At 39.7% G+C, this 57,671-nt stretch carries 45 protein-coding genes (1 of these 45 running past the window's edge); 32 read left to right on the top strand and 13 right to left on the bottom strand.

Annotation, left to right across the window (positions count from 1 at the left end):
• The 8 genes from mltG to ECA01S_RS12530 form a co-directional block, all read left to right on the top strand.
• Positions 1 to 25: the end of an endolytic transglycosylase MltG gene (gene mltG / locus ECA01S_RS12565; RefSeq protein ID WP_067396159.1), read on the top strand. 1,391 nt of this gene lie to the left of the window's left edge; the window shows 25 of its 1,416 coding nt (coding positions 1,392-1,416); the start codon falls outside the window, past its left edge; it ends in the stop codon at positions 23 to 25.
• Positions 26 to 157: 132 nt separating this feature from the next.
• Positions 158 to 631, top strand: a complete 474-nt coding sequence (gene greA / locus ECA01S_RS12560) for a transcription elongation factor GreA (RefSeq protein ID WP_067396156.1) — start codon at positions 158 to 160, stop codon at positions 629 to 631.
• Positions 632 to 814: 183 nt separating this feature from the next.
• On the top strand, positions 815 to 1,546 hold the full coding sequence (gene liaF / locus ECA01S_RS12555) for a cell wall-active antibiotics response protein LiaF (RefSeq protein ID WP_067396154.1): 732 nt from the start codon (positions 815 to 817) through the stop codon (positions 1,544 to 1,546).
• Positions 1,543 to 2,625: a sensor histidine kinase gene (locus tag ECA01S_RS12550; RefSeq protein WP_067396148.1), complete on the top strand. Its 1,083-nt coding sequence runs from the start codon at positions 1,543 to 1,545 to the stop codon at positions 2,623 to 2,625. Before liaF ends, ECA01S_RS12550 begins: the two co-directional genes overlap by 4 nt.
• Positions 2,618 to 3,250, top strand: a complete 633-nt coding sequence (locus ECA01S_RS12545) for a response regulator transcription factor (RefSeq protein ID WP_067396145.1) — start codon at positions 2,618 to 2,620, stop codon at positions 3,248 to 3,250. Before ECA01S_RS12550 ends, ECA01S_RS12545 begins: the two co-directional genes overlap by 8 nt.
• A gap of 109 nt (positions 3,251 to 3,359) precedes the next feature.
• Positions 3,360 to 4,025, top strand: a complete 666-nt coding sequence (locus ECA01S_RS12540) for a potassium channel family protein (RefSeq protein ID WP_067396141.1) — start codon at positions 3,360 to 3,362, stop codon at positions 4,023 to 4,025.
• Between the two features lie 98 nt (positions 4,026 to 4,123).
• Positions 4,124 to 4,435: a HesB/YadR/YfhF family protein gene (locus ECA01S_RS12535; RefSeq protein WP_067396138.1), complete on the top strand. Its 312-nt coding sequence runs from the start codon at positions 4,124 to 4,126 to the stop codon at positions 4,433 to 4,435.
• Positions 4,436 to 4,451: 16 nt separating this feature from the next.
• Complete coding sequence (locus ECA01S_RS12530) at positions 4,452 to 6,818, top strand: phosphoketolase family protein (RefSeq protein ID WP_067396135.1); 2,367 nt, start codon at positions 4,452 to 4,454, stop codon at positions 6,816 to 6,818.
• A gap of 72 nt (positions 6,819 to 6,890) precedes the next feature.
• Here ECA01S_RS12530 and ECA01S_RS12525 read toward each other — a convergent pair whose 3' ends face one another.
• The gene (locus tag ECA01S_RS12525; RefSeq protein WP_067396131.1) at positions 6,891 to 7,610 is read right to left on the bottom strand and encodes a DUF2087 domain-containing protein; all 720 of its coding nucleotides are present in this window, start codon (positions 7,608 to 7,610) and stop codon (positions 6,891 to 6,893) included.
• A gap of 155 nt (positions 7,611 to 7,765) precedes the next feature.
• Here ECA01S_RS12525 and ECA01S_RS12520 point away from each other — a divergent pair, with 155 nt between their 5' ends.
• Positions 7,766 to 8,725 carry a glycosyltransferase family 2 protein gene (locus ECA01S_RS12520; protein ID WP_067396127.1) on the top strand — a complete coding sequence of 320 codons (960 nt, stop codon included), beginning with the start codon at positions 7,766 to 7,768 and terminating at the stop codon, positions 8,723 to 8,725.
• A 148-nt stretch (positions 8,726 to 8,873) separates the two neighbouring features.
• Here ECA01S_RS12520 and ECA01S_RS12515 read toward each other — a convergent pair whose 3' ends face one another.
• The 3 genes from ECA01S_RS12515 to ECA01S_RS12505 all read right to left on the bottom strand — a co-directional run bounded on the left by ECA01S_RS12515 (position 8,874) and on the right by ECA01S_RS12505 (position 11,913).
• Complete coding sequence (locus ECA01S_RS12515) at positions 8,874 to 9,824, bottom strand: phosphoglycerate dehydrogenase (RefSeq protein WP_067396124.1); 951 nt, start codon at positions 9,822 to 9,824, stop codon at positions 8,874 to 8,876.
• A 79-nt stretch (positions 9,825 to 9,903) separates the two neighbouring features.
• Complete coding sequence (ispG, locus tag ECA01S_RS12510) at positions 9,904 to 10,995, bottom strand: flavodoxin-dependent (E)-4-hydroxy-3-methylbut-2-enyl-diphosphate synthase (RefSeq protein WP_067396120.1); 1,092 nt, start codon at positions 10,993 to 10,995, stop codon at positions 9,904 to 9,906.
• Between the two features lie 105 nt (positions 10,996 to 11,100).
• Positions 11,101 to 11,913, bottom strand: coding sequence for a DUF1189 domain-containing protein (locus ECA01S_RS12505; RefSeq protein WP_067396117.1), 813 nt, complete (start codon positions 11,911 to 11,913; stop codon positions 11,101 to 11,103).
• A 120-nt stretch (positions 11,914 to 12,033) separates the two neighbouring features.
• Here ECA01S_RS12505 and ECA01S_RS12500 point away from each other — a divergent pair, with 120 nt between their 5' ends.
• The 12 genes from ECA01S_RS12500 to ECA01S_RS12440 all read left to right on the top strand — a co-directional run bounded on the left by ECA01S_RS12500 (position 12,034) and on the right by ECA01S_RS12440 (position 27,931).
• Positions 12,034 to 12,927 carry a cation diffusion facilitator family transporter gene (locus ECA01S_RS12500; RefSeq protein ID WP_067396115.1) on the top strand — a complete coding sequence of 298 codons (894 nt, stop codon included), beginning with the start codon at positions 12,034 to 12,036 and terminating at the stop codon, positions 12,925 to 12,927.
• A gap of 89 nt (positions 12,928 to 13,016) precedes the next feature.
• Positions 13,017 to 13,631 carry a superoxide dismutase gene (locus tag ECA01S_RS12495; RefSeq protein ID WP_067396113.1) on the top strand — a complete coding sequence of 205 codons (615 nt, stop codon included), beginning with the start codon at positions 13,017 to 13,019 and terminating at the stop codon, positions 13,629 to 13,631.
• Between the two features lie 201 nt (positions 13,632 to 13,832).
• Entirely contained in the window at positions 13,833 to 14,249 is a 417-nt protein-coding gene (tagD, locus tag ECA01S_RS12490) for a glycerol-3-phosphate cytidylyltransferase (protein WP_067396111.1), read from the top strand.
• Positions 14,250 to 14,351: 102 nt separating this feature from the next.
• Positions 14,352 to 14,552, top strand: a complete 201-nt coding sequence (locus tag ECA01S_RS12485) for a cold-shock protein (RefSeq protein ID WP_067396107.1) — start codon at positions 14,352 to 14,354, stop codon at positions 14,550 to 14,552.
• Positions 14,553 to 14,671: 119 nt separating this feature from the next.
• Positions 14,672 to 16,342, top strand: coding sequence for a 6-pyruvoyl-tetrahydropterin synthase-related protein (locus tag ECA01S_RS12480; protein ID WP_067396105.1), 1,671 nt, complete (start codon positions 14,672 to 14,674; stop codon positions 16,340 to 16,342).
• Between the two features lie 3 nt (positions 16,343 to 16,345).
• Positions 16,346 to 18,004 (top strand): 6-pyruvoyl-tetrahydropterin synthase-related protein, encoded by a 1,659-nt coding sequence (locus ECA01S_RS12475; protein ID WP_067396102.1) that lies wholly within the window; start codon positions 16,346 to 16,348, stop codon positions 18,002 to 18,004.
• A 191-nt stretch (positions 18,005 to 18,195) separates the two neighbouring features.
• Complete coding sequence (locus ECA01S_RS12470; protein ID WP_067396099.1) at positions 18,196 to 19,269, top strand: ABC transporter ATP-binding protein; 1,074 nt, start codon at positions 18,196 to 18,198, stop codon at positions 19,267 to 19,269.
• 28 nt (positions 19,270 to 19,297) lie between these two features.
• Positions 19,298 to 20,107 carry an ABC transporter permease gene (locus tag ECA01S_RS12465; protein WP_067396097.1) on the top strand — a complete coding sequence of 270 codons (810 nt, stop codon included), beginning with the start codon at positions 19,298 to 19,300 and terminating at the stop codon, positions 20,105 to 20,107.
• A gap of 23 nt (positions 20,108 to 20,130) precedes the next feature.
• Positions 20,131 to 22,602, top strand: coding sequence for a CDP-glycerol glycerophosphotransferase family protein (locus ECA01S_RS12460; protein WP_067396095.1), 2,472 nt, complete (start codon positions 20,131 to 20,133; stop codon positions 22,600 to 22,602).
• A 1-nt stretch (position 22,603) separates the two neighbouring features.
• The gene (locus ECA01S_RS12455; RefSeq protein ID WP_067396092.1) at positions 22,604 to 25,270 is read left to right on the top strand and encodes a CDP-glycerol glycerophosphotransferase family protein; all 2,667 of its coding nucleotides are present in this window, start codon (positions 22,604 to 22,606) and stop codon (positions 25,268 to 25,270) included.
• A 118-nt stretch (positions 25,271 to 25,388) separates the two neighbouring features.
• Complete coding sequence (locus tag ECA01S_RS12450; protein WP_067396090.1) at positions 25,389 to 26,483, top strand: LCP family glycopolymer transferase; 1,095 nt, start codon at positions 25,389 to 25,391, stop codon at positions 26,481 to 26,483.
• Positions 26,484 to 26,923: 440 nt separating this feature from the next.
• Positions 26,924 to 27,931, top strand: coding sequence for an acyltransferase family protein (locus tag ECA01S_RS12440; RefSeq protein ID WP_143139621.1), 1,008 nt, complete (start codon positions 26,924 to 26,926; stop codon positions 27,929 to 27,931).
• A 188-nt stretch (positions 27,932 to 28,119) separates the two neighbouring features.
• Here ECA01S_RS12440 and ECA01S_RS13960 read toward each other — a convergent pair whose 3' ends face one another.
• From ECA01S_RS13960 to ECA01S_RS12425, 4 genes are all read right to left on the bottom strand, one after another.
• The gene (locus ECA01S_RS13960; RefSeq protein WP_082703307.1) at positions 28,120 to 28,479 is read right to left on the bottom strand and encodes an IS66 family transposase; all 360 of its coding nucleotides are present in this window, start codon (positions 28,477 to 28,479) and stop codon (positions 28,120 to 28,122) included.
• A gap of 44 nt (positions 28,480 to 28,523) precedes the next feature.
• Complete coding sequence (locus tag ECA01S_RS12435; protein ID WP_157490299.1) at positions 28,524 to 29,903, bottom strand: hypothetical protein; 1,380 nt, start codon at positions 29,901 to 29,903, stop codon at positions 28,524 to 28,526.
• Positions 29,904 to 30,266: 363 nt separating this feature from the next.
• Positions 30,267 to 33,110, bottom strand: coding sequence for an LTA synthase family protein (locus tag ECA01S_RS12430; protein WP_067396080.1), 2,844 nt, complete (start codon positions 33,108 to 33,110; stop codon positions 30,267 to 30,269).
• Between the two features lie 183 nt (positions 33,111 to 33,293).
• Positions 33,294 to 35,066 (bottom strand): putative glycosyltransferase family protein, encoded by a 1,773-nt coding sequence (locus tag ECA01S_RS12425; RefSeq protein WP_067396077.1) that lies wholly within the window; start codon positions 35,064 to 35,066, stop codon positions 33,294 to 33,296.
• 225 nt (positions 35,067 to 35,291) lie between these two features.
• On the opposite strand from ECA01S_RS12425, the gene ECA01S_RS12420 reads away from it, so the two are divergent.
• The gene (locus ECA01S_RS12420) at positions 35,292 to 38,990 is read left to right on the top strand and encodes an LPXTG cell wall anchor domain-containing protein (RefSeq protein WP_067396075.1); all 3,699 of its coding nucleotides are present in this window, start codon (positions 35,292 to 35,294) and stop codon (positions 38,988 to 38,990) included.
• 217 nt (positions 38,991 to 39,207) lie between these two features.
• On the opposite strand, the gene ECA01S_RS12415 is transcribed toward ECA01S_RS12420, so the two are convergent.
• Positions 39,208 to 41,454 carry a GW domain-containing glycosaminoglycan-binding protein gene (locus tag ECA01S_RS12415; RefSeq protein WP_067396073.1) on the bottom strand — a complete coding sequence of 749 codons (2,247 nt, stop codon included), beginning with the start codon at positions 41,452 to 41,454 and terminating at the stop codon, positions 39,208 to 39,210.
• 288 nt (positions 41,455 to 41,742) lie between these two features.
• Here ECA01S_RS12415 and ECA01S_RS12410 point away from each other — a divergent pair, with 288 nt between their 5' ends.
• The gene (locus tag ECA01S_RS12410) at positions 41,743 to 43,650 is read left to right on the top strand and encodes a glucosaminidase domain-containing protein (protein WP_067396071.1); all 1,908 of its coding nucleotides are present in this window, start codon (positions 41,743 to 41,745) and stop codon (positions 43,648 to 43,650) included.
• A 94-nt stretch (positions 43,651 to 43,744) separates the two neighbouring features.
• Here ECA01S_RS12410 and ECA01S_RS12405 read toward each other — a convergent pair whose 3' ends face one another.
• From ECA01S_RS12405 to ECA01S_RS12395, 3 genes are all read right to left on the bottom strand, one after another.
• A complete protein-coding gene (locus tag ECA01S_RS12405) occupies positions 43,745 to 43,957 on the bottom strand; it encodes a DUF2922 domain-containing protein (protein ID WP_067396070.1) in 213 nt (70 codons plus the stop codon).
• An 11-nt stretch (positions 43,958 to 43,968) separates the two neighbouring features.
• A complete protein-coding gene (locus ECA01S_RS12400; RefSeq protein WP_067396068.1) occupies positions 43,969 to 44,175 on the bottom strand; it encodes a hypothetical protein in 207 nt (68 codons plus the stop codon).
• Between the two features lie 70 nt (positions 44,176 to 44,245).
• Positions 44,246 to 44,752 (bottom strand): sigma-70 family RNA polymerase sigma factor, encoded by a 507-nt coding sequence (locus ECA01S_RS12395; protein ID WP_067396065.1) that lies wholly within the window; start codon positions 44,750 to 44,752, stop codon positions 44,246 to 44,248.
• Positions 44,753 to 44,933: 181 nt separating this feature from the next.
• On the opposite strand from ECA01S_RS12395, the gene ECA01S_RS12390 reads away from it, so the two are divergent.
• Positions 44,934 to 45,713 carry a hypothetical protein gene (locus ECA01S_RS12390; protein WP_067396062.1) on the top strand — a complete coding sequence of 260 codons (780 nt, stop codon included), beginning with the start codon at positions 44,934 to 44,936 and terminating at the stop codon, positions 45,711 to 45,713.
• A gap of 169 nt (positions 45,714 to 45,882) precedes the next feature.
• On the opposite strand, the gene rlmD is transcribed toward ECA01S_RS12390, so the two are convergent.
• Positions 45,883 to 47,247, bottom strand: a complete 1,365-nt coding sequence (rlmD, locus tag ECA01S_RS12385) for a 23S rRNA (uracil(1939)-C(5))-methyltransferase RlmD (protein ID WP_067396061.1) — start codon at positions 47,245 to 47,247, stop codon at positions 45,883 to 45,885.
• 112 nt (positions 47,248 to 47,359) lie between these two features.
• Between rlmD and recX the strand changes: the two genes are divergently transcribed.
• From recX to ECA01S_RS12345, 8 genes are all read left to right on the top strand, one after another.
• On the top strand, positions 47,360 to 48,154 hold the full coding sequence (gene recX, locus ECA01S_RS12380; protein WP_067396058.1) for a recombination regulator RecX: 795 nt from the start codon (positions 47,360 to 47,362) through the stop codon (positions 48,152 to 48,154).
• The gene (gene mutY / locus ECA01S_RS12375) at positions 48,144 to 49,277 is read left to right on the top strand and encodes an A/G-specific adenine glycosylase (protein ID WP_067396055.1); all 1,134 of its coding nucleotides are present in this window, start codon (positions 48,144 to 48,146) and stop codon (positions 49,275 to 49,277) included. Before recX ends, mutY begins: the two co-directional genes overlap by 11 nt.
• 214 nt (positions 49,278 to 49,491) lie before the next feature.
• Positions 49,492 to 50,025 (top strand): nucleoside tri-diphosphate phosphatase, encoded by a 534-nt coding sequence (ntdP, locus tag ECA01S_RS12370; protein ID WP_067396180.1) that lies wholly within the window; start codon positions 49,492 to 49,494, stop codon positions 50,023 to 50,025.
• Between the two features lie 245 nt (positions 50,026 to 50,270).
• On the top strand, positions 50,271 to 50,795 hold the full coding sequence (locus ECA01S_RS12365; RefSeq protein WP_067396051.1) for a hypothetical protein: 525 nt from the start codon (positions 50,271 to 50,273) through the stop codon (positions 50,793 to 50,795).
• Positions 50,796 to 50,950: 155 nt separating this feature from the next.
• Complete coding sequence (locus ECA01S_RS12360) at positions 50,951 to 51,358, top strand: DUF4430 domain-containing protein (protein ID WP_067396048.1); 408 nt, start codon at positions 50,951 to 50,953, stop codon at positions 51,356 to 51,358.
• 436 nt (positions 51,359 to 51,794) lie between these two features.
• Entirely contained in the window at positions 51,795 to 53,054 is a 1,260-nt protein-coding gene (locus tag ECA01S_RS12355) for a helix-turn-helix domain-containing protein (protein ID WP_067396045.1), read from the top strand.
• A 201-nt stretch (positions 53,055 to 53,255) separates the two neighbouring features.
• Positions 53,256 to 53,660, top strand: a complete 405-nt coding sequence (locus ECA01S_RS12350; RefSeq protein WP_067396042.1) for a hypothetical protein — start codon at positions 53,256 to 53,258, stop codon at positions 53,658 to 53,660.
• Between the two features lie 12 nt (positions 53,661 to 53,672).
• On the top strand, positions 53,673 to 57,671 hold a 3,999-nt coding region (locus ECA01S_RS12345; protein ID WP_169792780.1), incomplete at its 3' end, for a MucBP domain-containing protein.

The raw sequence follows: 57,671 nt of genomic DNA, 5'->3' as shown, positions 1-57,671 counted from the left end.
ATATGTCAATAGCCGCAACCAGTGAGAAATCCCTTAGGGGGTTTCTTCTTTTTCGAGTACTGGCTTACTTAGCAAAACTTTCAAATAATCGTTTACTTTTTTTTGAAAGCGTGCTAATCTTTGTATCATTGATTTAGTTAATGAAGGAGTTTTAATTATGGTAGAAAAAGTATATCCAATGACCCTAGAAGGAAAAGCGAAATTAGAACAAGAATTAGAAGAACTAAAAACCGTTAAACGCGGCGAAATCATTGAACGTATCAAGATTGCTCGCAGCTTTGGTGACCTTTCTGAAAACTCAGAATATGAGTCAGCGAAAGATGAACAAGCCTTTGTCGAAGGCCGTATCACAACTTTAGAAAACATGATTCGTTTTGCACAAATCATTGATAACAATGGCATTGATGCAGATGAAGTTTCTTTAGGTAAGACAGTAGTCTTCAAAGAACTACCAGACGAAGAGGAAGAACAATATACCATCGTGGGAAGTGCAGAAGCTGACCCATTTTCAGGTAAAATCTCCAATGATTCTCCAATTGCAAAAGCCTTAATCGGTAAACGCGTTGGCGATGAAGTGGTTATCGCAACACCTGGCGGCGATATGAACGTAAAAATCACCGAAGTAAAATAAAAGGATCCCAATAGGCCGACAGCTGCCGGTGACGGAGCTGTTATGAAAGGATGACGCGACAAGTTCAATAGGTCGCGCCATCCTTTTCCATATTTCGGTCTCAAGTCCCATAGCCGGATAAGACTTTTGCGGCTACTATGAAAGATAGAGATACGTTATACTGAAACGAGAGGAGGAATAAAGATGAACAATCCCTGGCGTTTTTTTATTATCATTGAGAGTCTGCTGGCCATTTTTGGCTTATGGCAGTTGATCCATAATCCACCTTTATTGATCATTTTGGTCTTTGGTGTGATGAATTTGCTTTACGTCGCTAAGAAGGTCCACCGTACCTCCTTTAATCAATTTCAATTTATCCTAGGCTTAATTGCCATTTTAGTGGGGTTGCTAAGTAGTCCAGCAGTTTGGGCCATGATTGTCTTTGCGGTTTTATTTGTCGGCTTAAAAGGGGTGGAAGTTTCAGGTGTACCATTATTTGAGCATGCTCCTTGGAATCGCAAAAAAATGGTGATGGTAGAAACGACTAATCATAGTCCTAAGGGGGGCAAACGGTACAAACGCCCTTGGTTTGCCAATGAACGGATTGGCACCAATATTTACGAATGGGACGACATCAATATCAATTTGCTAAGCGGGGACACAATCATTGATTTAGGTAATACTTTGCTACCAAAGCAGGATAGCGTGATTATGATCCGAAAAGGCTTTGGCCGAACTCGGGTGTTAGTTCCAACAGGCGTGGCAATTTCGTTAGAACACTCAACCTTCTTAGGATCCGTTGGGTTTGATGATGAACGTTACCAGCTGCGGAATGAGTCTTTGCGGCTTTATAGTAATGATTATGATACCAACCCGCGTCGGTTACGTTTGGTAACGAACGCGCTGATTGGTGATTTAGAGGTGATCCGTGTATGATAGGACGAATCTCACGACAGATGCTGTCGATCTACGCGGCTGTGATCACCTTTTTAGTCGTTCTGGGGACATTATTTACCTACTTTTATTACCGTAACCAAAAAGAATGGTTTATGGAGCTAATTCGGGCGCGCATTTTTCATATGCCGCTGTTAGTGCATATTTTTGTGATTTCGCTGGTAGTGGGATTGTTGACCTTTGTCTTTATCTCGCTAGTTCAGAAGGCCCAATATGGTCGAATCGAAGAGAAGCTGCGGCTACTCGCTAGTGGGAGTTATGAAAACAATCGCCTCACAAAGCCGGTTCCTCATGCGAAAAATGATCAATATATTGCAGATGTTGACCAGGATATCGCGGCAATCAGTGCTAAAATGCTGGAAATGTCTAAGGAACTACAAGTCTTGACCAGCCGACCACAATTGATGGAGGGCCAGACTAAGGAAGAAATCTTAGAAAATGAGCGTAAACGGTTGGCCCGCGAGCTACATGACTCAGTTAGCCAACAGTTGTTTGCGGCGATGATGATGTTATCAGCTTTAAATGAACAGGCGCAAAAAATTGAGATTTCAGATCCCTTTCGGAAACAACTGGCGATGATCGCCAACATCATCAATGCCTCTCAATCAGAAATGCGCGCCTTACTGCTGCATTTACGTCCTGTCAATTTAGAGGGCAAAAGTCTACGTAAAGGTATCGAGCAATTATTGAAGGAACTGGAAACTAAAATTCAAATTCGGCTAACTTGGGATGTGGAAGATGTTCACTTACCAGCTAGTATTGAAGATCATTTATTCCGAATCGTTCAGGAATTACTTTCCAACACCCTCCGACATGCCAAAGCAGAGGAGCTTGAGGTATACTTACATCAGATCGACCGAAATGTTTTACTACGGGTTGTGGATGATGGCGTTGGTTTTGATATGCAGGTGAATGAAAACAAGGCGGGAAGCTATGGCTTAAGTAATATTCGCGAGCGGGTCGCCGGCATGGGCGGCACCATCAAAATCATTAGCTTCAAAGGACAGGGAACCAGTGTGGAAATCAAAGTACCGGTGATTGAGGAGGAGAAGGATGATTAAAGTATTACTTGTAGACGATCATGAGATGGTACGCCTCGGCGTGTCTTCTTACTTATCGATCCAAGATGATATTGAAGTTGTAGGGGAAGCTGAAAATGGCCGAATCGGCTATGAAAAAGCCCTTGATTTGCGTCCAGATGTAATCTTGATGGATTTAGTGATGGACGAGATGGATGGCATTGAATCCACGAAAGCCATCTTGAAGGATTGGCCGCAAGCCAAGATTATTATTGTAACAAGTTTTATTGATGACGAAAAAGTCTATCCGGCCATCGAAGCGGGAGCGGCTGGTTATTTATTAAAAACTTCCAGTGCCAGTGAAATCGCGGATGCGATTCGCGCGACTTACCGCGGAGAACGAGTATTGGAGCCAGAAGTTACTAATAAGATGATGGAACGCTTGTCTAAAAAACATGAGCCCGTTTTACATGAAGACTTAACAAATCGGGAACGGGAGATTCTAATGCTGATTTCACAAGGAAAGAGCAATCAGGAAATTGCCGATGAGCTTTTCATTACCTTGAAAACAGTCAAAACCCATGTTTCCAATATCTTGTCGAAACTCGAGGTAGAAGATCGGACCCAGGCGGCGATTTATGCCTTTAAACATGGCTTAATCAAATAATAAGCGTATATTACTACCACCAATTGTAGGTTGCAGGTCATGAGAAGTTCTACTACTTCCTTCAGGTCTCTGCTATAATGGAGGTAGTAATTTTTTTAAGGAGAAAAAGATGAAACAAAATTTTGCAATTGTCGGTTTAGGCCGTTTTGGCGGAAGTGTCTGCCGCACGCTGATTGAACTGGGACAAGAAGTACTAGCCATCGACAGCAGTGAAGACCGTGTAAATGAATATATGAATATTGCGACCCACGCAGTCGTTGCCAATGCTCAAGATGAGATGACGCTCCGCTCTCTAGGAATTCGTAACTTTGACCATGTAGTAGTAGCGATTGGGGAAGATATCCAAGCCAGCATTTTGGTAACCCTTATGGTGAAAGAGATGGGCGTGCCTCATGTTTTAGCCAAAGCGCAAAATGAATACCATGCGCGCGTGCTAGAAAAAATCGGTGCGGACCGCGTTGTCCATCCAGAACGTGATATGGGGGCGCGGATTGCCCATAATCTAGTTTCAAAAAATATTTTGGATTATCTGGAGCTGTCGGACGACTTCTCATTAGCAGAGGTCAAAGTCTCCAACCGAAAATTCTTTGGTCGCACCTTGACTGATCTTAACTTCCGTCAACGCTTTAACTTAACGGTGGTGGCGATTCGTCGGGGCAAAGACAACGTGATTGTCTCGCCAGCAGCTGACGAAATGGTGGAAGAAAATGACAATCTTTTGGTGATTGGACGCACCGATGATGTCGATTTATTAGATGAAAAGATGAATGAGTAACCGCTAGAAATAAGCATATTCTCTAAGGGAATAGACGGCTTGTGCTACAATGACTGTAGGACGAACCGTCTATTTTTTGTTAGTGAGGAGTGCACAAGATGAAATTAACGATTACCCCAAAAGCACACGAATGGTTCAAAGAGGAAGTACAAGTTCAGCCTGGTAGTGGCGTGCGTTTTTACGGGAAAGTATATGGGAAAACGGCTGTTCACGAAGGCTTTTCCATGGGCATGTCGGTGGATACACCCGATGATGCCTTTATTGAGACCAAGATTGATGGCATCACTTATTTTATTGAACAAACAGATGACTGGTTTTTTAAAGGCTACGACCTGACAGTGGATTATGATCCGCAAAAGGATGAGCCTATTTATGAATTTACGAAGAACGAGGAAGACTTAAAGCAATAAGAGAGGAGCAAGACGGATGACAACGGATTTTTCTTCTAAAGAGTATTTAGACAAGGTGGACGCTTATTGGCGCGCTGCCAATTACATTTCAGTAGGACAATTGTATTTATTGGATAATCCCCTGCTGAAGGAACCCATCAAACCAGAGCATGTTAAAATCAAGGTTGTGGGTCACTGGGGCACAATTGCCGGACAAAACTTTATTTATGCGCATTTAAACCGAATCATCAACAAGTATGATTTGAACATGTTTTACATTGAAGGCCCGGGACACGGCGGACAAGTCATGGTATCGAATGCCTATTTGGATGGTAGTTATAGCGAAATCTATCCCAATGTCTCCCAAGATATTCCCGGCTTGAAACGGTTATACAAACAGTTTTCTTTCCCTGGTGGTATTTCTTCCCATGCGGCACCCGAAACTCCTGGGTCCATTCATGAAGGGGGCGAACTGGGCTATTCCTTGATGCATGGGGCAGGCGCGGTTTTAGATAATCCGGATTTGATTGCCGCTGTTGTAGTGGGTGATGGTGAATCAGAAACCGGTCCTTTGGCAACTTCTTGGGAACTGAATAAGTTTTTGAACCCTATTCATGATGGTGCCGTTTTACCGATTTTCCATCTGAATGGTTTTAAAATCGCCAACCCAACGCTGTTGTCCCGGATTCCTAATGAACAATTGACCAAATATTTTGAAGGCCTTGGCTGGGAACCTATTTTTGTTGAAGGCCATGATCCTGAAAAAATGCATCCAGCAATGGCGGCGGCACTGGATCAAGCAGTTGAAAAAATCCAAGCAATTCAAGAAAATGCCCGCAGTAAACAAGACGCGACACTACCAATTTGGCCTATGATTGTTTTCCGTTCCCCTAAAGGCTGGACTGGTCCAAAGATTTGGGACGGCGATCCAATCGAAGGTTCGTTCCGGGCCCACCAAGTGCCCATTCCGATTGACCGTGAACACATGGAGCATGCGGATCATTTAGTCAGCTGGATGAAGTCTTATCGTCCGGAAGAACTATTTACGGATGATGGACAATTAGTGGATGACATCAAAGCCATCTTGCCGCCAAAGGGCCGACGGATGGCGCAAAATCCAGTTACCAATGGGGGAAAAGTGTTAACACCTTTACGATTACCTGAAATCAACGAGTATGAAGTGGATACCCATGTCCGCGGCGGTGTCGAAGCTCAAGATATGACCGTGATGGGAGAATATATCAAAGATGTCTTGACGCTGAATGAAGCCAATCATAATTTCCGCATCTTTGGTCCCGATGAAACCTTGTCAAACCGCTTAAATCCCGTCTTTGAGGAAACGCGGAAACAATGGCTAGAAAAAATTGAGGAACCACAAGACCAATATTTAGCACCATCTGGCCGCGTGATTGACTCAATTCTCAGTGAACATATGGATGAAGGCTTGTTGGAAGGCTACGTCTTGACTGGTCGTCACGGCTTCTTCGCTAGTTATGAAGCTTTCTTGCGAGTGGTGGATTCCATGATTACGCAACATCAAAAATGGTTGAAGGTCACCAACGAATTACCTTGGCGAGAAAAACTGTCTTCCTTAAATCTAATTGCCTCGTCTATCGTCTGGCAACAAGACCACAATGGCTTTACGCACCAAGATCCCGGTATTTTAGGTCATTTAGCTGACAAACATCCGGACGTTATTAGTGAGTATTTAGCTTCTGATGCCAATACCTTGCTAGTGATTATGGAGAAAATGCTGAAAACCCGGCACAAGGTCAATTTAGTGGTAACCTCGAAACAACCAACACCGCAATGGTTTAGTTTGCAAGAAGCGCGGACCTTTGTGGAAAAAGGTGCTGGTTTAGTAGACTGGGCTTCAACAGGAGCAGGTGAACCTGATGTTGTGATAGCTGTCGCTGGACCAATCCAAGTATTAGAAGGACTAGCGGCTGTGCAACTATTACATGAACGCTTGCCAGAATTGAAGATCCGCTTTGTGAACGTGGTGGATATTTTGAAACTACGGACACCGGAAGAATATCCTGGTGGTATGACGGATGCTGAATTTGATGCGTTGTTTACTACCGATAAACCAGTGATTTTTGCCTTCCATGGTTATAAGGGACTACTGCAAAATCTCATTTATCGCCGGCGCAATCGCAATGTGACGATTCATGGCTATGAAGAGAATGGCGCTATTACCACGCCATTTGATATGCGGGTCATGAACCATCTGGATCGTTTCCACTTAGTGAAATCAGCCGTCTTGAGCTTGCCGCAAGCTAGCCAATACGCTGCCATTATCCAAGAGATGGATGAAAAGTTAGCCGAACATGAAGAATATACCCGTCGTGTGGGGACGGACCTGCCAGAAGTTGCTGATTGGCATTGGCAACCATTGCAATAGGAAATATGAATATGTAGCAGCACATAAAATGACCTCCAAACTTTAAAGCTTGGAGGTCATTTTTTACTGAAATTACGAACGCCAATAAGTTTGCCCGTCTTTGGTTCGTTTAAGAAAACCGTACTCAATCAAATAGCGTCTAACGGTGGCAAAGTCGGCAATCCGACGCTTTAAAATATCGTTGACTGCTTTTTCTGAGTAATTTTTTTGCGGATCAAAATCTTGACTAAACTCACTCAGAATAATGATTTTACGTTTTTCTTTGCTTGGAAATTGCTGAACAAAACCATCAGCATCCAAATAGGTTGCTAGTACGCGTTGTCTTTCTTCTGCTGTGATTTGATAACGGTCATCTAGCATCGTTGCCCCTTGATGAGGCGGTAGGCATGGAGTAGTCTCCAGTAACGTCATCAAGCTGGTGAAAACCCGCGCTTGCCGTTCCTTTTCTCTTAATTTGAACCGATAGTTGCGAATGGTGGAAGTGCTGACACCCAGTCGTTGGGCGATGGCAGGGTCCTTTAAGTTTTGACCGAAGAGCGTTAAGATTTCTTGCTGCATCTCGCTAAGTCCAGAAGCTGTACGTCCCAATGAGAGCAATCCTTGGAAGGCCCCGCCATGCACCGTTGTCACATGTTGCTGGATCGCGTGTTGCGCAGTTTGCTGCAGCGTCTCGTAAGGATAGATTAAGCCTTCTTTAAAAGTTTGAGAGCAGTAGAGACAGTGGTACTGTTCTTGGTCTTGGTACCAACCGCGGATATAATCGGTAACTTCATAAACATTTTCGCTACTCATTTGTTAATACACCAACTTTCTGCATTTTTGTTTATCTTTATATTAACATCAAAGCGAATCGTTTGCAAATGAATAAACAAAGTAGATTTTTGTTTGATAGTGCTGATAAGAAGGAGAATGTGCTATAATCGAGAAGATGATTGGAGGCGAAAGCTGTGAAAATTTCAGTAGTGGTTCCTTGTTATAACGAGGAGGAATCGTTGCCTTATTTTTACGAAGCGGTAGAAACCGTCCGTAAAGAAATGGCAGTTGAGTTTGAATATATTTTTGTAAATGATGGTTCGAAAGACCGAACTTTAGCAGTATTGCGTGACTTACAGCAGGCAAATCAAAATGTGCACTATCTGTCCTTTTCCCGTAATTTTGGAAAAGAGCCTGGGCTGTATGCCGGCTTGCAGCATGCTACGGGGGATTTTGTCACAGTGATGGATGCTGATTTACAGGACCCACCAGAGTTGCTGCCGCAAATGCTGCAGTTGATTCAAGAAAAGGATATTGATTGTGTAGGAACACGCCGAGTTGACCGAACCGGAGAACCGCCGATTCGTAGTTTCTTTGCCCGTATGTTTTACAAATTGGTCAATAAAATTGCCGATACGGAAATGGTAGATGGCGCCAGGGATTTTCGTTTAATGACCCGCCAAATGGTTGACGCAATTTTGGAATTGACGGAATACAATCGCTTCTCTAAGGGTATCTTTTCTTGGGTGGGTTTTGAGACGGAATACTTGCCCTATGAAAACCGCGAGCGCGTTGCCGGGGAGACTTCTTGGTCATTTTGGAGCTTGTTCAATTATTCCATTGATGGTATCGTCAACTTTTCCGATGCTCCTTTGAATATTGCCTCTTTTGTTGGCGGAATTTCTTGCTTATTTTCCGGTATTGCGTTGATTTTTATCGTGATTCGTACCTTAGTCTTCGGTGATCCGACAGATGGTTGGCCGTCACTGGTTTCAATTTTTCTCTTTATCGGCGGTTTACAACTACTGTGCTTAGGGATTATTGGCAAATACATTGGCAAAATCTTCTTGGAAACGAAAAAAAGACCCATCTATATCGTAAAGGAAATCGATGGGCACAAGGTTGATACGAAAATCAAACCACAAAATCGCTAACAGAATGTTTGGAAAACTAAGTAAAAAAGCACCCGCTAAGTTAGGCGAGTAATGTACCACTCTTCAAAGGCTAGAACAAAGGCCTTTGGTGGATACACGAACTACGTTAACTTAGCGGGTGTTTTCTGTCAAAAACAAGATATACAGTTTAGTAACCACGGTCTAGTTGGATCTGATTGCGTTTCAGCGTGCCATCTACTTGATACTGTGCAAGGTTGTCTCGGAAAATCGCAAAAATCTTATCACGAAAATGCTCTGTGACACCGGCATGATGCGGCGTAATCAGGACATTTTCCATGGTCCAAAGGGGATGATCAATTGGTAATGGTTCTTCTTCAAAAACATCTAAAGCCGCATAAGCCAATTCATGCTGGTTTAGGGCAGTGACTAAGTCAGCGGTATGCACAGAAGGACCACGGCCGACATTGATAAAAATTCCAGTTGGAGACATTGCTTCAAAGAAGACTTGATTATACAAATGATAGGTTTCATCTGTCAGGGGTAAAATATTGACGATGATATCCATATCTGCCACGAATTTCAATAGATTTTGGCTCGCGTAGGTTTCCTCAAACCCTGGTACAGAATGACCGGTGGTATTGACGCCATATGTGTGGACACCCAGCGCTTGGAAGGTTTTCCCAACTTGCTGGCCAATATGGCCGGTACCAATGACTAACATATTTTTTCCAGACAGTTGGACAAAGGGCAGACTCTGATTTTGCCATTCATGTTGGGCCTGCTGTAGGACCGCTTGTGGTAAGCCCCGGAAAATGGCTAAGGTAACTCCTAAAACGTGTTCAGTAATAGCAGTCGTATGGATGCCGCTCCCGTTACTCAAAAGAATCCCTTTTTCAGCTAAGGCAGCTTGATCGAAGGAATCCACACCAGCGGAAATGGCTTGAATCCATTTCAAGCGAGAATTTGTTAAGAGCCGCTCGCCTAATTCCTTTTGCCAGCCCAGGGTGATTTCGACATTGGCTTCCATTTCAGTGGTCAGTTCCGTAACGGGCACGATGCTGTAAGTAGGATACTGTTCGGCTAAATAAGTAACTTGTTCCGGTTTCAATGATTGAATCAAACAAATAATAGGTTTCATGTCCTCACTCCTCACCTGTATTGTAGCAAACCCCTTGAAAAATCAAAAAGGATTGAGCTTAGCCCAATCCCTTCATTATTTAAATCTCTTCGCCGCGGGCATAAGCTTCAGCTAGTAGATCAACTTCTTTTTTCAATTCCGCCACCATGATTTCCTCTGGCACGGTGCGAATAATTTTGCCTTTTTTAAAGAGCATACCTTTACCGGCACCACCAGCGATGCCGATATCCGCTTCACGCGCTTCACCAGGACCATTGACGGCGCAACCTAAAACAGCAACCTTGATAGGCGCTTTGATTTTCTCAATATACGCTTCAATCTCGTTGGCAATTGGAATCAAATCAATTTGGATTCGGCCACAAGTTGGACAAGAAATCAACGTTGCGGCATTACTAGCCAAGCCAAACGCCTTCAAGACTTCTTTAGCGACTTTAATTTCTTCCACTGGATCAGCGGATAAAGAGACCCGGCAGGTATTTCCAATACCTTTAGCCAGCAAGGCCCCTAGACCTGCAGCTGATTTGATGCCTCCAGAAAATTGTGTGCCGGCTTCAGTGATACCCAAGTGCAGCGGGTAATCGAAGGTTTCAGCTGCTAGCGTATAGGCCTCAATTGCCAGTTGAACATCACTGGCTTTAAGGGAGACGATAATATCATAAAAATCCAATTCCTCTAAAATACGGATATGTTCCACAGCGCTGGCCACCATGGCTTCGGCTGTTGGATAACCATACTGTTGCAAGAATTTCTTCTCTAAGGAACCTGCATTGACTCCAATACGAATCGGGATGCCTTTTTCTTTACAAGCCTTTACGACTTTTTCAACGCGGTCTTTACGGCCAATATTACCAGGATTGATCCGAATCTTATCAACACCAGCCTCAATGGCTAATAGCGCTAAGCGATAGTCGAAGTGGATATCCGCCACTAGGGGGATATCGATTTGTTTTTTGATGTCGCTTAGGGCATGAGCCGCGGCTTCGTCCGGTACCGCCACCCGCACGATTTGACAGCCAGCTTCCTCTAATCGTTTGATCTGGGCCACTGTTGCGGCGACATCGTCGGTTTTGGTCGTACACATACTTTGGATATATAATTCATTACTCCCGCCAATCGTCAAATTTCCGACTTTTACGGGGCGTGTATTTTGTCGTTGGGTCAAGACTCCCATTTCAACACTCCTCACTCAAAATAAAAAAGACACGTGTCTTATACGTGTCTAATCATATCATAAAAAATGAGGGAAAAAAGAAAGTTTTTTTAAAGGTGTCGCCAGCTACATTGGCGGCAGTTCCATCCGTGGTTCATCCCGAACTGCTCGGTAGAAGTAGAAGAGCGTCAGCAAAATCATAAATAGGCTGGCATCAAAGCTTGGTAACAGCACTTGTAAAATTACTGACAGAATCGCTGGCACAGTGGCCGCATAAACGACGATTTTCAGACAATCGAAGAAACGCAGGCGCAGTAACCGCAGCTTGGAATAGACAATGGCCCCAATGCTAATCAAAAGCAAATTGATGATTAAATTGATAAAGACCGGATATAGTGTTACTACAAAAATCAGCAAGTAACTCCAAAATGGGAGACTTGTTTGATTTAAGGCTTCACGAATTTTTTGACCACTTAGACCATCAAATTGGCCAGTGCTGTAAGCCAGTGAAAAATGACTATTGCCTAGAGCCACACTCAGTAAGCCATTGTCAGGTAGGGCAATATAAAATTCATTTTGAAGAAAGGCAACCGCCACTGCATTGCCAATGACATCATTTTGGATATCATGTTCCGTGCGCTGACCATCCGGATCAAAGGTAAAAATAATCGAATTGGTTTGGTAAATAAACCCTTCACCTGTATGAGCAGTCGTCAGCTTGCCATCATTGATTTCAAAATCAGGAATCTTAGTGGCAATCTCTTGGCTGTCCTGTTTGACATCGTTGAAAGAGCGAATGACTTGGACCACCACAGGGATGCTGAGGATCATGCTTAGAAAAACAACATATAAGACGACTTTCCAAAAGGCCATTTTTTTGCCTTCTGCTAAAGTTTGCGGTTTGCTGAAAGCCGCTGTAAATAATTGTAATGAGTTCATAGGTAACTCCTTTCGCTACCGTCAATTCTAAGCGAGTAGCTAGGGAAAAACAAGAGAGGCGGCACAATTATTTGTCGAAATCAAGAAGAGTCGCTAGAATGAGGGAAAGGAGTGATTCAAATGGCACATCATCACCAACCAACTTCAGGTAAGCGGATCTTTTGGGTCACGCTTTTAAATGCTGGAATTACCTTAACCGAAATCATCGGTGGCTTGTTATCCGGTAGTTTATCGCTTTTGTCCGATGCGATTCATAACCTTAGTGACACGGTTTCCATCGCGTTTTCCTACGTTGCCCAACGCATTGGTGCTAAGGGACGGACGCCGCAAAAAACATATGGCTATAAACGAGCAGAAATTTTAGCGGCCTTTGTCAATGCAGTCGTTTTAATTGGCTTGTCAATCTTCCTCTTAATTGAGGCGGTTGAACGCTTTTTCGTCCCCGAGACTATTGACGGTAATTTGATGCTGATTGTGGCTCTTATCGGACTGGTGGCCAATTTGGTATCCGTACTACTGTTACAGCAAGATGCACATAACAGCTTAAATATTCGTTCCAGCTATTTGCATTTATTAAGTGATACCTTGTCTTCCATAGGCGTAATTTTAGGCGCGCTACTGATTCGTTTCTTCCAAATCTATTGGATTGATCCCCTGATTACTTTACTGGTTTCCTTATATATTATGAAGGAAGCGTATGATGTAGTAAAAGAAACCGTGGGCATTTTGATGCAATCGGCACCAGAATTGGATTATGAAACGATTGCGGCACGAATCTGCCAACTACCAGGAATCGAAAATGTTCATCATCTCCATGCTTGGCAGATAGATGAAGCGACCATTATTTTTGACGCCCATATCCTAGTCAAGGATCAAGCAGTCTCCGATATTGAAAAGCTCTATGACACCATCGCGGCTATTTTAAAAGAATATGGGATTTCACACGTTACATTACAGCCAGAAGTTTACCGAGATCAACGGGAAGGCTTGTTCCATTTGACTGACGAAAGCTAAGTTTGTGAAATCAGTTGAGCAGATGATTGGTAGCAATATCGCTTTCATGATACTCTTAAAATGGAATTAAATTTAGGAGGAATGACAAAATGGCTTACACTTTACCAGATCTACCTTACGAATATGATGCGTTGGAACCTTTCATCGACGTCGAAACGATGCACCTGCATCATGACAAACACCATAACACTTATGTGACAAACTTAAATGCAGCAATCGAAAAATATCCTGAATTAGCTGATAAAACAGTTGAAGAATTGATCAGCGACATGGATAGCATTCCAGCTGACATTCAAACAGCAGTCCGTAACAATGGTGGCGGTCACGCCAACCATAGTTTCTTCTGGGAAATTTTAGCACCAAATGCTGGTGGCGAACCAACTGGCAAAATCAAAGACGCAATTGATAAAGCTTTTGGCAGCTATGATAACTTTAAAGAAGAATTCACCAAAGCAGCGACAACTCGTTTTGGTTCTGGCTGGGCATGGTTAGTAACAGATAAAGACGGGAATGTTTCCGTTGAATCTACACCAAACCAAGACTCTCCATTGATGGACGGTCGCACACCAGTTTTAGGCTTAGATGTTTGGGAACATGCGTATTACTTGAAATATAAAAACGTACGCCCAGACTATATCAAAGCTTTCTTTAACTTAATCAACTGGGATGCGGTTAATAAAGCATACGAAGCTGCAACTAAATAAAGAAGCACGTTGAAACCATCCTTACAAGCCTTTGGGTTTGTGGGGATGGTTTTTTTGCGGAGATAAATGGTGAAGTTAAATTATTGGATACGAGAGAGCATGGCCTTTTTTTGTTTTTTATAGGTCTCTATGGCATAATAAATTAGACAAATGGGGATTTCCTGTTATACTGACAGCAAATAGAAAAGAGAGGTTTTTTCGATGAAACGCGTGATTACTTATGGAACATTCGACTTACTTCATTATGGACATATCAATTTATTGCGTCGTGCCAAAGAACAAGGGGACTATTTAGTAGTTGCCTTATCAACAGATGAATTCAACTGGGATGAAAAGCAAAAAAAATGCTACTTCTCTTATGAAAAGCGGAAACAGCTTTTAGAAGCTGTTCGCTATGTGGACTTGGTGATTCCAGAAAAATCTTGGGATCAAAAAGTATCTGATGTTAAAGAGTACCATATTGATACTTTTGTCATGGGGGATGATTGGGCAGGTAAATTTGATTTCATCGAGGATGAAACAGATGCAGAGGTTATTTATCTGCCAAGAACGCCAGAAATCTCAACGACCCAAATCAAAAAAGATTTGAACATGAAGGAAAAGGAAGAAAAGCAATAAAAGCACTATGAAAGGGCTTGCTTGTGTAAAAAAGCTCTCGTATAATAGAACTAGGTCCAGTGATGAAATGGACCCCTATAAATTTTTTGGAGGCTTTTTAACATGGAACAAGGCACAGTAAAATGGTTCAACAATGAAAAAGGATTTGGCTTTATCACAGTGGATGGCGGCGACGATGTATTCGTACATTTCTCAGCAATCCAAGGCGACGGCTTCAAATCTCTTGAAGAAGGTCAACCTGTTCAATTTACCATTGTTGAAGGTGCACGCGGCCCACAAGCAGCTGAAGTAACTAAACTATAATTTTAAATTTTTTAAAATAAAATAGCGTTATTACAGCAAAGCTCGGAGAAATCCGAGCTTTTTTCCTTTTGCGCGGAACAGGAAAGTGTCGTATAGTAATAGGCAGTAAGGAGGATGTTATGAATCAATTAGCAAATAAGAAAAGTAAATTAAATATACGTAACATCGTTTTAATTGGTTTTCTCGTTTCCTTTCTTTATCTGTTACCTTATTTTCCCTGGAAATCATTGGCCTATACGACAGAACAAGATGCCAGGTTTCATCTAGCCCGCATTGAAGAATTATTTCAGCAAGTCAAAAATGGTCCAGCATACACGTATTTAAGTATGCATACCTTTGGCGAAATTGGCTATGGGGTCAATTATTTTTATCCTTTTCTCATGTTGTTTGTTGCAGTACCTTTTCGCTTTCTTTTTAGTAACCCATTTATATCTTGGTATATATTGATTTTTATTGTTTCTTTGGCAACATTTTTAATAGCGTATTACAGCATGTGGACATTTTCGAAGGATAAGATTCGTTCCCTGTTATTCAGTTTTATTTATGTGTTTTCAGGCTTTCGAACAGCTGATTTTTTTGGAAGAAGTGCTTTAGGGGAAGCCATCGCGTTTGCTTTTTTCCCGCTAGTCTTCTTAGGCGGCTATTATCTATTTTTTAATAACTATCGAAAATGGTATATTTTGACAATCGGTATGACCTTATTGGTTTATACTCATCTATTATCAGTGTTGATGTCATCAATGATTCTATTCTTATTCTTTTTAGCAGGAATGATTTTCAGTGGTAACCGAATTTCAAGAATAATGGCAGCTATAAAGGCAGTTATTGCTACCCTATGTCTATCATTAGGCTTTTTTATCCCTTTTATTGATCAGTATCTCTGGCTGCAACCGCAAGGCGCTAATCAGCCCATGTTAGCGGAAAAAGTAAACAGTTTGAAGATGATGCTGCTAAACTCAGCTACTGATAATATTGTTGCGACTTCATGGACCATGAATATTGGTCTAATAATGCTTATTCTGACTTTTATTAGTTTATTCTTCTTTTTGAGAGTCACTTTGAGTGGGAAAATTGCACTATTTTTAGGCTTGAGCTTTACGATTCTCTCAACAAGTTTAGTACCTTGGCACCTAGTTCAAGCGACCCCTATTGCTTTAATACAATTTCCGTGGCGGTTTCTGGCCTTTGCAATGTTCTTTTTAGCAATCTTTTGTAGTGAAAGTTTAAGTCTATTGCTGAGAAAATTTCGGAACCGAGAATACTGTTTGCTATTGTTAGCCATGTTTGTAGTTGGCATACATGCAGTAGGTGCTGTAAGAATGCGACAATACAATTTTGATAATACCCAAAGTCCAGAATACTATTCTCTTGACGGAGCTGAGTATAAGAAAATCATCTCTACGCGGAAAAACTACGATTATATGAAAAAAGTTTCTCATGAAAATAAGAAAAGTATTGCTGGACATCAAGTATTGCTGGATAATAAGAAATCAGATGCTACGCAAGTAATCAAGCATAATACGATTTCTTATCAGCTTGATTTACCTGAAAAAACAACGGTTGATTTACCTTTGATTGCCTACAAGCATGAAGTGATAAAGGTGAATGATGAGGAAGTAGATTGGCAGGTCTCAGACCGGGGGACACTCGCATTTGAAGCACCGGCTGGTAAGCAGAAAGTTCAGGTAACAGCGCCAATACCAGCTTTCTACAAAGGAGCCTGGCTAGCATCCGCTATTTCAGTTGGTGTGCTAGTGATTTTCATCAAACGTAAGAGAATGGGAGAGTAGTAAGTGAAAAACGAAAAAGTGTGGCGATGGGGATTGCCGTTTGTATTTTTAGTTGGATCTTTTCTATACATTTTGCCTTTTTTTCCGTGGCAGCAATTGGCATACACTGTTGGTCAGGATGGCCGCTTTCACCTGGAACGGATGGAGGAGCTTTTCTTGCAGATTCAGCAAGGTCCCTCTTTCTCCTATTTGAGTAATCATACCTTTGGCTTGATTGGCTATGGTGTAAATTTCTTTTATCCATTTTTATGGTTGTTTCTCTTTGTACCCGCGCGTTTTTTGGTAACGAATCCGCTGACTGCCTACTATTTATTTATTATGGTTGTAACGTTTATAACCTTTGCTATCAGTTATTACGCTTATCATGAATTTCGTAAACAGCGGCTGAATGCCTTGTTCTTTAGTTTTATCTATACGTTTTCTGGTTTTAGAGCGATGGATTTTTTTGGGCGTACAGCGATTGGTGAAGTGATTGCGATAACCTTCATTCCACTGGTCTTCTTAGGCTTTTATCAAATCATTTGTGGTGACAAACGTAAGTGGTGGCAGCTTTCCTTAGGCATGGCGGGGATTCTATATAGTCATGTTCTCTCTGTCTTTATGAGTACTTTATTACTAGTTATTCTGTATGTGATGACACTACCGGTGCAGCGACAAAAGGTGCAGACATTAGTGAATGGGCTGAAGAGTATTGGTTTGACGGTGTTGTTGTCAGCAGGATTTTTAGTGCCGTTTTTAGATCAGTATCTACAGGCAGATTTGTTAGGCGTCATGGAAACTAGTCTGGCAGGCCGATCTTATCCTTTACTTGAACAGTTGCGTTTTACCTTACAGAATATGTACATACCTGGTGGCGCACGTTTTAATATAGGCTTCATTCTATTTTTATTAGTGGTTGCGGCGTTACCGGGCGTTTTTCGCGCAACACGAACGGCACAGGTCAGTTATGCAGCAGGCATTTTATTGTTGATTTGTTCCTCTAATACGGTTCCATGGGAGCTGTTCCAAGAAACACCGCTCGCTTTGATTCAATTTCCGTGGCGACTTCTAGCTTTTGCGGTATTTTTCTTTGCTGTAGCTGTTAGTGAAATCGTACCAGCTTACTTTAAAAAACATAATTGGCAGATTGGTTTTCTTAGTGCAATTTTCGTCATTGGCCTGGGACTTCATTTTCAGGCCGCGCAAGAGCTATTTGCATATAATCAAACTTTGACCACTGATGGCCGTTATTATGACTTAAATAAAGATACCTATGAAGATATTCTATCTAAAAAACTCAACACGGATTACATGCCAGCAAAGGCAGAGCCGCATTTTCGGTCGATTTATAAGCATCATGTTCTAATGGACGGCATACGTGGCAGTGTGAAACGAGAATACGAAAATACTTATTATACGTATGATTTCAATCTAAAGAGCAGTACGGTGGTGGATTTTCCGGTCTTTGCTTACCGCCATATGTGGGTTTATGCAAATGGTAAAAAAGTAGCGTGGCAGCCTTCTTTTAGAGGAACAGTAGAAGTCAAACTGCCGCCAGGAAAGTACCTAGTAAAAGTGGGTAATCGCTTGCCATTACTATACAAGCTCTCATGGTTGGTTAGTTTTGGAACAATTATTGGCCTGTTTGGCTATGCTTGGCGGGGAAGAAACGTCAAAAAATAAAGATAAACCGAAAAAGTGTGAAAAATACGAAGGTATAATTCACGCTTTTTTTGTATTATTTCAAGCATTTTACAAATATGAAATTTGCTTTTTTCTCTTGCTTGAATATGATATATTTGATTGTGAGTGATTTTATGTGTTTTATAACACAATGTGTTTAAACCGCTATTCTAGAGAGATAGGATGAGAGCATGGAAACAACAGATGTAAAAGTCCGCGGTACCTTAGTAACGAAGGAATACGACTTATATAAGAAAAAATCGGATAAGGTAAAAGCCTTATTTAAATTTTACCGCAAAGATATCCCTTCTTTCTGGTCTTTAAAAGGTATCAGTTTTGAAGTGAAAGCCGGCGAGTCAATTGGGATCATTGGGATCAATGGTTCGGGTAAATCTACATTATCGAATGTGATTTCAGGGATTATCCCTGCTACCTCTGGCACAATGGAAGTAAATGGTGATACTTCTATCATTGCAATTGGTGCAGGCTTAAAAAATCAACTGACTGGACTGGAGAATATTCGTCTTAAAGGTTTGATGAGCGGTATGACGAACAAAGAAATCGATGAAAAGATGGACGATATCGTCGCTTTTGCCGATTTAGGTGATTTTATCAATCAACCAGTTAAGAGTTATTCTAGCGGGATGAAATCGCGCCTAGGATTTGCGATTGCAGTTCATAACAATCCTGACATTTTGATTATCGATGAGGCATTGTCAGTAGGGGATGAAACCTTCTATCAAAAATGTGTCGATAAGATCATGGAGTTCAAGGCAGAAGGGAAAACAATCTTCTTTGTCAGCCACTCTTTAGGACAAATTGAAATGCTCTGCGATAAAACGATGTGGATGCATTATGGCGAACTACGTCAATTTGGACCCACCGATGAAATTTTAGCTGAATATAAAAAATTTACTGGCTGGTTCAAAAAGCAAACCAAGGAATATCAAAAGAAATATCAAAATGATTGGAAAGAAAAACAAAAAGCATTTACATTAGATGCGCTTAGAGAAAGAACCGTCAAGGAATCGGAAGAAAGTGGGACTTCACTTGATTTGAACACACTTGATCAAGAATTGAAAAAATCCACTATTGGGGATCGCATGACCTGGCCAACTAGAATTTTGGCGATTGCATTGCTTATTATCATCCTTGCTTTGATGTTGGCGAATTTCCAAGGGCATTCTGCCATGTATGTCTTACATCACCCAATCGAATTTGTGGCAAAATCATTCTCGAAGATTTTCAAATTCTTTTTAAGATGAGTATTCAGTAGAAAAGGGGCTTTTTGTTTTGAGAGAAGTTTTAGCTGTTATTAAAGAGCAATTTAGCAGCGCAGGCATTATTTTTCGGATGTCGCGCTATGAAGATAAGGCAACCTATCAGAGTCACTACCTAGGATTAGCTTGGCAAATCTTGAATCCGGCAATCCAAGTGGGGATTTATTACCTAGTATTTGGACTAGGGATGAATCAAGGCCGCAAAATGAACGGGTTTGAGTTTATTGTCTGGATGCTGGTGGGAATCATTCAGTGGTTTTATATCAATTCATCTGTAATGGGTGCGTCAAATAGTATCTATCGCCAAGTCGGCATGGTAGCCAAGATGAAGTTTCCCGTTAGTGCATTACCCACCATCAATATTGTAAGTAATTTGTCTTCTTATTTGCCAATGGTTGTCATTGTGATTTTAACCATGCTTAATTTTGGGCATATGCCAACCGTTTTCTGGCTACAAGGATTCTATTACTTCTTCTGTATGTTTGTTTTTCTATTTGCATTCGGAGTGCTAAATTCAACAATCACTGTACTAGTACGTGATTATCATATCGCATTACAGTCGATTATGAGACTCTTGTTCTACGTATCAGGTCCTATTTGGGATTTGGATGGCCGCGGATTGCCTGTGATGTTAGTACGAATTTTGAAATTCAATCCGTTCTATTACATTATTGAAGGCTTTCGGGACTCCTTCTTATACCAGCGCGGCTTTTGGGAAAAGCCGGAATACACCATCGTTTTTTGGAGCTTGACGCTGTTGGTGTTAGTCATTGGGTGTCACTTGCACATGAAATTCCGCGCACGGTTTGTTGATTTTATTTAAAGTATTTGTTGGGGGCGACAACGTTGGGAAAAGAAGAAACAGTTACGGTCACGTACAATTTTGCGTACAATGACCATTTGATACTCAAACCACAATCAACTAATGATGTGGCCTATACGCTCACAATTGCCAATTCGCAAGTTCTTGCGGAAAAAGTCTGGATTACGAATAAAAATGAGGAACAATTATACTTATTGTTTGATTGTTCCTCCGTACATATTAACCATACAGACCTTTCGACAGCCTTACTGCTGAATGGAAGGTCTATTTCCTACGTAAATCAAGGAGTAAAAATTGGTCATCATCCTTCAATTTTGACACTACCAAGTGGGCACTATCTTTTGGCAACTGAAAAAGAGCATTTGCGATTAAAATCCACGAATACTGAGGCTAGCCAAAAAATCGAGGTTCTTCATTTGACTCAAAATGAAGCAACCATCGAGTTTTATCTACTAGATGATCAGTTGGCGTTGTTCCAAGAGAATTTAGTAGCCAAGCGTCGAAAAGCAGCTACTCTATACCCGTTCCAATATGCCGTAGAAAAGTTTGGTCCTTTGTGGCGCTTGCGTCTGCCAATTACTCAGCATAAAGACGTGATGTTTAATGGGTACCGCTTGGACTTCTTTTTGCAAATCAGCGAAGAGGAGCTTCGGCCAATCGTTTCGCGCGATTTTATTCATCGCTCACCTAGCTCGCGTTATTTTGAACCTGTAGAAATAAAAGACGAAACACAATATTTAGCAGTTTATAGTACAAAAGCAGGGCAATTATCCTTTATCTATAACACGTTAGAAAAAATCATGAATGAATCTTTAGATGAAGAAGCGACATTACAACGCTTAAACTTTAAAGATGGGAAAATGCAGTACACTGTCGCTTTAAAGAAAGCGGCTAACTTGAAAGCTAGCGGTATGATCTGGCGCTTACGAAAAGGAACCGCCGAACAGGCCATCGTTGTACCCATTACGGCGGTACAGGAAAAAGGCGAATTATTACTGTTTTCTTTCCAATTAGATGTAAGAACAGAAGAATGGGATCAGTTTTATTGGGATGCTTATTTGATGGTGGAAAATACTAAAAATGAGACCTATGAAATTCGTATCACCAATTACCGTTTGCGAATCCGTTTGCGTCTGCAGTATCTGCTAAATCATAATGAATATAATTTTGAAGACGGTCATTTTCTAGTCCCATATATAACAATTGCCAATGGGTTTAGCCTCAATTACCGTCTGCGGGGAGAATTTGAGGCTCGAAAGTACAAACGTAACGAGTATATCGCAGTAATACTCCACTTTTTCTTCGGTTGGCTCTTTTGGAATCGAAAAATTTGGCTGATGCATGAGAAAATGTCGGAGACGGCACAGGATAATTCTTATTACTTCTTTAAATACTGTTTTGAAAAGCATCCCGAACAAAAAGTTTACTATGTAATTCGCGAGGATTCCGAAGATTACAAACGCCTGGCAGGGATGGAAAAGCGTGTATTGAAATTCATGTCAGTGAAGCATCTATTCTATCTGTTAGCTTGTCAAATGATCGTTTCCTCAGAAGCGAAGGGGCATGGCTTTGCTTGGCGTGTGTCCAAAGGCTTTATTCGTCCAGCACTAAATGCTAAACCATATGTGTTCTTGCAACATGGAGTTTTAGGATTGAAGCGCATTGATAGTACCTTTGATGCAAATGGGATGAATGATGCCCGGCTATTTGTGACGTCCTCTGATTTTGAAAAGGAAATCGTGATGCAGAATCTTGGCTATGAGGAAGAGCGCGTGATTGTTACCGGTCTGGCTCGCTGGGATGCCTTATACGAGGAAAAAAAGATCAAAGATCATTCAATCATGTTTATGCCGACTTGGCGTAACTGGTTGGAAGAAGTTACGCCAGAAGAGTTTTTAGCTTCTGATTATTATCAGGAATACAGTAAAGTCTTACATTCCGAAAAACTAATCCATTATCTGGAAACGGGAAATTGGACACTAAACTTTTATCTCCATCCCAAATTTATTGAATTCGTGGGTCTTTTTGAAAGTCCTAGCCCGAATATCCGGCTATTGAAGTTTGGCGAAGAGCCCGTTAATAAACTAATTCGCCAAAGTTCATTACTAATTACTGATTATTCTAGTGTAGCCTGGGAAGCTCTTTATCAGGATATCCCGGTGGTATTCTTTCAGTTTGATCAGGAGCAGTATATGGAGTGTCAGGGCGCTTATATGGATTTGAAGACAGAACTTGCTGAAAAAGTAGCTCTTGATTCAAATAGTTTTTTGGAATTAGTGACTTCGCAAACTGATTTTTCACAAATTCCGCAAATAGATAAGAATAAGTATCTAAAATATATTGATTCACGTAATAGTTATAGAATTTATAATTCCATTGTCTATGAACGAGATAAAATTAAGTTTTTTGAAATTGTTAAAAGTAAGTTGAAGAATAATCCTATTGTTTTAGCAATATATGTAAAAATTAAAAGTGGAATGAGAGTGAAATTGTAATATGAGTTTAAGAATTTCTATAGTTATGGCAATTTATAATGTTGAAGAGTACCTGGATGAAGCGATTCAAAGCATAATCAATCAAACAGTTGACTTTCAAAAAAACGTTGAACTAATTCTAGTCAACGATGGGAGTCCTGATAATTCTGGAGAAATTTGTCGCAAATATCAAAAAGAATTCCCTCTTAACGTTAAGTATATAGAACAAGAAAATGCTGGAGTAAGTGTTGCTAGAAATAGAGGCCTAGAAGTAGTTACTGGCGATATTGTTAATTTTATGGATCCAGATGATGTTATGGATCTTAGCGCGTTAGAAAAGGTAAAGGACTTCTTCAATTTTTATAAAGAAATAAATTTAGTATGTTTACCTCTTCACTTTTTTGAAGCACAAACAGGCGAACATATGCTGAATTATAAATTCAAACGTGGAGCCATAATAGATGTTGAAAGAGATTTCGACTGTATTTTGTTATCGTCAAGTTCTGCATTTATAAGATCAAGCGCCTTTTTAAAGCGTAGGTTTCCAGTGGGGCAGAAGTTTGGTGAAGATGCTTCTGTTTTAACTGATATTATTTTGGAGAACGGGAGATATGGTGTACTTCCTAATACAATTTATTGGTACAGAAAAAGGTATGCTGGAAATTCAGCATTACAAGGTGGCTATGATTCATATGACTATTTTATACCTTTTATTAAAGACTATCTTCTACAGAAGCTCAATAAATACTCAGAAACAGAAGTACCAAAATATTTACAATTTCTTGTAATGTATGATTTACAATGGCGTCTAAGATTAAAACATTATCCTGAATTTTTAAAGGAAACAGAATTTGAACAACTATTACAAGAAGTATTATTGAGAATAGATGATGACATTATTAATGCCCAAAGATATCTGAACTATTATCAGAAGAAAGCAATTTTAAGGATAAAAAGAGAAGGATTTATTGAAAATATAGAAGAAGATATGTTCTTCCTTGATGATGGCGAGGAAAACCAAACACTGTTTGATGCAACGGGAAAACGAATAATAGATTTGAATCAGACTAAGCTCCATCTTAGTATAATTGAGGCTAGAAATGGTAGTTTAAAAATTACTGGATATTGTAATAATGAATTTACCAATACTGATATTAGTATCATTTGTAAGTTTAATGGGAAGGAAATAGTTGTTTCTAATTTTCCTTATCCAGATAAAAAAAGTAGTGTAATGGGGAAAGTAGTTCATAAAGCGAAAGGTTTTATAGTTGAAATACCAATAGAAGATTTCAAAATCGGGAGAAAAATCCGCTTTTTTGTTTCTAATAATGGTAAAAAAACGTCAGCATCTATTAGTTTTGATGGTCAAGCTAGCAAGTTTTCCAATAATAATGATAATTATTACTATATTCTAGAGAACAAGATAATTATGAAATATTCAAAAAAGAAAAATTATTTCTATTTTATGGAGAATTCAATTACTAATATTTTAAAAAATGAATCGAAAATTTTTAAAATGATTTCTAAGAAAAAAGGGAAAAAGCAAGCCTTAAAGATTTCGGGATTGCGGATTATTGCTCGTGTAAAAACTCATTTTAAAAATAGAAAGACGTATTTGTTTATGGATAGAATTGATAAGGCGGACGATAATGCTGAAGTTTTATATCAGTTTTATCAACAGCACGCGAAAAATAAGGATATAAACTTCGTTATAGACCGATCAGTAGAGGATAGTCTAAGGTTAAAACATAAAAACTTTAAACTTATTAATTATCACAGCAAAAAGCATCTTATTTCACTTCTAACAGCTGACAAGCTAATCAGCTCACATGCTGATAAATTTATTTATCAACTGCCATATGGTCTTGAAGAATATGTTAAGGATATGAAAGATTTTAGATATATTTTTCTTCAACATGGAATTACGAAAGACAACATGTCTCATTGGCTAAAGAAAACTGACAAAAATTTTGCTTTATTTATTACTGCGGGCATTCCAGAATACAAATCCATAAACGATTCAGAGTATCAATTCATCAATAATGAAGTTGTTTTGACAGGGTTTCCACGTTATGACAGATTATCAAAACAGGATACCAAAAAGCAAATAGTAATAATGCCTACTTGGAGACAAGGGATTGTAGCAGATTATGATGATACAATCTCGGCAAGACCATATTTTGATAAATTTAAGGAGAGTCAATTCTATATGAAATGGAATAAACTCCTAAATAATGAAAATTTAAGACGTTTTTGTAAAGCTAATGGGTATACTCTAGTTTTTGTACCTCACCCATCTATTAGGCAACAATTATCTGACTTTGATTTAGCGGATATCATTGTTCCAGAATATGATGAAAGCTATAGTAAACTTTTAAAAGATGCGGATTTGTTGATTACCGATTATTCATCAGTATTTTTTGATTTCTCATATATGAGGAAACCAATTGCATACTATCATTTTGATAATGGAAATTGGGATAATGAGTCTGGTTACTTTGATTATCATACAGATGGATTTGGCCCGATTTTTGATGATGACAATAATCTTGTGAATTATATCAAGTCTCTTGTTACTGATAATGAGTTGAAAATTGAAAGTAAATATCTTGATCGCATTAACAGTTTCTTTAAATTTGATGACTTGAGGAATAGTCAACGTGTTCATGATGCTATTGAAAAACTTTAATTTATTTCAATTCCGTTAAGTTTGTATACCAAACACGTAACTTTATTGCGCGCTGTTTACTTTTGTGGGACAATCTTTATTGTGAAAGTTTCTGCATAAATAAATAAGGATGTGTACTATGAGTCGAACTAAAAAAATCATTCTAGGCTTACTGACGACCGTGCTAGTCGTTGTGACTGGGGTCTGTGCTTATGGAATCAAGATGTATTCTGATGCAAACTCTGCCTTAAATCGTGTTCATGATAATATAGACCGGACTTCAACTAAACGAACACAAAAAGTACGAATCGAAGATACTGAACCTTTTTCAGTCTTGTTGATGGGTGTCGATACCGGTGCATTGGGAAGAACGGACCAAGGTCGTTCAGACTCTATGATGGTTGTAACAGTTAATGCGAAAAAAGGCCAATCAACCATTGTCAGTCTAGACCGTGATATTTATACTGAAATCGTTGGTCATGATACGATGGATAAATTGAATCATGCGTATGCCTTTGGTGGCGCTGAGATGGCGATGGACTCTGTAGAAAACCTATTAGATATTCCAATCGACCATTATGTGGCAATCAACATGCAAGGATTAAGCGATCTGATTGATGCAGTGGGTGGTATCCAAGTTGATAATAAAATTGATTTTACGCTGGAAGGCGTACACGTGCCTGCCGGAAAAATCACTTTAGATGGTAAAACTGGTTTGGCTTATGCGCGGATGCGGAAGGACGATCCAGAGAATGATATTGGGCGTCAACGTCGTCAGCGTGAAGTGGTCCAAAAAATCGTTAATAAAGTGATTGGTTTAGATGGTGTCACTCGTTATAACGAGATTCTTAAAGCAGTTGAGAAAAATACTAAGACTGATTTGTCTTGGGATGACATGATGGATATTCAAGCAGGTTACCTACCAGCCTTCAAAAAAATTGAGTCATTACAACTAGAAGGTGAAGGTTCAATGATGAATGGTGTCTACTATCAATTGCTAGATGCAAATGAATTATTGAAGATTCAAAATACCTTGAAGGAACAATTAGAAATTCCAACAAGTGATTCACTGCCAACAGCAGATGAACACACTTCTGGTTACAGCCCGGAACAGTTCTTACCAGAAGGACAATCCGAAGATCAAGATGCTTATACAGATGATGCAACATATTCTACGTATAGCGAAGATGAAACTGGCTATGACCAAAATGGAGATACTGGGTACGCTGAATAGACAAGGTTATTATAGGTAATAAACGAATAATTGAATCTAAAACAACCTAGGGGCAATTTTAACTCTGGGTTATTTTAGTTCGTAGGAAACAGTTCAATATTTTTAATACTGATAGTTTCTGAATAATTTAATAGATTTATGGTAAATATAATTAGTTATTCAAAATTACTTAATGCTGGGCTGACTATATAGATGCTTGACATAAAGATGTTAAATAGGCGTTAAATTGATGGAGGGAAAATGAATAATAAGCATAAAATTGAAGGTGAAAGAACATCATCTTTTGAACTTTTAAGAATATTAGCAATATTAGCAATTATCGGATATCATTTTTATTTTCATACTATGGAAACGAAATCATTCTCTGAATCTTTTCTAAATAATTTGTCAAGTTTACCCTCTTTACAAGGAAAAAAATACCAGATGGAAATCTTTTTCAATTGTTAACATCTTTAAAGTCTGGATATGGTGAAAAGATATTCATAATGGATTTCCTTGTTAACTTTGGTGGTCAAGTTGGAAATATGATTTTTATGTTGTTGACTGGATACTTTCTATTTGAAAAGAAAACTTCTATCAGTGATACATTTAAAAAGATAAAAAACATAGGGGCTACTATCCTCTATTATAGTATTGTCATCTTTATTGTATTAATACCATTTGAGTTGTCAAAAGGTCATAAAGAGTCAAGTTTAGCAAAACAAATAAGTCACACAAATGGAAGTTTTACCTTTGATTTTTTTGGATTTAATCCGTTTCAACTAACTGACAGTGTATGGTACTTAAGATATTATGTAGGATTGTTACTTTTTATTTTAATTATTGGGAAATGGTTACGTGCTACGGATAGAAAAAAACACATGATTTTACTAGAGATACTTCTAACGCTTCAAATTTTAAATCCACCTATATTTCAGACTATTGGACTTTCAATAGATAGAAATTTTTTGACCTTCTTATTAATGTCCCTGTTAGGAGGGTATATCCGAAGATATAACCCTTTTGAGTATTTATCTAAAAGCTCTACAGTTATTCCATTATTTTTATCAATAGTAGTGTTCATCATTTTTGACTTTGTTCAGAGATATAGTGTAAGTATAGATAATTTATATGTTTATAACTTCAATTCCCAATCCAATTTACTAACAATAATTATTACATTATTAATTTTTATTCTATTTACAAAAATACATATTAAAAATAACAAGCTAATTAATCTAGTTGCATCAACAACTATAGGTATTTATATTTTACATGATGGGTCCAGACAGATATCCCAAGTAAAGTATTACTTAATAGATATTTTATTTGATGGTAATTGGAATTTAGATACGTTGTTTTATGGTGGGTTCGTATCTATATTTATTTGGTTTTCAGCTGGAGTTTTGCTTGATTTACTACGTCAGCGTTTATTTGGATTAACTGTTATTCGAAAACATCTAATATAGCGAACTTGTAAAAGTATACTATACAAAAATGAAGACTTATTTATTTGAAAAATTAAGACCTACTAGAGTGTTTTTAATTTCTGAAATGTCAAATATAAGCAGGTGGTAAACAAATGTAAGACAAATAGTTTTTAACCATCAAGGAAACCGACTGGTTGTCAATGTTTGGAAACTGTTTAAAAAGCAAATCAAAATATTTTGTAGGATCTATTCCATTTTTTAGCTGTGGCAACCAAACTATAGCCAACGCCACTTGTAATCACAAAGTATAAGCTTACTAAAAAAATCGAATTTTTTCTATCAACGGTTGTTGGGCGAATACTACATTCGGCAAGATTATTTGAAGTCGCCCAACGAACATCTAGTAATAAGTTTATCAAACCAATTCCGTTGTTTAAGGCATAGCTGATAACTTTCCTTAACCTAGAACTTTCAAGTATTTGAAAGGAACTAATCCATTGCCAAAATCTATTTAGAATTGGTTCTAATTTAAGATTTCTCACTTGATTACTTTTCTTTTCCGATATATTGCAAAAGCAAAAGAACAATTTCCAATATTATTATCTTGGAAATTGTTCTTTTATTTTGATTATTACTTTACTTTATAAAGCCGATAGGTAAAACTGAGGGATGACCCAAGATAACTTTGGTCTTGAGTAGTAATAAGTTTGTAGTTATCTCGGATAAGTTTTGGAACAGCACTTTCTTCTTTCGAACCAATAGGTGTTCTTAAAACTACAAAAGCTACTTTTTTATTTCTAACCATACTATTTTGTTCATTCATCATTTTAGGTAAAGCTTGATCGGGAATATTGACTTTATGAAAATATTTATTTACTGGAAGAACATCAGTTGCATGATAAAGCCCGATATCTAGTGAACCATAATTGAGTAAAGTTTTATCTGAATTTTTTAAAATAATTTTCGAGAATGTCCCTTGAAAAGGACCACTATAATTTTGGCTATATTGGTAGGATTTATTATTTGGATATAATTTAGAGGCTAAGAAATTAGTATTAAATCCTATCATCAATACAAATGAGAACAGTAATAACAGTATATAAGAACCGATAGATTGTCGTACATGTGTGTCTAATAGTTTAATAATTCCTATAATAGGAATTATGGAGAAGGGGAACAAGGCTAAATAATAATAATCAAAGGTTTTTCCACCAAAGAAAACGGAGACAATTAAGCCAAGATACATCGCACAGTATACGAATTTTGTAAGATCGTTTTTCAAAAAGGTGTTGGATATAATCAAGTAAATCAACATAGGAATTAGTAGAAAGAACAGAACCGGAATATCATCAATTTTTTTAAAATAAAGGAAGATAGAATTTAATATTTTCCAAATAATTGTTGCGCCAGAATTATTTGGATACAGTTTTATGTTGCTAATAAAATAAGAAAAAATGAGATCATTCATTGCATTGTTAATTGAAAAATAAAGAATTATTGGAATGGTAACTGTTAGAAAACCCAGTAACGAGAATATCATCATTGATATTAGAGAGTAAAATTGTTTACGAAAGGTAAAAATACCAATTAAAAAGATAAATGCCGCTAAATAGCCACCGACTAAAGTAAACTTTATCCAAAAGAGCATAGCAAAACAGAAACCGGCGAAATAAGATTGCTTATTTGTAATTTCAAAATTTTTTTCGGAAACACACAGTAAAAGGTAAATACTGTATAGAATAAATGGAAAAGATAGTTCCTCTGCACTTCCTCCAGCTTGAAAAAATGGTGATATAGTCAGTACCCAAGACATAAATGCACATACGAGAAAGGATTCGCCAACACCTAAATATTTTCTACTGATTTTAAAGGTTAGTGTTAATGAGATAAAAAACATAAGGATTTCGATTATAAAAATGCCAAAGTATGTTTTTGAAATCATATTTGCAATGAGAAAAAAGAAAAACAAGATAGGTCCCTTTTGTTCGAATAAATCACGATAAGGAACCATTCCATGAAGCCACCCCTTTCCTACAGTCATAAATGCATTTAAGTCGACCCAATCATTAAAAAGATACATTGGTGAATTTCTGCTAGTTAGTGTCATCGTCGCGATGGAGAGCAATATAAGTGGGATACTATAAAGAAGAAATTTTCTATTCATATTTGTATATAGATTAGTTATCATGGAGATGGTTATCACCCTTTGTTTATAATTTGTTTGACTACAATAAGAACGGTCAATTATCATCAAAGCTTTTTTCAAATTATGGACACAGCGGAATCAATATTTGTGCAAACAGCTCTATTTATATAGATATCTTGATAATAGCGATAAAGATTGCACCTCTAAGGAAATGCAATCTTTACTCCTTTATTTCACTTCAAAAAACTTCTCTGTCAAATAATCTTTTCCAGTTGTAATATCATACTGAATCAACTGATAATCATGTAAGAGTGCGAGCTGTTCTTTGGACAGCTCGTTTTCTTTGAGCAGCTTACCTTTATTGTCTACGATCATTTGCAGCTCCATGGCAGGCAGCTTCTCTGCGACTTCGGTCATAAGCGCATAATAAGGACTAACCTTTTGTTGAGTGGCTGCTAGCATCAGCGGGGTAAACATATTGGGAGTCGTTACTTGTCGACTGACGTTTTTAGCTGACTGATTGCTATAAATAAAGTAATCAGTCAGGTGTAAGTCTACCTCAATATTAGGCTGATTTAGGATATCTCCCTTATAGATTGAGGGGAGATGGTCACCGTAAAAGACTAGCGTGACAGGCTGATCCAACTGATCAATCTGCTGAATAAATTGTTTCATAGCTTCATCAGAATAGTGAATTCCCTGTGAGAAGGTAGCAACCTGTTGCTTACTACGCCCTGTCAAATCGCCTGCTACCTCAATGGTATTGTTAAAAGTCCCCTTATCATATGGCATGTGATTTTGCATCGTTGTTAGTTGGATGAAGAGGTTCTGATCATTTTGCTTGATGTGATCTAATGTTTCCGTAAAAGCAGCCTCATCAGAGATATAACGGGACTTATCAAGCTTTTCCTGATGTTTGATAGGAAATTCTTCGTTGTCACGGTAATAGAATTCATCAAAACCTAGCTTCTCAAAAGCTGCATCCCGTCGATAAGTGGATGCTGTATAAGGATGGATAGCAATACTTTTTTCGAAAAGTTGATTGATAGAAAAAAGCTGTTCTCGTTTGGGCACTACAAAGAGATAGGGTGTCGTCATGGCTGGATTAAAGTTATACATAGAAAGACTGGTTAGCGCCTCAAATTCGATATTCGCAGTCCCGCCGCCGTACCCCATACTCAGCATCTCACCGGCGGTAGTCTCCTGCATTAACTGGCGAGTATAAGGGATTGGGTCTGGCTTTAGTTCAACAGTGGGTAAGCGACTAGGGTCAGAAAAACTTTCACTTAGAATATAAACCACGGTTTGTTTTTCTGGCGCAGTCTTACGATCTTTGTTCAATTGTGACGCTAGCTTTTGGTACTTTTGTTCTAAAGATTGGATGCTTTTTTGGTTGTAATCATCCAGCGTTATCATGGCTTGGAGATTAGTCAAGCTTGAAAAAGCTAGTAATTGTCCATTGAGTCGCGCATTATAGGCAAGACTTTCAGGGTGAGGAACGAAATTAGCCACATGGAGCGTATCTGTCAGCCAATTCTCTTTATCGCCATATTTGAAGTTTGAAGTCGCTTGTCCGACGTTAACAAGTAAAAAAATCAAGCAAATTAGTAAGCCAACGCGAATTGGTAAAGGGACGATTGCTTTGCGTGTTGATTTACGTTGCAGCCAGATAGCAAATCCGATGAGAACGACAAAACTCAGTAAGATTAAAACCACCATTACAGTTCCAATCATTTGGACAACTTCTGGCAGCGCGGCATAGTTAGATAGGTCGCTTGGCAAGAGCGGCTCATCGCGGTAGAGCAATTTTTGATAATTGGCGAAGCCGTACAAAATGGCTAGGACCAGGAAGAAGATATTGCCATACCAGAAACGGTTAAACAGCATGAGCGACAGTAAATAAATCGTACTTAGGAGCAGTAGGTTAAGCTGTAACAAGAAGAAGCTGCGTCCTTGCCATTTGGCTACATCTACCAGGCGGAAATCATTCAAACACAATAGGAGCCATAAATTAGCAGCTAGGACTAGGAAAAAGCCAAGTAGAATAATGGTCGTAGTAGAAAGCGTTCGTTCTTCTATATCCAGTAAGAATCGGTCAATTGCCAGACTAAAGAAGAAAAACAGTAGTACAAATCCCAGGCATACCAGTAGGAGCTTCGTCAATAGCAGTAAAAAGCGTCCATTTGTTTCGAAATAGTACCGGGTCATACGAGCAATCATTTGACTGGCTACCGGCATGGCAACTAGCAGTGTGAGCGTCAACTGTGCGGCTGAGAAGGCATTGTTTAAGCGGCTAGTAGTGTCAGGCAGGTGTCTTGTCCAGACAAGTAGTGGCAAAATTAAAGCAATCCCGCTGCAAATCAATGGGGTCGCGAGAAAATTCATTAGAAAGTTTTGTGAGAACAACAAACCGCTTTCTTGATGAAAAGGTAAAAATGATTGGCGGAACAAGATAACGCAGACTAACATTATTAGTCCGCTTAGGCTGATGAGCCAAAGCGCACGTTTTTGGATTGGCTCTTGAAAGAGTAGCTGACCAAATGTACGGTAAAGGAGCGGCACGAATAAAAATAACCAAGGCATGGTCGTCAGTGAGGCTTGCCACCAACTAAGTACCAACATTAGCAGGAGCAAACCTAGTAAGACTGGCAGACGCCACTGTTTCAGTCGTGGTACTTGATACGCTGGAACAAGCGGTAATACGCCTAAACCTAGTAGAAATGGTAAAATAGGTCTGACAACCGTCAATAAGCTATTAGCAAACGTTTCTACGTAGGGCACGGTTCCAATAGATACCGCTGTAAGGACTAAGAGGCCAACTGCCAGTAATAGCTTTAATAGCTGTGTGCTGACTTGCTTCAAAGACCAGCTGCTTGAGGCTGGCAAGGTCAATAGGCTAACGCCAAGACCGCCCATTGACAGCAATTGGAACAGTTTAATAATTGTCTTTCCCAAACCACCGATTTGGATACTATCGGCAGGAAGTTGCAGTAAGAGCTGACCGGCAAAAAAGAAAATGAGTCCAAATAAAAAAATCAGCAGACGATTGCTGAAGGGGATGTATTTACGCAAGATATTTCCTCCTTATATAATTAAAGCCTTCTGAAAAATAATAGCACAAGATGACGAGGGATAAAATGCTTGAATGAAGCGTTTCATCAGAAATTTAAAAAGGCTGTGTTTTCTTGCAGAAAGCAAGAAGACACAGCCTTTTGGGCTAGCATAAAAGTATTAATCTAAAGGTTCGCAACTCGTTTACCTGGAGTTTTTTGTTTGTCGTATTTTCATAAGTTTAAAGATAATCAACATAAGGGTTAGTAATATCCCAATAATCTTAACAATAAACATCAGGCCAACGGAGATTACCGGCTTATAACCAACTACCAAGGTATTTTCGCCTGCCCGTGCTTCTAATTCTGGCGCGCCAATTTGTGTGCGTTGAATTTCTTTAGGCTCCAGTGTCTTCTCGTTGAAAGCTACAGTTGAATGGCCATAAATGATCACCGGCAGAATGACTTTTTTCGCTTCGGCAGACTTCCAGTGCAGCACAAGTTCATTTTTCGCGTTGATTGTTTTGGTAACATCTAGCTTATTATGGATAATTTGTTTGTCATAAAGACCATAATTGCCGTTATTAACCACATCAGCCTCCGTCAGCTCATCTGGATAAGGCAAGTAATCAGGAGTGGCTTTTTGAATGACTTTGAAGGCATCTTCAAAACGACCACTAGTAAAGCCAGCTCGGATTTTATCAGGATTTTTCGTCTCAAGCCACTCACCGTTGTTGCCGGCAGCTGTTGGCGAATCTGTGTGCCATTTTTCGGCGGCATCCAAGACCTTACTATAGGCTTCGGAAACAGAGATAAAGGCAAATACTGCCATAATAATTACTAGCAGCTTTTGGAGCTTCGCGTCATGTAAAATATCGATTTTTTCTAACGTTAGTGCATTTCCTAGTAATAAAAGGATATATGCGACGACCGCCAGCCGTCGAGGGAACTGCAGGATTTTTATAAAGTCTAGATGATCTGCTATGAAATTCCAAGGAATGAGGTTGGAAGATAAAATCAGGAAAGTAGCTCCCACAACGGTAATGATTTTTTCCAAAAGTGACGCTTCATGCCAATGGAAAATCAGATGAAAGACTTGGAAAAGCATAATGACAGTAAAAACGATGCCTAAAGCGCTCCAACCACTTTCGCCTAAAGAAAAATGCACTGTTTTATCCAGCATGTCGTCATAAATCCAAGGCGGCAATATTTTATTGGATAGGTACACATCTAAAAAGCCTACTAGAGTGTTGAAGTTCAGTAAAATCGTCAAGCCAACCGCACCGAAGAACAATCCAAACAGTTTCAATTTCTTTCGGGAACGAATCAAGCCAATCAGGAAAAAGGGAACAATGGAAATCAAGGTAATGAGCAAGGTTAAATTGTGTAAAAATAGTAAGCTTGTGACAGCTAAGGAAAGCTCTAGAACATCAATAGGCTTTTCTTCATTTTGAATGATTCGAATTGCCGGAATGTAGATAAGCGGAGCAAAAGCGGCACCCCAGCTAGTATAGTTTTGCGATAAAGCATAGTAGTACACGACAGAAGAACTCATATACAGTAAGGAAGTTAAAATCCGCAGGTCAAAGCGAACTTTTACCTTGCTAGTTAGGGCATACATCGTGATTCCAGAAACGAAAAAGCACAAAAAAGCAGATAAGAGCTGATACCGAAACCAATTTTTGGCCACGAAAAGCAGCAGTCCTTGGAGATAGGCAAAATCCGGACCATAGAGGGCATTTATAATCCGTCCAGATTGAGAAAAACCAAAGAGTGTCTGGTAATAACTAAAATGGCCGGTCTGGAACTGCTTGAAAGTATCATAGAAACGATTGAAGTGGAACATCACATCATTTCCTAAAATAAAACTATTGTCAAAGAATTGTGGCGAGACCATCAAAAAGGCGGCAAAACCAATCAAAGCAATGGCCAGTACTAATGGCTTTGAAGGAGAAGTCCGATGTCTTGTTCTATTCATATTAAAACTCCTAGTGTTTAATTTTTCTTCCATGATTATAGCACAGAATGTCGTGAAGCTTTCTGAAATAACAACGTTCATTTCTCCTAATCAGGTAAATACAAAATTGGAGTTAAATAAAATTACAGTCGTTCCACAGGATAACGCAAGTTATAGCTTTGAATAAAATTACAAATATGTTAACTTTTAATTTGTATAAGATTAAAATTAAAAGTGAGGTATTTTATGAAAAAGCAACTATTTAAGACATTAGGGATTTTAATGGTTTGTAACACGGTTTTACAAGCAGTGCCAGCCTTGGCCACACCCATCTCATTAGAGGGTAATATTCTAAGCTCACAGGTCTTTTCTAATGACGAGGGAAGCATGGAGGGGAATGTTATTAGAGATAATGTCTCTGGAATTAATTATTACAATGTAGAGAGTAGAAATTTTTCACATTATCCTGATGAATTCTATAAAGATCTTCTTTTTTCTAAAGACACAAATACCGCTATTGTGGACGACCAAAAGGAATCGCTGGCACTATCTTGGCTGACTGTGGCTAGTAGCATTAGCGACCAAAAAGGAGAAAAATCAGATGAAGGCAAGTTTAATACGCAAATGGCTAATATTCGTAATAATTTTTTGAAAGATAAGAGGAAAGAACCGGAGACTTTACGAAATTCATACAAAAAAAATCATAGAAATGGTGACAATGACTATGATACAACATCGGACTTTTTTATTGCTAGCTCATTGAAAGATGCTAATGATAAGTTACGCAATACTCTTCATAAGCATTATGACAACGCTGGTGGTGGTCGAGACAAGGGCGGTTCAACAAGAGACTTACCGGAATTTACTGGGTCTAGTAAGGATGAAACAGTTTTGGTCAATACTTTTGGAACCTATAAAACATCGGGGACAAATAAAAAAGGACACTATCGAGCAGTTGCTGTGGTGTATCATAACTTCCGTTTGTCACCCGTTATGTCTAACTATTTCAAAGAAAACGCTAATCTGACTAGTCAAAATAGAGAAGACAGTTCAACCCGCTATGCTTCTGATGTTGCAAACATGACTGATCAAGAAATTCAAGCAGATCAAAGCATTTCACAGTCATCTTCAAAATCAGTTAGCAGCTCAATTACCGGGAGTGAGAGCTATGGCTTTGAAGAAAGTATTACGGTAGGACCAGACCTTTCTTTCTTAGGAATTGGGGCGTCACTAGAAGTAGGCTTTACCGCCTCGCAAACGATTGAAAAAGGCTGGGAAAAAGGGGAAGAACTTACGGAGGAGACCTCTCGCGAGTCAGCTGTAGGAATTGCTCTGCCGCCGTATACAAGAGTTTTGATGTCGCAGGAAAATTATACAGAGAAAAATGTTATGACCTATAACTGTCCGGTAGCGTTAAATTATGATGTTACAGTAGTTGATTACTTCCTAAATCCTAATAATAATGATGCTACGGCAGGGGCTAAAGTATCAGCAGCTTTTAAAGGAAATACCACCAACGCTCAGAAAGATTTAGTATTTCGTCGTCAAAGTAATAATGATCCTCAAGGAATTAACTGGGATCAATTAAATAGTAATGCTAATAGTGCGGCTGATTTTATTTCGGGGAATGTACCAATGTCAGTTCAAGGTGGCTCCTTTGATATTGTTCAAAATGTAGTAGGCAGCAGTGTAGAAGGGCTAGTGCCAGTTAAACCACTTGATACTATTCAAACAAGAAAAGAATTTTCAGATGATTACGAATATAATATGACAATTGGTGAGAGTTTTTACTTAGACAGTATTGTATTAGATGGGGTCAATGATGTAGGTGCCCCTTATTATGGTTTCAGTGCAGATAAAGGAAATTGGAGTTTAGTTGATGAAACCGGTGCAGCTATGGCAGAAACAGATATTGCCAAATTAACAACGGACCCATTAACCAACTACACGAAATTCACCGCTAATAACCCGGGGCGGGTCTACTTGAAATATGTGATGGATGAAACGGCTTATCTGCTTAATCCTGTCAATGAAAAAGAAGGTTATATCACAAATAATCACCTGGCTCAGACTGCGTATGTCCCAATCAATATCTTAGGGGAAGAAACGGCACAGCCACAATACCATATCGAAGTTTCCGGAACCTTAAATGGTATCGTGGGGGCAGATCCAGTTCAAATCGAAGCCTATTTAGAGGCGGTGACGTTTAACGAGGATGACGTAGAAGTGGTACGACCAATCAAGTGGGAAGCACAACGCCCAAGCGTAGTTTCGATTGATGAAGCTGGCCGAATCCAGTTCAACAAGGTAGGCACCCATAAAATTCGCGCAATTGATGGCGAAGTGAAATCAGATTGGATCGAAGTAACTGCCCAAGAGGCAGCACAACCGACAACGATCACCGTGGCGCCCGCAACAGATTTTGCTGAGGTACAATATTTAACTGATGGTATTTTCCAATATGATTTTGCTGCACTGCCGGTCACCGTCACAGACCAATATGGCCAAGTGATGACAGTGGCAGGTGAGTGGGTTGACGAAGCCGGCAACGCACTTACCAACGGGTTATTTGAAGCGACAGCAGCTGGTACTTACCAAGTCTATTACCAAGTAGGGGAACTGCGTTCGGAACCTGTGACAGTGGAAGTGGCGGCGAGAAGCTTGGCTGAGGTAGAAATAGCTATCAGTGGGGCAGCTGGTCATGAGCTAGCATTAACTGATGAGACCGTAGTCTTTGATTTGTCAGCGGTCCAAGTGCAAGGCTATGACCAAACTGGCGCAGTCCTGCCATTAGCTGAAGGAGAATGGACGTGCGACGGGGCAGTTGTGACGGCGGATCAAGTCATTTTTGACCAAGCAGGGGACTATTTCTTGTCTTATGTAGTAGCTGGCGTGCGCTCCAACGAAGTACGGATAACGGTAACCGCCCAAGCCTTACCAACCACTTTGAAGGTCAAAGGCAAGGTGCCGGTTATGACCCATGAAGCAAACGAAACCTTTAATTTGGATGAGCTGGAGTTACAATTATTTGACCAAAAAGGTCAGGCAATGCCGGTTGATCCAGCTAAGATCAGCTATGAAATTACGGATACAACTGTTGCAGATGTGATTAAAGGAAAAGTGCATACAGTAGGCGAAGGTAATACTACCTTGACTGTCGCCTACGCAGCGGATTACACTGAAACCGGTAAAATCACGAGTGAATTGCCACTGATCGTTCGCAGTCAGGCAAAAGCCAGCCGCATTGATTTCCACGGCTCACCGCGGACGGGTGTGTTCAGTACCGATTATGATCTAGGTGAGATTGGTTTGGCTGTGTATGATCAATACGGCGAGAAATTAGCCAAACCTAATAAAGAGGACCTTACTTGGCATTTTGCCAAAGCGGCACGAGTGGGAGCTAGTGACAATTTAGCCGACGTGGCGTTAACGCAACAAACTCTGCACGTACCAAGCAGCGCTGATAATGGTGATGGTGTAATGGAAGTACAATTAGTGGCCGAATATCAAGGCGCCTACTCTGAACCCATCACATTGAAATTCTTAGCGAAGGGCGCAGCGGATAATGAACAAGAGTCAGAGGAAAACGCTGATCAGGACAAAGATACTGAAAAAGATACTAATAGCGATACTGACAAAGACGCTGAAAAGGATAGCGTCAATAACCAACAAGAGGACGAGGGTCAAAATAATCAAGACAATGGGGAGACTGCTGAAAAGAATGGCACACAAACGTCTTCTGAAAAAGCCCAGACCAGTCTGTTTGGCAATCGTAAAAAGACCAATAAGCCAACTTCTGCTGTGATGAGCAGTGGCAAGAAGGCGACGGGCTCGCTGCCAAATACCGGAGAACAATTAGACACTTTCTGGCATGGCGCTGGCATTTTAGCCTTACTGGCAAGCTTGATCCTATTCTTTAAAAAGAAAGAAGATCAGTCAAAATAGCATAAAGAAACTTACTAAGATTAGAGGGTGAAATCAGTGACGACTGATTTCATCCTCTATTTGTCTTTTAGGACTATAGTGAGGTTGGAAAAGATGCTATTTTTGCTTAGCAGTAACTGTATGTGTATAGCTGTTGCGTCTGTTGCCACCGTTTATTCGGAATATGAAGAGCCTAGAACATAACTTCTTGAGTTATGTTCTAGGCTCTTTCTTCATGTTATTTCAAAATATTATAGACATCTTTTGAAATCTTGCTTATTTCATTGCTGACATTGGCACGGCCATTGGTCATGATAGTCAACACATAAGGCTCTTTGGCGTAAACGATAGCCACATCATTGCTATAGCTGTCGACAAAACCAATTTTATGCGCGACGGGAACCGGAAGGTCACGCGGAATCCAGACATTGTCCCACTCGGTCTTTTTCAAATATTTCACCGCGTTACCACCTTCTTTATAGACTTCCCGCATAATAAGGGTTAAGTCTTTAGCCGACATTCGGAAAGGAAAATCGTTTAATTTGTGGCCAACAATATCTTCAATTTCGCGAATAAAGCCATCGCTATTTTTATTAGCAAAATAATAGGCTAGCATATTGGTCCCTTGATTGTCTGAATGGACAATCGTGTATTTTAAAATCGTGTCAGCGGTGTATTGCCGCCCCTCCCAGGCCTCTGACTGCAGGCGGCCGGTGCCCCAGCGCGAATAGGCATGGGGAATCTTATTGATCTTATGCGTATATTTGATTTTTTTATTGGGCTTCAGTTTGCCTTGGTTAATGAGCTTTTGCGTTTTCCAGATAACCGGTAATTTGCCTGAACTAGCGGACACAAAGGTCTTTTTGCCATTATGACTGGCAGCGTAGCCACCGTTCACTGGCTGTACGTAAACGCCAAGATTCGTTCCTTTGTATTTTTTCCGCAGCATATCTTCGACTTTACGATATTTGATTTGTTTTTGATCAAAAGTGCGATGATCGGTCCAACCAATGATCTTGCCGTTATATTTCAACTGATAGTATTTTCCATTAATCGTCGTGGCCTCTTTCACCACTGTGACATGCTTGTGGTAATACTTGGACATTTTGGTGATCTTTTTATAGCCTTTGACATTCCATGGCTTGGAATATAGACCGCGTCCTTTACTGCGAACTTGGGCGGAGTAGTTGACCTTTTTCTGTGAACGAATACCGTTGTAGACGGAAAAGGCCCGATGATCTACCCAGCCTAACGTTTTATTGCCAGACTTGATTTGGTAGTAGGTGCCACGTTTTGTGGTAGCACATTTAATGATTTTTATGTCCTTTTGATAGTAACCATTAAGGGAGCGCAACTTCTTGTAGCCCTTAGTATTCCAAGGCTTGCTATAAAGATTGTAGTTTTTCTTCACCACCTTGGCATCCCACTTCAGTGTTTTCTGCGAGCGGATACCATTGTAGACATTCACCGCTTTGGCCTCGAGCCAACCGTGATTGGTAATGTAATAGTAGGTGCGATTTTTCGAAGTGACCGCTTTTTTAGTAATCTTGATGTCGCCTTTGACGGCACTAGCCTTTTTCACAGCTTTGGCACCTTTAGTATTTTCTACACGGGAGAAGACGGTATAGCTGCCAGTTTTAATTACGCCATCCCATTTGAGATTTTGGGTAGATTTAACGGTGTCGTAGGCTTTGACAGTCACCGTTGCTTTCTTAGCAAGCTGAATCCCACGCTTGTTTTTGATGGTATAAGTGACCGTGTAGGTTCCTGTTTTTTTCGTATTTAGAGATGAGGTAGTAACAGCAAGATTGCCTTCTAGGGCATCAGTGGCTTTGGTGACGGCTTGTTTTGGATCAAAGCGGTCACCCTCCATCAAGGTAATATTTTTTACATTTAAGGTTAGCGCTGACTTGATAGTTAATTGGAAAGACTTTGTGATGGTCTCACGTTTACCTTTTGCTGAGACGGTAATCGTGTAGACACCCGTTTTTTTTACATCAGGTTTTTTGCTGGTTTCTTTAAAGGACAGCGGGGTCCCATCATAGTCCACGGCTTTAACTTTAGTTAAATAATCACTTTGACCTTGATAACGTGTTTGGTTAGCAATCGTCAAAGTAGGTGCAAAACTATGCCAAATTTGATAGCTAAGATCCGGTAAATCGGTTAAAGTCTCCTCGCCAATCACAACTTTAGTGAGTCGCCAAGTACCTACTTGAGTAAAGGCGACCTTACCAGTCAGTTTGCCGACTTGATAATCGGCATTTGTGGTATGAGTCTGTCCACCGTTTTGCCAAATTAATTGCGCCTTGCCCTCGGTCGTTGCGGAAAGTGCTAAGTCAAAAGTGAACTGCTGCTTCAAAATACCTTCTTGCAGTACCGCTTGTTCCGCGATTGTCGTAGTCGCAAAACTATCATGAGAAACGACGGTGATACTGGCAAGACCCAGCGTTATCCCAACACAACCTGCTAAAAACAATTTTTTCATGAGTATCCCTCCTTGTGTTTATTATAAAATAATGATAAAAGTTTGCATAGGCAGAAGGTAGGATTGTTTAAAACCTTATGTTAATGAAGGCCAGAAACAAGCATTGGTTTATCAGTATAGAATAAAGATAACTAGAGATATTTTAATTCTTTCAAAAATTTACACTTCATGTAAAAAAAGAGAATTACAGCGTATTATTTTTATCTGAATAAAAGTGTGTTATAATGTTTTTGAGAAATAGGTTAGAATTTGGTTAAGAAGGGACGTGCGCTGATTACAGCAAATAAAATGAATAAAAAAATAATTCGATTACTAAGTATTGGTTTGTTACTAGCGCCAAGTGCATTGACGGTTCAGACAGCCGCTTATGCCAGTGAAAATAATGATGCTGAAACAGAGATGACCCAGCCGGCATTGCAGGCGATCACCTCTTTTTATGATGAAATGGGCAACAGTGTCCAAGCAATTGAACAAGCCGCTCCTGGCGAACAAGTGAGCCTGTTTGTGGCCGTTCAAGAAGGCTATACCTTTAAAGAGGTCACTGCGAAAAAAGCCTCAGGGAAAAAGGTGGAGCTGACGTGGGTCAATGAGCACACAGCTACCTTTACAATGCCTGATGAGGCGGTCACACTAACAGGTGTCTTTGAGCTGTTACCAGTGGAGCCAGAACCGGTTCCTGAGCCGGAAATACCAGTGGAGCCGGAGCCTGAAGCACCAACAGAACCCTCTGAGCCCGAGGTGGTACCAGAAAAGCCAGCGGAACCGGCGCAACCGGAAGCTGAAGCAGAAACAAAACCTGAAACGAAGCCTGAGGTAAAACCAGAAACTGAGAAAAACCCAGAGGCAGAGAAACCGGCAGAAAAGCCAGCTAAGCCCAACGAAACGAAACCCAATAAGCAAGAAACAGCGAAAGAATCCAACAAGTCTGAAAAAACAAAGCAAAAGACTAAGAAAGAAAAAACAAAAAAGGAAACCACTAAAAAAGCGGTGGAGTCCTTCCTAGCTGAAGATCAAAATGTGCCAGTTTTATCTAATCAAGCCCAACAAGCCATTGTCAATGAGGCTTTTCGACATATTGGCAAAGACTATGTATGGGGAGCGAAAGGGCCTGGAACCTTTGACTGTTCTGGCTTAGCTTACTATGTTTATATGAAAGCAACAGGCAAATATATTGGTGGCTGGACCGGGGATCAGCAATTTGCCGGTACACAAATTCCTGTTAGTGAGGCCCAACCGGGGGACCTGCTTTTCTGGGGAAGTGCCACTTCACCAAGCTATCACGTGGCGATTTATATTGGGAACGACCAATTTATTCATGCACCAGAACCTGGCACAAAAGTTCGAGTGGATTCTTTAGGCGGCTATCGTCCCGATTATGCCGTTCGGGTGAAAGACGCGGGCTTACAAATGCCCGGCAGTCTGTTTGAAGATCCCGTTTTCCAAGTGGATAAGAATCAAACAACTGAAGACTTCATTAAAAAAATTGCCGAAGATGCGCGAGAGTTGGGCTTAGAGCACAACGTTTACGCCTCTGTCATGATTGCCCAAGCCATTTTGGAATCTGGCTCAGGTAATAGCGGCCTAGCCAGCGAACCTTACTATAATCTCTTTGGCATCAAAGGGGAGTATGAAGGGGAAAGCGTGGCTATGCGCACCAATGAACATCGGGCAAATGGCGATGTCTATACAATTGTAGCGAATTTCCGGGCGTATCCTTCCTATAAAGAAAGTCTGGAAGATTATATTGAGCTGATTCAAGACGGCTTAACTTATGATGAAGAATTTTATCGCGGAGCTTGGAAAGATGAGGCTGAAAGTTATGAAGCCGCGGCTGAATATCTGCAAGGTCGTTATGCAACAGATGTCAATTATGCTAAGAAATTAGTGGCGATCATTGAGGCTTATGACCTGGAACAATATGACCACGAGGCTGAGTCAGAGGAAAAAGCTGAAGTGGCGGTGAACACCATTGCTAGTGTGGCGATTCCGTTGATTGAACACATCACGACACCAACTTGGTACGTGGAAACGACGCCAGACATCTTTACGAGAGATTTACCATTACTAAATATCGAAACTTTAGTAATGGGACAAGCACCGACAAGTCCGATTGTCGCAACGGCGAAGGTTGCCGCAGAGGAAACGAAAGTCAGCAATCTGTTTGCTAATAATATCTTGTCACTGATTAATTTCTAAAGGAAAAGGGGGTATCTCAAGCTGAGATACCCCCTTTTTGCGTAGTATAAGATGAATGTTAAAAAAGCTAGCCGCAGGGGCTAGCTCGTAAAGCTTAGAACAATTCAGTGGTGATGGTTTCAACATATTTAGCACTATCAACTGTTTGAAATTGTGCGATGCTGTCTTTTTCAAAAATTCCTAAGGCTGTCAAAGCGGTCATGTTTTCACGTACCACCTCAGCACTTAGATTGGGATCAGCCAGTGTTGGTGTCAACGTGTGTTTTTTGTTCGCAGCATTCATAAATGTCATTTTTAGTTTTTTCATCAAGGTTCCTCCTATTCAGTAATGCGAGTTTCTTCGATTTTTACAACAGAGTCAAAAGTCACATCTTGTGGTGCCAGGGCCCCAAAGATTTTACCCATACTGATCAAGGCTTCATTACTAGGATGTGCTTTGATATTTTTCATGGTTTGCTTAGTCGGTTCTTCCTTACCTGCCTCCAATAAATCGACTTCGACATACGTGTTCTCTAGTTGTTCCATTGTCATTCCTCCTAAATGGTTGTTGTAAGTGCGCCTTACATTAGTAATAACGAAAACCAGCAGAAAAGTGTTACCCTTTTCCGAAAAGTTTTGCAAATTTTAGTCCGATACGGTTACGCCGAGCATAGAGGGTTTTACGCGATACTTGGTATTTGCGGGCCAATTCTGTATAGGTCAAGTCATGTAGTAATAGATCCAAAAGCAGGACGCGTTCATCTGGTGTCAGGAGTGGGAGAATCTGGCGCAGCTGCTCTTGAACGGCTAAGTCCAAATCCAACGCCAGCTCAACACCCACCTCAAATACTTCATCAGTTAGATATTCATAAGGAAATTGATTTTTCCGCAAAGCGTCGCGCACCGTCCATTCCATTTTTTTAAAGGCATAGCCATAAAAACTGCGGGGCAGCTGTTCAAGGGTTCCACGGTACGTATCGCAAACGCCTAAAAAGGCTTCGCGGGCGATTTGCAGGTAATCTTCATAGTCAGGGCTTTGTGGTGAGATGCCGATCCGTTTCAGGACGCCGGGGCATAATCTAGGTTGTTCAGCTAAAAGTTGCATTTTTTCATCGTTTGTCATTGTTTATTCCTCCATGAGTCATTGACGGCCGTCGTCCATCAGTTTAGAGAAATGAAAAAAGTTGAAAACAAGTCAAAGTTGTTTCAATATGTAAAAGTTTGTACTGTTATTTGAAGATTTGCGTCTTCCATTTGTTAGAAAATTCTGTAAAATGAAAGAAAAGATGTAAGGATGTGGTGCGATGACAGAATTATTGGGGGAGGCAACAGTATTTGATATGGGCAGTTTGGCTAGTTATGAAGGGAAAATGACGATAGAGTTATTGCGGGAAATTTTTCCAGGCTACCAGATCCATCAACACTATTTAACCGAGCCACGGTTATCAGCTGAGGTTTGTTGGTTGTTTCAAATCACCATGGCAACCGGAAAAAAGATGACGGTGATGGTAAAAGAGCGGGAATTAGTGCTTTCTAGCCGTTCGACAAAGGAATTAGTAACGGAGCTGTTCGAACGGGAACAGCATTTATCTTATAAATTATATTGTCGGGCTTTTCGTGAACAGGTTTCCGGTGGGGAGACAGGCTGGCATAAAATGGTTTGCCCTTGCTTGAAAAGCGCCTGGATTCCCACTGAAGGAGCTAGTCGTAACGTCAGCCAAACTTGGGTCAATGCTATGAAAATCACCCATATCACCGCAATCAAGGCAGGCAGTGGTAAAGTAGGCGATGTCTATATGGGACAGCAACGTTTAAAAACAGGGCGCGATTGGCGGACTGTTGCGAAAAGCTATTCACGAGCCGCCCAAATCTATCTATTGTTTCATCCGTTTTTCGATAGTCAAAAGCATACATTTGAGATGGCTACCGAAAAATTAAAACTCTACAATGTCGCTTCGCCTTTTTTCTGTCAGCAAGCACAGCGAATGATTAAGGAGCTGCGACGATTCGACCGGGAAGACTTTTACCGTATTTACAATAATCTGCGCAAGGAAGAGATTTTAAAATGTCATTGTAACGAGTAGTCCTGACTTGGCGTAGCAGCCGCCCATCAAGCAGTCCAATCTTGAAAATCAGTAACGAGCAATGTCATTTTCAAAAAGGCTTCTTATTTAGGCTGGCTCGATTAATGATGCCTGGCGGCCATGCCAAAAAAGGACCTGTGACAGCTATTGGTCACAGGTCCTTAATTTATTATTTGCGTGTTAATTTCACGACGACTTCACAGCGTGCCGTTTGTGGAAACATATCGACTGACTGCAGATAATGGACACCATAAACCTTCGTTAGTTTAACGAGATCCCGAGCTAACGTGGAGACGTTGCAGGAAATATAGACCATTTTACGTGGCGGTTGTTTGACGATAGCTTGTAAAAGCTGGTGGTCTAGCCCTGTCCGGGGCGGGTCAACAATCAAACTATCTGGCTCAACGCCTTCTTTAAACCATTTCGGCAATAAGGATTCTGCAGTCCCCACTTCATAATGGGCATTGGTTACTCCGAGGCGAGCTGCGTTACGATGGGCATCATCAATGGCTTGCGGGATTGTGTCCATGCCGCGAATCTCTTTGACTTGTTGTGCCATACTAAGGCCAATCGTGCCGACGCCGCAGTAGGCATCAATCAGCACCTCTTCTTTTTGTGGGTCCAGCGCTTTGCGAGCTTCCGCATAAAGAATTTCGGTTTGTTGCGGATTCAACTGGAAGAACGCGCGTGGTGATAGGTCAAATTGAACGCCTTGAATTTCTTCCTCGATACTTTCTTTACCCCAGAGATGCAGGGTTTCATCCCCCATAACAAGCGAGGTTTTTTTCGGCTGTACATTTTGCATGATGGAAACGACTTCTGGCATTTGCTCAATCATTTCGCGAATCAAGGCATTTTTCTGAGGCAGTTTCGGTGTCCGAGTAATCAAGACAACTTGGACTTCACCCGTTTTGATTCCCATGCGCACCATCACCGTTCGCAAGATACCACTGTTGGTTCGCTCATCATAAACAGGCAAGCGATATTTATTCAGCAGTGCCACTGTTGCGTTCATAACGGTGGTGGTCACAGGCTGTTGCACGATACAATCTTTTAGAGGGACGAGGGTGTGAGAGTTGGTTTCGTAAAGTCCCGCCTCAATCGTGTCGCCCTGCTGGCGCAGTTGAAATTGGGCTTTATTGCGGTAGTGCCAAGGGTCATCCATGCCTAAGGTGTTGCGCAATTCCCAGCTTTCCCAGCCGGCCGGTTTAAACTTGGCTAGAGCTTGCTTTAATAGGTCTTTTTTGAAGTCTAATTGGCTTTGATAATTTAAGTGCTGCAGCTGGCAGCCACCGCAACGGTCATATACCGGACAAGGTGGCACCACCCGGTCAGGGCTTTTTTTCACAATACGGACAATTGACGCTTCCGCGAATTTTTCGGTGGCTTTCTCAACGCGGGCATTGACGGTCTCGCCAGGCAAAGCACCCGGTACAAAGGTAATCAGTCGCTGAAAATAACCGATACCTTCCCCATTGATCCCTAATCGTTTAATTTTTAAGGTCAGTTGTTGACCGATTTTTACTTTAGGCATAAGGACAACTCCATGTTAGATTTGTGGCTTCATTTTAGCATAAATCACAGATTGGTGACAGTCGGTTTCTTATGGTATAGTGGGAATGTATGTTCCCATAGGAGAGGATAGCATGAAAATTTTAAAAATCACCGCCGCGCGCGGTCAGTATATTGTTGATTTAGACACCGACCAGCAGTTGACGGTCTCCGAAGATGTGTTGGTCCGTTTTCGTCTGCTAAAAGGGATGGAGCTGACGGAAACCGAATTACAAACCATCAAAAAAGCTAGTTCCTTTGATACCGGTTTGCAGCTGGCTTATCGGTGGCTAAGCTACCAATTACGTACGGAAAAGGAATTGCGGACGTATCTTAGAGACCATGAGATTGAAGGAAGGGATATTCCTAAGATTATTCAGCGTCTAAAGGAATTACAATTAGTAGATGATGAAATATTCGCCAAAAGCTTTGTGCGGACGCAAATGCGCACCAGCGAACGTGGTCCGGGACAAATCCAGCAACAGCTGGTGAAAAAAGGGGTCACTTTGCCAGTAATCGAGTCCGCTTTAGCAGAATATAGTGGGGACAATCAACTGGCAAATGCTAGTAACGCAGCAGCCAAGCTGTTGAAGCGACAGCACAATAAAAGCTGGCGCGAAAGTTTACAAAAGGTTCGGCTAGGGCTGATGCAAAAGGGCTTCAGTAAGGAAATCATAGATGAGGCGATGGCGACCTTGCAAAATGATCCGGATGAAGACCAAGAGCAGCAGGCATTGGAAAAGCTAGGGGATCGTTTGTGGGAACGAAACCGCAAACTACCTACTGCTAAACGCCGCATGAAGGTCAAACAAAGTTTATATCAAAAGGGCTTTAGCTTAGATTTAATCGAATCATTTTTACAAGCAAAGGAAGTAGCAGATGACGAATAGTTGGGAAGACTGGTCAGAAGGAAAGATCGCGCGTTTTCGCAAAATATTTTTAGACTGGTATCAGCAAGAACATCGCCTATTACCATGGCGGGAGAATCAAGACCCTTACCGAATTTGGATTTCGGAAATTATGTTGCAGCAAACCCGTGTCGATACCGTGATTGGCTATTTTTACCGCTTTATGGAGACATTTCCTACTATTGAAGCATTAGCAGAGGCACCGGAGGACAAGCTCTTAAAGGTTTGGGAAGGCTTGGGCTATTATTCCCGCGCTCGTAACCTAAAAGCCGCCGCCCAACAAATCATGACTGAGTTTGATGGGAAAATGCCGCAAACCTTAGCAGAGATTCAATCGCTGAAGGGTATCGGTCCCTATACAGCGGGTGCGATTGCCAGTATCGCCTATAATTTGCCGGAGCCAGCTATTGATGGCAACGTCATGCGGGTGCTGAGCCGTCTTTTTGAAATCGACGCAGATATCGCCAAGCCTGCTAGTCGAAAGATTTTTGACGAGGCAATGCGAACAATCATCGATCCCCAGCAACCAGGGGAGTTTAATCAAGCCTTGATGGATTTAGGTTCTGCTATTTGTACGCCAACCTCACCACAGTGTTCGGCATGTCCACTCCAAGCCTTTTGCCAAAGTGCGCATCACGGTACCCAAACTCAGTATCCTGTGAAGAGTAAAAAAGCCAAACCTAAGCCTGTCTATTATTTGGCATTAGTGATTGAAAAAGATGGTAAGTTGCTGCTAGAACAACGTCCAGCTACGGGCTTATTGGCAAACTTCTGGACGTTTCCTTTAGTAGAGGTGACCGAAAGCGAATACCGCCATTATCAACAAACCTGGCAACCTAGTGAGGGTCCCTTAGATTTAGTGGCGGAGGATGAGCTAGTCATTGGCGATTGGCCGGTAGTTTGGCAAAAACGTACGATTGGTGAAGCAACGCATGTCTTTAGCCACCTCAAATGGCACTTATTAGTCTTTCATGGTCATGCCTTGAAGGTAACGTTAGCCGAAAATCAACGCTGGATCTCATTAGCAGATATTCGTGATTATCCGTTACCAAAGCCACAGTTAAAAATGCTAGACGTTATTAAACAAGAACATTTATTTGATTAAAATTAGGACAAACTTTTACACGATAAAACAAAGTTACAATCTAGTGTTTTGAATCAATTAATGTTTGTAGTATGGTGAGCTTGTGAGGCATAAGAAGAATTCGAAAATTGAAGTGGAAACAGTTTGCAATAGGAGAAGATATGCTATAATGAATTCGAGTTCGGTGTAAATACACCCAAACACATGACGACACAGTCGAGAAAGTTGGGTTATGATGCGTGTGCCACGAGAAGGTGAGTTCGTCACCATCCAAAGTTACAAACATGACGGCAATCTGCATCGAGTCTGGCGAGATACTATGGTATTAAAAACGAGCGAATATTCCATCATTGGCGTCAACGATCACACTCTTGTGACGGAATCTGACGGCCGCAGATGGGTCACGCGGGAACCTGCTATTGTCTATTTTCACAAAAAGTATTGGTTCAACGTGATCGCTATGATTAGAGAAAAGGGGGTTTCCTATTATTGCAATTTAGCTTCACCCTATCTTTTGGATGAAGAAGCCTTAAAGTACATCGACTATGATCTCGATATCAAAGTCTTTCCTGATGGCGAAAAACGGCTCTTGGATGTGGACGAGTATGAAATGCACCGCAAACAAATGCATTACTCCGGCGACATTGATTTTATCCTTAAAGAAAATGTGAAGATATTAGTCGATTGGATCAATAATGGAAAAGGCCCATTCTCTGACGAGTACATCGATATCTGGTACCGCCGTTATCAACAGTTATCTAAAAAGTAGCTGACCGCAGTGCCGCTGCCCTTCATCTTGGATGGAGGGCTTTTTTGTGCAGTGTCAGTGTCAAAAAATAGACGATAAAGCGAAAAAATAGAAAAAGATGAGTGAAGACGGCATGATACAATAACAAGTGTATGATGTCACAAACTTGCTAGCAGTGAAACAAATAGGGAAAGCAAGAACAAAAAGAATTTAGTGATTGAACAAAGTTGGGTTGGAGTAAGCAAAGCAAAGCAAAGGAGGATATAATGAAAAAGAAATGGGTGTTACCAATTATCACAATGGGTTTGTTGGCGTTGACGGCTTGTACCAAAGAGTCGCCGACAGCATCTTCAAGTACCAGTACAACAGAGGCGTCACTTGTCGAATCGTCTTCTACAACCGTAGCAGTCTCATCGGAATCTAGTGCACTAGCAACAGCGGAGTCAACTGATAGCCAGGGTAATAGTAGTAACTTTTCATTAATGGTGGAAGCGGCTCAATCGCAAACCGCATCGATTAAAGAACAAATGGGAGATATGTACTCAGATATTTCCATCACAGAAGGCAAAGATATGACCATTATCTACACGTATACATTGGCGGAAAAATCGGATTTTGCCGTTGATGTTGAGGCGATGCGCCCCACGCTAGTAAAGGGCCTTAAGCCGACGATGGATGCTATCACTCCTCTGTTTCCTGAGGCAAAGATCCAAGTCATCTTTTTGAATCCTGATGACAGTGAGATTGCGAATTTGTTAATCACCAAGGAAGACACAGATAAAGTCGAATAAAATCAGGCTAGCGGAACATTTAGCCGAGCAAAAAGGAGTAGGTCGTGCTACTCCTTTTTTGTGTTAGATGAGAGAGCATAGAGAATGCCCATGGAATTCTTAGTTCAATAGCATTTACAAGTGTGATTAAATAGAGGAAAAGGGAGGAATGAAGGATGAAAAAAATTGGACAATGGTCACTGGTCTTAGCAAGTGTCTTAGTATTATCTGCCTGTGGTGGTACTGGCGGAACGGATGCTTCCAGCGCATCCTCTACTGCGGAAACCTCGCAACAAAGCGTAGCAGCACAGCACGCAACGGTTATTTTGCAGGAAGACGGAAAAGAAATCAGCACTAAAGAAGTGGATTTTAAAGAGGGCGATAACCTATTCACTGTGATGTCCAACAGTTTTGACATTAAAGACCAAGATGGTTTTATCACCAGCATTGACGGTCATGCGCAAGATGATACAGCGAAAAAATATTGGACCTACACCATCAATGACAAAGAAGTGATGACAGGTGCCAAAGAAGTCATCTTAAAAGAAGGCGACAAGGTAATTTTTAATTTAGCGCCGATGTAAGAATGATGTTGATAATTTACATGACGTCTTTTTTCGTAAATGAATATTGAATACATTTTGAAAGTTCGCTTTAGAAAATGCAATCTTTTATACGGGTTGGATAGAAACCTTTGTTAATACTAAGAAACATACATTCTTTAGAAAAACGGCTTAATTAACTAAGTAGAAGAAGCACGATAATAGCGGCAGAATTCTGTGAAGATCAAAGCGCAAGGGACAAGAAAACTAATTGTGACTGCACGAAATATGAGAAATCATTTTCGTGCAGTCTTTTTGTTTTCAAACTTAATTATGTATTCTTTATTTCTCGAACTAATTTACTGTATTGCCAATCTATCCATAGTCAAACATAAAAGAAGATAAAATTTATCAAAAATCTTTACTATTATTAAGAAATATGAAATTATTAGACTGTGATTAAGAAAGTGGGGACAAAATGATAGGAATATTGATAAAATTTAAGAGATTAGTTGTGGGATATGATATGAAAAAATTTGCTGATAGTGAGCACATCAGCGTAGCACATTTATCAAATATTGAAAAAGGCAGACGTTGTCCAAGTATTGAGCTTCTTTTGTCTCTTGAAGCAAGATATAGTATGAAAATCAATTTTGTAGAACAAGATAGTCCACAGACTATTAAAGAATTACAAGAGAGCTTTCAAGCCTTATATAGAGGAGACTATGTGCAATTTGAACATGTACGTGAAAAATTATTAAGGAAAGAGCTGTCTATAGACGCATACTTTATTCTTGAACTATTAGGTTCCATTGTTAAACCTGAGATTTTTGAAGATAAGAAAGTTATTCGGTTTTTAGATCAAATTTTGGAAAAAGAAGCATGTAGTGAGTCAGTAAAGGAAGCTATCTATATTTATGAAATAATCTCGGCTAATTTCAATCGAGAAATTTTTCAGGCAATTGAAATTTGTCAAATAGCGATAGAAAACAATAAAAGTAGTGAAAATAGGGCCTACCTCTCGATACTTATGTTACTTTTTCAATGGGAAACAGGGATGAGATCACAATTATTAAAAGAGTTACCAGAAAAAAGAGATTTAGTTCACAGTGTTAGTCACAAAGATTATTTTATAGATATGTGGAATTATCTGTATGGGCAATGTATGCTCTATTATGGTTTTACTAATGAAGCAACTCATTTTCTTGAAAAAATTGTATCGAAAACTATCTATACAACAGATAGCGAAGGGTTTATCAGACAATGTATCTCGAAAATCCTATTATTTTCGTATACTACATCAAGTACTATAAATAAGGAAGAAATTTTAGAAGATATTTCGGTCAACATAGCGAATCCGCATTTTACAAAAGAAATAGAGCCTTACATATATACTTTTGCGACTGTACTGATAGAGCAAGGCAAATGTGATAAAGCAATTAACCTCATTTCAAAAATAGAACAAAGGACAACGAAGAAGAGAAAGCACCCAAATCAACTGTTTTATGAGTTTATGTTAAACTTTCATAATAAACAACACGCTAGATGTTTAGCACTAAGCGAAGATTATTTTTTGGATGAAGGCAACGTTGCGAATAATCCTTTTCAAGGGGTCGATATCTGTAAAATGATGATACAAATTTATGAAAAGAAGAAACAATATAAAAATGCTACTAATTGGGGGAAACGAGCTATTAAAATATCTAATACCTATTTCGGTTGTAAAAGTTTAGCTTAATCAAATATTTGAAAAGTAATTTGTCGTTTTTTCGATAAATTACTTTTTTTTTGATTAATTTTCAAATTTATTGAAACTTTAAATAGAAAGCTATACTTGAAGTATAACCCTGGTTATGAAATGAACACTAGTATCATGGCTTCATGGAGGGAGGAATTAAGAAAAGTGAATTTCAAAATGAGAAGAAGGAGGAAAGGAAAAATGAGTTTTTTATGGAACTATTCATTTGATGAGCTTATCCTCTCAGAGGATGAAGGGAAAGAAAAAACATCAACAATTCAGAATTATTTCTTTTCGGAATTAAGAAGTCTATTTAATGAAAAAAGAGTATATACGCTAGAATTAGTAAAAAAAATTAGTTCGAACAATTTTGAGGAAATGATTGGAGAATTGAATTTTTCGGATGCATATTTACAAGTTTGTCTACTATTTGGGATGAATATGGAACAGGCAGATATCGCTGGATTAAATAATCTTAGGGAGATTGTCTATGAAGATACCTATAAATATTTGGAGGATCGGGAAATATATCATACCAATTTTAAGTTTGAAAACTACTTATTATCAAAAAAGCTACCAACACATATTGAAAATATTCAACAATGAGGAGATGAGTAAATGAAAAAGATGGCATCAATACTGCTGTCAATGGTACTTGTTATGAATTCGCTTACGCCAATTGGGGTAGTTTTTGGACAAGAACAAGATATTATTGCTACAACGCAAAGCAGTATTCCTGATACCATGGATTCTGAAAGTACTAATGAACTAACTGAGGAAAGTACTGTTGTAACCAGCGATGAATCCACGGAGCAATCAGAATTAGAACAAAGTGAAGAAATCTCTACTGAGGATATACCTATAGAAACAAATCAAGATCCACCTGTTGAAGACGAAGGTAAGACGGTTATAGACGATAGTGATGAATCTCACGATAAGAATGTGGAAGCTTCCAAAGAAAAAAACAAAAGTGTGAAGTTTGAGAGGGATGCGGAATCTTCAACTGAAGCTATCACTATTGAAACAGTATATGATAAGACAATGCCGGGATCTGCTTATTTTTCAAACTCGTACACTGATTTTCTTAGTGGAGAAAAATTGAATCTAAAGACAACAGTTCGGTACACACAAACGGAAGAACAACAAACTAGTTATCCAGACCCGGTGATTGAATATCGTTTTCCGACCGATAAGTTTGAAATGATACAGGTAAGTGATTGGCCGAATGAAGGTGTTTCACAAATTAAATCAAAAAGTGTAGAACACCTTCAAGATGTAGTTTTAATTAGAATTACTTTGAATCAGCTAGCTCCTGGGCAAGAAGTATCGATTCCATTCACAGTAAAAACAAAAAATTATGGATACAGAAATAATGATCCAATTATTATTGATGCTAAGTTAATGGATAACAATGAGAGTGATATAACTAATTCGACGCTTTCTTTAGTTGCCCACACACTAAGTGAGTATAAAGAAAGCGAACCGGATTTTCCTGAAATACACTATAGCGAAAATGAAGTAGAAGCTGGAAAAGCCGATAGTACTCCCAAAAGATTTTATTTAAATGCCGAACGATACTTTATAGGAGGCGAACTTAATGATGTAAGAGGTTCCTTAGGGATTGAGAATAGAAATCTCATCGTAAATGTTCATCTTCCAAACGAGGATTATACGTTTAGACCAGTAGAGCATGGATTTCCAGCTGGAGATGTAACAATTAAAGATAATAATGGGGAATGGATATTTACGCCTGAGGAGCTAGATGGTAATGTTTCCGGAACAGCTTTCATATTTCCATTAGATTTAGTTTTGCCTGGTGCTGTTTTTGATGAGAATATTCCTATTAGTTTTTCTATTAGCTATTTAGAAGAAGATAATTCTAGAACCCTGATGTATGAAGGTACGTCTAATGTTTTACCTGTAACTTTAACAAATGTGGGGTCTCCAAATCTATTTCATGATACGATGTGGTGGGGGTATCTTCAAGATGGTAGCTTATATCGTAACAAATTTATTCTTAATTCTGATGTAAATCAAGCCTCCATAGTAACCTCAACGCAAGTAAGTTATTCTAATGATGCAGTTGAAGAAAAAACGGAGACTTTGGGCTTGAAGAGTGTGAGTTTAGACTTTTCGGATCCAAGTATAGAAGGTGTCCCTTCGAGCATATCTGGGTATCAGTTATTAATAGGCGAAGATGCCTTCACACTTGAAGATATAAATAAATTAGGAAATAATCAGCTGATTGGTATTGATTTTGAGGGAAATGAGACATTAATAATTGAGAATATTAAAAATACAACTGATAGAAATCATTTTGAAACTATAAAAAAGGCAGGACCGTTTCAAAAGTATAAACTAGTTTTTGATGAGCAAGTTAATATTTTAAATACAGGTACTGAGGCTATAAACTTATTCTTAGTTTTTGATTTAGATGAATCAAAAATTCAGATGTTAAAAGAGGATGCGGCTGAATCATCGAGTCGTAGTACTACTAACTTTGGGGTATCATCAACTGTCGATATAGACAGTAAATATGAAAATCTGGGAGGATCACCAACAACCACATATGTAAATGATGTTTCTTTTACTTTACCCGAACAGGTTTCATTTCATAATTATGGAAGTAACATAACTAATAATAATTTGTTCATAGGTAATAGCTTTTCATATAACCATACAGTTGATATAGCTTTAGAACGCCAAAATGGTTCGGGAAATGATAAACCAGAATTAGTAGAAGGGACCACGGGATATGTGGTTTTAGCTCCTCCAGGTATAGAAGTTAGAGACGTTAGACTGAGATTTATTGACCCAATTGTCAATCAACGTCCCTCTCGAGTGGTCGAAAACTATAAAGAAACTGGAAAAACGGCGTACTTTTTCTTATATGAAGATGTTACATTCCGAGAAAAGAACCTAAGTGCCTATTTTAATCTATTTGCCAATTATGGATCTCAGGCAGGGCTAAATGAAATAGAGTCCTACTTTATTTGGGGAAGTCAGGATAAATATCCCGATGGTACAACAGAACCTTATTTTCCCCAAGATCCTCAGCCTGGGGTTCCAGATGAATTAGATATAAATGGAAATCAAAATACAGAGGAATTAGTGTATCACGAGACTCAAACTATTAATCTTCGACAAGCTGAAGCATTGGTTAATTATGTGAAATCGAAGAGGACTTCTGATGAATTAGCTCCCTTTTTAGAACAAACAAATACTATTCCTAATTCAAACATTACTTATCGGCTATATATTGACAACACAACAAAAGTAGATTATCCCTTTACAGAGTCATTAAATATCCTTCCGTATCAAGGTGATCACACGTTAAATGATCAAAATGATTCTAGAAACAGTGAGTTTCCAGTGCAATTATTAGGGCCTGTTCGTGCACCAGAAGGATATGAAGTCTTGTATTCTATAGAAGAACAAGGAACAACTTACTCAGATGATTTAAAATCAGAATGGCTCACTGAAGCAGAAATGTCAGTTTTAGGATTTTCATCTGCAAGAAAAATTAAAATAACTTCTCAAGAAGGAACTATATTAGCGGCAGAAACATCCGTATTTTTTGAATACGATGCCTACGTACCGACGGCTGATATTCTTCGTATTGGAAATACTGTCTATAACTCTATGGGAACTCGAACGACTACAAGTATGGATATGGTCGAATCCACAAATAATGTCGTGAATGTTGTGAACCCATTTGTTGGGGGAAAAGTTTTTCTAGATGGCGATTTAAATGGCATTTACATGGGATCCTTGGATAACCCTTTAGAAGAATACAAAGTAATATTAAAAAAATTCAATAATGAAAAAAATAGTTTTGAAATCTTATATGAAGTAAACACTGATCAAAATGGAGAATACTATTTTGGAAATCTTGATTTTGGGCGTTATCAAGTTCAATTTGTGATTGGTGAAAATGAGACATTTACTATGCCTCGTCCTTTAAATTATCCCTTAGTAGGAAACAATGTACAAGATGGAGATTTTGTTGAATTTGAACTTTCTGAATCCGTTCAATCACAGTTTTTAAATGCTGGAATATTACCATCGAATGAAGTTACTATTACGGTGACACCAGTTGATGAAAATGGCGATCCAATTGAAGGCTATCCATCAGAAGAATATCCAGGAAAACCAGGGGAGCCAGTAGAGATTGAGGTACCAGAGATTCCAGGATATGAACGTGAAACGCCAGACGAAGACATTCCGACGGAATACCCAGAGGAAGATACAGAAGTCCCAGTAACCTACGTGAAAGTAACAGAAATCAAAGTAACGTATCAGGACGAAGAGGGGAACGAGCTTCAAGCAGGAAGTGAGAAAACCCAACGCGTTGAAACAGAATACGAAACAACGGGACCAGAAACAATTGAAAAAGATGGCAAGACGTATGAATTGGTAGAAGTCCCAAGCAATGCGACAGGGACAGTTGGGTATGATCCAATTGAAGTCAACTATGTGTACCGTGAAGTAGAACCAAGCAGCACGATTACGGTGACACCAGTTGATGAAAATGGCGATCCAATTGAAGGCTATCCATCAGAAGAATATCCAGGAAAACCAGGGGACGCAGTAGAGATTGAGGTACCAGAGATTCCA

The sequence above is a fragment of the Enterococcus canis NBRC 100695 genome (genome assembly GCF_001544375.1).
GTDB lineage: Bacteria > Bacillota > Bacilli > Lactobacillales > Enterococcaceae > Enterococcus_H > Enterococcus_H canis.
Note: the sequence above shows the minus strand (reverse complement) of the source record. Positions and strands in the feature narration are given on the sequence as shown.

Excerpts from the sequence above, each read along its gene's own strand:
- greA (WP_067396156.1), top strand. The coding sequence starts at position 158 with ATGGTAGAAAAAGTATATCCAATGACCCTAGAAGGAAAAGCGAAATTA.
- ECA01S_RS12360 (WP_067396048.1), top strand. The coding sequence starts at position 50,951 with ATGAAAAAAATTGGACAATGGTCACTGGTCTTAGCAAGTGTCTTAGTA.
- liaF (WP_067396154.1), top strand. The coding sequence starts at position 815 with ATGAACAATCCCTGGCGTTTTTTTATTATCATTGAGAGTCTGCTGGCC.
- ECA01S_RS12450 (WP_067396090.1), top strand. The coding sequence starts at position 25,389 with ATGAGTCGAACTAAAAAAATCATTCTAGGCTTACTGACGACCGTGCTA.
- ECA01S_RS12395 (WP_067396065.1), bottom strand. The coding sequence starts at position 44,752 with ATGACAAACGATGAAAAAATGCAACTTTTAGCTGAACAACCTAGATTA.
- ECA01S_RS12350 (WP_067396042.1), top strand. The coding sequence starts at position 53,256 with ATGAGTTTTTTATGGAACTATTCATTTGATGAGCTTATCCTCTCAGAG.
- tagD (WP_067396111.1), top strand. The coding sequence starts at position 13,833 with ATGAAACGCGTGATTACTTATGGAACATTCGACTTACTTCATTATGGA.
- ECA01S_RS12415 (WP_067396073.1), bottom strand. The coding sequence starts at position 41,454 with ATGAAAAAATTGTTTTTAGCAGGTTGTGTTGGGATAACGCTGGGTCTT.
- ECA01S_RS12435 (WP_157490299.1), bottom strand. The coding sequence starts at position 29,903 with ATGGTTCCTTATCGTGATTTATTCGAACAAAAGGGACCTATCTTGTTT.
- ECA01S_RS12455 (WP_067396092.1), top strand. The coding sequence starts at position 22,604 with ATGAGTTTAAGAATTTCTATAGTTATGGCAATTTATAATGTTGAAGAG.
- recX (WP_067396058.1), top strand. The coding sequence starts at position 47,360 with ATGAAAATTTTAAAAATCACCGCCGCGCGCGGTCAGTATATTGTTGAT.
- ECA01S_RS12410 (WP_067396071.1), top strand. The coding sequence starts at position 41,743 with ATGAATAAAAAAATAATTCGATTACTAAGTATTGGTTTGTTACTAGCG.
- ECA01S_RS12545 (WP_067396145.1), top strand. The coding sequence starts at position 2,618 with ATGATTAAAGTATTACTTGTAGACGATCATGAGATGGTACGCCTCGGC.
- ntdP (WP_067396180.1), top strand. The coding sequence starts at position 49,492 with ATGCGTGTGCCACGAGAAGGTGAGTTCGTCACCATCCAAAGTTACAAA.
- ECA01S_RS12420 (WP_067396075.1), top strand. The coding sequence starts at position 35,292 with ATGAAAAAGCAACTATTTAAGACATTAGGGATTTTAATGGTTTGTAAC.
- ECA01S_RS12365 (WP_067396051.1), top strand. The coding sequence starts at position 50,271 with ATGAAAAAGAAATGGGTGTTACCAATTATCACAATGGGTTTGTTGGCG.
- ECA01S_RS12515 (WP_067396124.1), bottom strand. The coding sequence starts at position 9,824 with ATGAAACCTATTATTTGTTTGATTCAATCATTGAAACCGGAACAAGTT.
- ECA01S_RS12525 (WP_067396131.1), bottom strand. The coding sequence starts at position 7,610 with ATGAGTAGCGAAAATGTTTATGAAGTTACCGATTATATCCGCGGTTGG.
- ECA01S_RS12405 (WP_067396070.1), bottom strand. The coding sequence starts at position 43,957 with ATGAAAAAACTAAAAATGACATTTATGAATGCTGCGAACAAAAAACAC.
- ispG (WP_067396120.1), bottom strand. The coding sequence starts at position 10,995 with ATGGGAGTCTTGACCCAACGACAAAATACACGCCCCGTAAAAGTCGGA.
- ECA01S_RS12485 (WP_067396107.1), top strand. The coding sequence starts at position 14,352 with ATGGAACAAGGCACAGTAAAATGGTTCAACAATGAAAAAGGATTTGGC.
- ECA01S_RS12535 (WP_067396138.1), top strand. The coding sequence starts at position 4,124 with ATGAAATTAACGATTACCCCAAAAGCACACGAATGGTTCAAAGAGGAA.
- ECA01S_RS12550 (WP_067396148.1), top strand. The coding sequence starts at position 1,543 with ATGATAGGACGAATCTCACGACAGATGCTGTCGATCTACGCGGCTGTG.
- rlmD (WP_067396061.1), bottom strand. The coding sequence starts at position 47,247 with ATGCCTAAAGTAAAAATCGGTCAACAACTGACCTTAAAAATTAAACGA.
- ECA01S_RS12425 (WP_067396077.1), bottom strand. The coding sequence starts at position 35,066 with ATGAATAGAACAAGACATCGGACTTCTCCTTCAAAGCCATTAGTACTG.
- ECA01S_RS12390 (WP_067396062.1), top strand. The coding sequence starts at position 44,934 with ATGACAGAATTATTGGGGGAGGCAACAGTATTTGATATGGGCAGTTTG.
- ECA01S_RS12540 (WP_067396141.1), top strand. The coding sequence starts at position 3,360 with ATGAAACAAAATTTTGCAATTGTCGGTTTAGGCCGTTTTGGCGGAAGT.
- mutY (WP_067396055.1), top strand. The coding sequence starts at position 48,144 with ATGACGAATAGTTGGGAAGACTGGTCAGAAGGAAAGATCGCGCGTTTT.
- ECA01S_RS12495 (WP_067396113.1), top strand. The coding sequence starts at position 13,017 with ATGGCTTACACTTTACCAGATCTACCTTACGAATATGATGCGTTGGAA.
- ECA01S_RS12500 (WP_067396115.1), top strand. The coding sequence starts at position 12,034 with ATGGCACATCATCACCAACCAACTTCAGGTAAGCGGATCTTTTGGGTC.
- ECA01S_RS12470 (WP_067396099.1), top strand. The coding sequence starts at position 18,196 with ATGGAAACAACAGATGTAAAAGTCCGCGGTACCTTAGTAACGAAGGAA.
- ECA01S_RS12530 (WP_067396135.1), top strand. The coding sequence starts at position 4,452 with ATGACAACGGATTTTTCTTCTAAAGAGTATTTAGACAAGGTGGACGCT.
- ECA01S_RS12505 (WP_067396117.1), bottom strand. The coding sequence starts at position 11,913 with ATGAACTCATTACAATTATTTACAGCGGCTTTCAGCAAACCGCAAACT.
- ECA01S_RS12355 (WP_067396045.1), top strand. The coding sequence starts at position 51,795 with ATGATAGGAATATTGATAAAATTTAAGAGATTAGTTGTGGGATATGAT.
- ECA01S_RS12400 (WP_067396068.1), bottom strand. The coding sequence starts at position 44,175 with ATGGAACAACTAGAGAACACGTATGTCGAAGTCGATTTATTGGAGGCA.
- ECA01S_RS12480 (WP_067396105.1), top strand. The coding sequence starts at position 14,672 with ATGAATCAATTAGCAAATAAGAAAAGTAAATTAAATATACGTAACATC.